Annotated in this window: 49 protein-coding genes and 1 riboswitch (1 of these 50 running past the window's edge); of the genes, 16 read left to right on the forward strand and 33 right to left on the reverse strand. The window is 61.3% G+C overall.

Annotation, left to right across the window (positions count from 1 at the left end; all coding sequences use genetic code 11):
• Nucleotides 1-197: 197 nt before the first annotated feature.
• Together BOP96_RS03830 and BOP96_RS03835 are read left to right on the forward strand one after the other, a co-directional pair.
• Complete coding sequence (locus tag BOP96_RS03830; protein ID WP_003188071.1) at nt 198-1,223, forward strand: extracellular solute-binding protein; 1,026 nt, start codon at nt 198-200, stop codon at nt 1,221-1,223.
• Nucleotides 1,223-2,776 carry an ABC transporter permease gene (locus BOP96_RS03835; protein ID WP_073451883.1) on the forward strand — a complete coding sequence of 518 codons (1,554 nt, stop codon included), beginning with the start codon at nt 1,223-1,225 and terminating at the stop codon, nt 2,774-2,776. Before BOP96_RS03830 ends, BOP96_RS03835 begins: the two co-directional genes overlap by 1 nt.
• A gap of 107 nt (nt 2,777-2,883) precedes the next feature.
• On the opposite strand, the gene BOP96_RS03840 is transcribed toward BOP96_RS03835, so the two are convergent.
• The 12 genes from BOP96_RS03840 to BOP96_RS03895 all read right to left on the reverse strand — a co-directional run bounded on the left by BOP96_RS03840 (nt 2,884) and on the right by BOP96_RS03895 (nt 17,232).
• On the reverse strand, nt 2,884-4,818 hold the full coding sequence (locus tag BOP96_RS03840; RefSeq protein ID WP_073451885.1) for a methyl-accepting chemotaxis protein: 1,935 nt from the start codon (nt 4,816-4,818) through the stop codon (nt 2,884-2,886).
• A 139-nt stretch (nt 4,819-4,957) separates the two neighbouring features.
• Nucleotides 4,958-6,247, reverse strand: coding sequence for an adenylosuccinate synthase (locus BOP96_RS03845; protein WP_020301628.1), 1,290 nt, complete (start codon nt 6,245-6,247; stop codon nt 4,958-4,960).
• Between the two features lie 54 nt (nt 6,248-6,301).
• On the reverse strand, nt 6,302-7,489 hold the full coding sequence (locus BOP96_RS03850) for an ATP phosphoribosyltransferase regulatory subunit (protein ID WP_073451887.1): 1,188 nt from the start codon (nt 7,487-7,489) through the stop codon (nt 6,302-6,304).
• A 293-nt stretch (nt 7,490-7,782) separates the two neighbouring features.
• On the reverse strand, nt 7,783-8,649 hold the full coding sequence (gene hflC, locus BOP96_RS03855; protein WP_003188064.1) for a protease modulator HflC: 867 nt from the start codon (nt 8,647-8,649) through the stop codon (nt 7,783-7,785).
• Nucleotides 8,649-9,824 (reverse strand): FtsH protease activity modulator HflK, encoded by a 1,176-nt coding sequence (gene hflK, locus BOP96_RS03860; RefSeq protein ID WP_003188062.1) that lies wholly within the window; start codon nt 9,822-9,824, stop codon nt 8,649-8,651. The genes hflC and hflK overlap by 1 nt, the downstream gene beginning before the upstream one ends.
• A 96-nt stretch (nt 9,825-9,920) precedes the next feature.
• Entirely contained in the window at nt 9,921-11,222 is a 1,302-nt protein-coding gene (gene hflX / locus BOP96_RS03865; RefSeq protein WP_003188061.1) for a ribosome rescue GTPase HflX, read from the reverse strand.
• Between the two features lie 12 nt (nt 11,223-11,234).
• Nucleotides 11,235-11,495 carry an RNA chaperone Hfq gene (gene hfq / locus BOP96_RS03870; protein ID WP_003188059.1) on the reverse strand — a complete coding sequence of 87 codons (261 nt, stop codon included), beginning with the start codon at nt 11,493-11,495 and terminating at the stop codon, nt 11,235-11,237.
• 94 nt (nt 11,496-11,589) lie between these two features.
• Complete coding sequence (gene miaA, locus BOP96_RS03875) at nt 11,590-12,561, reverse strand: tRNA (adenosine(37)-N6)-dimethylallyltransferase MiaA (RefSeq protein WP_073451889.1); 972 nt, start codon at nt 12,559-12,561, stop codon at nt 11,590-11,592.
• A complete protein-coding gene (mutL, locus tag BOP96_RS03880; protein ID WP_069868915.1) occupies nt 12,561-14,477 on the reverse strand; it encodes a DNA mismatch repair endonuclease MutL in 1,917 nt (638 codons plus the stop codon). Before mutL ends, miaA begins: the two co-directional genes overlap by 1 nt.
• On the reverse strand, nt 14,477-15,898 hold the full coding sequence (locus BOP96_RS03885; protein WP_003188054.1) for an N-acetylmuramoyl-L-alanine amidase: 1,422 nt from the start codon (nt 15,896-15,898) through the stop codon (nt 14,477-14,479). Before BOP96_RS03885 ends, mutL begins: the two co-directional genes overlap by 1 nt.
• A 15-nt stretch (nt 15,899-15,913) precedes the next feature.
• Nucleotides 15,914-16,384, reverse strand: a complete 471-nt coding sequence (tsaE, locus tag BOP96_RS03890; RefSeq protein WP_014716665.1) for a tRNA (adenosine(37)-N6)-threonylcarbamoyltransferase complex ATPase subunit type 1 TsaE — start codon at nt 16,382-16,384, stop codon at nt 15,914-15,916.
• Nucleotides 16,372-17,232: an NAD(P)H-hydrate dehydratase gene (locus BOP96_RS03895; protein ID WP_073451891.1), complete on the reverse strand. Its 861-nt coding sequence runs from the start codon at nt 17,230-17,232 to the stop codon at nt 16,372-16,374. Before BOP96_RS03895 ends, tsaE begins: the two co-directional genes overlap by 13 nt.
• A 63-nt stretch (nt 17,233-17,295) precedes the next feature.
• On the opposite strand from BOP96_RS03895, the gene queG reads away from it, so the two are divergent.
• Nucleotides 17,296-18,360 (forward strand): tRNA epoxyqueuosine(34) reductase QueG, encoded by a 1,065-nt coding sequence (gene queG / locus BOP96_RS03900; protein ID WP_032904047.1) that lies wholly within the window; start codon nt 17,296-17,298, stop codon nt 18,358-18,360.
• Here queG and BOP96_RS03905 read toward each other — a convergent pair.
• Together BOP96_RS03905 and orn are read right to left on the reverse strand one after the other, a co-directional pair.
• Entirely contained in the window at nt 18,357-18,974 is a 618-nt protein-coding gene (locus BOP96_RS03905) for a trimeric intracellular cation channel family protein (protein WP_169913170.1), read from the reverse strand. The two genes, queG and BOP96_RS03905, sit on opposite strands and share 4 nt — an antisense overlap.
• Before the next feature lie 182 nt (nt 18,975-19,156).
• Nucleotides 19,157-19,699 (reverse strand): oligoribonuclease, encoded by a 543-nt coding sequence (orn, locus tag BOP96_RS03910; RefSeq protein WP_003171343.1) that lies wholly within the window; start codon nt 19,697-19,699, stop codon nt 19,157-19,159.
• A gap of 108 nt (nt 19,700-19,807) precedes the next feature.
• Between orn and rsgA the strand changes: the two genes are divergently transcribed.
• Nucleotides 19,808-20,839 carry a small ribosomal subunit biogenesis GTPase RsgA gene (gene rsgA, locus BOP96_RS03915; RefSeq protein WP_003188044.1) on the forward strand — a complete coding sequence of 344 codons (1,032 nt, stop codon included), beginning with the start codon at nt 19,808-19,810 and terminating at the stop codon, nt 20,837-20,839.
• Between the two features lie 361 nt (nt 20,840-21,200).
• Nucleotides 21,201-21,575 carry a type II toxin-antitoxin system PemK/MazF family toxin gene (locus BOP96_RS03920; RefSeq protein ID WP_233086252.1) on the forward strand — a complete coding sequence of 125 codons (375 nt, stop codon included), beginning with the start codon at nt 21,201-21,203 and terminating at the stop codon, nt 21,573-21,575.
• A 5-nt stretch (nt 21,576-21,580) separates the two neighbouring features.
• Here the strand turns inward: BOP96_RS03920 and motB are convergent, their stop codons facing one another.
• Both motB and motA read right to left on the reverse strand, forming a co-directional pair.
• A complete protein-coding gene (gene motB / locus BOP96_RS03925; RefSeq protein ID WP_014716660.1) occupies nt 21,581-22,600 on the reverse strand; it encodes a flagellar motor protein MotB in 1,020 nt (339 codons plus the stop codon).
• 3 nt (nt 22,601-22,603) lie between these two features.
• Complete coding sequence (gene motA / locus BOP96_RS03930; RefSeq protein ID WP_003188041.1) at nt 22,604-23,455, reverse strand: flagellar motor stator protein MotA; 852 nt, start codon at nt 23,453-23,455, stop codon at nt 22,604-22,606.
• A gap of 166 nt (nt 23,456-23,621) precedes the next feature.
• Between motA and BOP96_RS03935 the strand changes: the two genes are divergently transcribed.
• The 3 genes from BOP96_RS03935 to asd are packed head-to-tail and all read left to right on the forward strand — an operon-like array spanning nt 23,622 to nt 26,906.
• Complete coding sequence (locus BOP96_RS03935; protein ID WP_014716658.1) at nt 23,622-25,157, forward strand: HDOD domain-containing protein; 1,536 nt, start codon at nt 23,622-23,624, stop codon at nt 25,155-25,157.
• Nucleotides 25,158-25,214: 57 nt separating this feature from the next.
• On the forward strand, nt 25,215-26,030 hold the full coding sequence (locus BOP96_RS03940; protein ID WP_014716657.1) for a rhodanese-like domain-containing protein: 816 nt from the start codon (nt 25,215-25,217) through the stop codon (nt 26,028-26,030).
• A gap of 15 nt (nt 26,031-26,045) precedes the next feature.
• Entirely contained in the window at nt 26,046-26,906 is an 861-nt protein-coding gene (gene asd / locus BOP96_RS03945) for an archaetidylserine decarboxylase (protein ID WP_073451893.1), read from the forward strand.
• Nucleotides 26,907-27,040: 134 nt separating this feature from the next.
• Here asd and serB read toward each other — a convergent pair whose 3' ends face one another.
• Nucleotides 27,041-28,255 (reverse strand): phosphoserine phosphatase SerB, encoded by a 1,215-nt coding sequence (gene serB, locus BOP96_RS03950; protein ID WP_003188034.1) that lies wholly within the window; start codon nt 28,253-28,255, stop codon nt 27,041-27,043.
• A gap of 133 nt (nt 28,256-28,388) precedes the next feature.
• Between serB and BOP96_RS03955 the strand changes: the two genes are divergently transcribed.
• Nucleotides 28,389-29,921 (forward strand): HAMP domain-containing protein, encoded by a 1,533-nt coding sequence (locus BOP96_RS03955; protein ID WP_014716655.1) that lies wholly within the window; start codon nt 28,389-28,391, stop codon nt 29,919-29,921.
• 202 nt (nt 29,922-30,123) lie between these two features.
• Here the strand turns inward: BOP96_RS03955 and BOP96_RS03960 are convergent, their stop codons facing one another.
• The 8 genes from BOP96_RS03960 to BOP96_RS03995 form a co-directional block, all read right to left on the reverse strand.
• Complete coding sequence (locus BOP96_RS03960; protein ID WP_032873461.1) at nt 30,124-30,837, reverse strand: PqiC family protein; 714 nt, start codon at nt 30,835-30,837, stop codon at nt 30,124-30,126.
• Between the two features lie 173 nt (nt 30,838-31,010).
• On the reverse strand, nt 31,011-33,275 hold the full coding sequence (gene parC / locus BOP96_RS03965) for a DNA topoisomerase IV subunit A (protein WP_020301636.1): 2,265 nt from the start codon (nt 33,273-33,275) through the stop codon (nt 31,011-31,013).
• Between the two features lie 70 nt (nt 33,276-33,345).
• Entirely contained in the window at nt 33,346-34,341 is a 996-nt protein-coding gene (locus BOP96_RS03970) for an esterase-like activity of phytase family protein (protein WP_014716652.1), read from the reverse strand.
• Nucleotides 34,341-36,245 (reverse strand): DNA topoisomerase IV subunit B, encoded by a 1,905-nt coding sequence (gene parE / locus BOP96_RS03975; protein WP_003188026.1) that lies wholly within the window; start codon nt 36,243-36,245, stop codon nt 34,341-34,343. Before parE ends, BOP96_RS03970 begins: the two co-directional genes overlap by 1 nt.
• 46 nt (nt 36,246-36,291) lie before the next feature.
• On the reverse strand, nt 36,292-36,900 hold the full coding sequence (locus tag BOP96_RS03980) for a YqiA/YcfP family alpha/beta fold hydrolase (RefSeq protein WP_014716651.1): 609 nt from the start codon (nt 36,898-36,900) through the stop codon (nt 36,292-36,294).
• Between the two features lie 178 nt (nt 36,901-37,078).
• Entirely contained in the window at nt 37,079-37,891 is an 813-nt protein-coding gene (cpdA, locus tag BOP96_RS03985) for a 3',5'-cyclic-AMP phosphodiesterase (protein ID WP_020301638.1), read from the reverse strand.
• A 97-nt stretch (nt 37,892-37,988) separates the two neighbouring features.
• The gene (locus tag BOP96_RS03990) at nt 37,989-38,438 is read right to left on the reverse strand and encodes a DUF1249 domain-containing protein (RefSeq protein WP_003188022.1); all 450 of its coding nucleotides are present in this window, start codon (nt 38,436-38,438) and stop codon (nt 37,989-37,991) included.
• The gene (locus BOP96_RS03995; protein WP_073451895.1) at nt 38,429-39,046 is read right to left on the reverse strand and encodes an NUDIX domain-containing protein; all 618 of its coding nucleotides are present in this window, start codon (nt 39,044-39,046) and stop codon (nt 38,429-38,431) included. Before BOP96_RS03995 ends, BOP96_RS03990 begins: the two co-directional genes overlap by 10 nt.
• Before the next feature lie 193 nt (nt 39,047-39,239).
• Between BOP96_RS03995 and BOP96_RS04000 the strand changes: the two genes are divergently transcribed.
• Nucleotides 39,240-39,986 (forward strand): RsiV family protein, encoded by a 747-nt coding sequence (locus tag BOP96_RS04000; RefSeq protein WP_014716648.1) that lies wholly within the window; start codon nt 39,240-39,242, stop codon nt 39,984-39,986.
• Between the two features lie 167 nt (nt 39,987-40,153).
• Here the strand turns inward: BOP96_RS04000 and thiC are convergent, their stop codons facing one another.
• Nucleotides 40,154-42,043: a phosphomethylpyrimidine synthase ThiC gene (gene thiC, locus BOP96_RS04005; protein ID WP_014716647.1), complete on the reverse strand. Its 1,890-nt coding sequence runs from the start codon at nt 42,041-42,043 to the stop codon at nt 40,154-40,156.
• A gap of 149 nt (nt 42,044-42,192) precedes the next feature.
• Nucleotides 42,193-42,298: riboswitch (TPP riboswitch) on the reverse strand.
• 196 nt (nt 42,299-42,494) lie between these two features.
• Here thiC and BOP96_RS04010 point away from each other — a divergent pair.
• A complete protein-coding gene (locus BOP96_RS04010; RefSeq protein WP_014716646.1) occupies nt 42,495-43,934 on the forward strand; it encodes a TolC family outer membrane protein in 1,440 nt (479 codons plus the stop codon).
• A gap of 103 nt (nt 43,935-44,037) precedes the next feature.
• Here BOP96_RS04010 and waaA read toward each other — a convergent pair whose 3' ends face one another.
• Together waaA and BOP96_RS04025 are read right to left on the reverse strand one after the other, a co-directional pair.
• Nucleotides 44,038-45,315 (reverse strand): lipid IV(A) 3-deoxy-D-manno-octulosonic acid transferase, encoded by a 1,278-nt coding sequence (waaA, locus tag BOP96_RS04020; protein ID WP_073451897.1) that lies wholly within the window; start codon nt 45,313-45,315, stop codon nt 44,038-44,040.
• Between the two features lie 23 nt (nt 45,316-45,338).
• Complete coding sequence (locus tag BOP96_RS04025) at nt 45,339-46,229, reverse strand: LysR family transcriptional regulator (protein WP_073451899.1); 891 nt, start codon at nt 46,227-46,229, stop codon at nt 45,339-45,341.
• Nucleotides 46,230-46,332: 103 nt separating this feature from the next.
• Here BOP96_RS04025 and BOP96_RS04030 point away from each other — a divergent pair, with 103 nt between their 5' ends.
• The 4 genes from BOP96_RS04030 to BOP96_RS04045 are packed head-to-tail and all read left to right on the forward strand — an operon-like array spanning nt 46,333 to nt 49,709.
• Nucleotides 46,333-46,668 carry a DMT family transporter gene (locus BOP96_RS04030; protein WP_003188013.1) on the forward strand — a complete coding sequence of 112 codons (336 nt, stop codon included), beginning with the start codon at nt 46,333-46,335 and terminating at the stop codon, nt 46,666-46,668.
• Between the two features lie 55 nt (nt 46,669-46,723).
• Entirely contained in the window at nt 46,724-47,899 is a 1,176-nt protein-coding gene (locus BOP96_RS04035) for an NAD(P)/FAD-dependent oxidoreductase (RefSeq protein ID WP_073451901.1), read from the forward strand.
• Complete coding sequence (locus BOP96_RS04040; RefSeq protein WP_014716642.1) at nt 47,896-48,708, forward strand: aldo/keto reductase; 813 nt, start codon at nt 47,896-47,898, stop codon at nt 48,706-48,708. Before BOP96_RS04035 ends, BOP96_RS04040 begins: the two co-directional genes overlap by 4 nt.
• A gap of 41 nt (nt 48,709-48,749) precedes the next feature.
• On the forward strand, nt 48,750-49,709 hold the full coding sequence (locus BOP96_RS04045; RefSeq protein WP_003188010.1) for a hypothetical protein: 960 nt from the start codon (nt 48,750-48,752) through the stop codon (nt 49,707-49,709).
• A 27-nt stretch (nt 49,710-49,736) separates the two neighbouring features.
• Here BOP96_RS04045 and hldE read toward each other — a convergent pair whose 3' ends face one another.
• Nucleotides 49,737-51,161, reverse strand: a complete 1,425-nt coding sequence (gene hldE, locus BOP96_RS04050) for a bifunctional D-glycero-beta-D-manno-heptose-7-phosphate kinase/D-glycero-beta-D-manno-heptose 1-phosphate adenylyltransferase HldE (protein WP_073451903.1) — start codon at nt 51,159-51,161, stop codon at nt 49,737-49,739.
• Nucleotides 51,162-51,318: 157 nt separating this feature from the next.
• Complete coding sequence (gene msbA, locus BOP96_RS04055; protein ID WP_014716640.1) at nt 51,319-53,124, reverse strand: lipid A export permease/ATP-binding protein MsbA; 1,806 nt, start codon at nt 53,122-53,124, stop codon at nt 51,319-51,321.
• 158 nt (nt 53,125-53,282) lie between these two features.
• Here msbA and BOP96_RS04060 point away from each other — a divergent pair, with 158 nt between their 5' ends.
• Entirely contained in the window at nt 53,283-55,124 is a 1,842-nt protein-coding gene (locus BOP96_RS04060) for a bifunctional O-antigen ligase/aminoglycoside phosphotransferase family protein (RefSeq protein WP_014716639.1), read from the forward strand.
• 48 nt (nt 55,125-55,172) lie between these two features.
• On the opposite strand, the gene BOP96_RS04065 is transcribed toward BOP96_RS04060, so the two are convergent.
• The 3 genes from BOP96_RS04065 to BOP96_RS04075 form a co-directional block, all read right to left on the reverse strand.
• Nucleotides 55,173-56,057, reverse strand: coding sequence for a glycosyltransferase (locus BOP96_RS04065; protein WP_019818309.1), 885 nt, complete (start codon nt 56,055-56,057; stop codon nt 55,173-55,175).
• The gene (locus BOP96_RS04070; RefSeq protein ID WP_014716637.1) at nt 56,054-57,202 is read right to left on the reverse strand and encodes a glycosyltransferase family 4 protein; all 1,149 of its coding nucleotides are present in this window, start codon (nt 57,200-57,202) and stop codon (nt 56,054-56,056) included. The genes BOP96_RS04065 and BOP96_RS04070 overlap by 4 nt, the downstream gene beginning before the upstream one ends.
• Before the next feature lie 85 nt (nt 57,203-57,287).
• A protein-coding gene (locus tag BOP96_RS04075; RefSeq protein WP_073451905.1) for a PIG-L family deacetylase crosses the window boundary here: on the reverse strand, nt 57,288-57,671 show its final stretch. 1,023 nt of this gene lie beyond the right edge of the window; 384 of the gene's 1,407 nt are visible here — the last part of the coding sequence; its start codon lies beyond the right edge, outside the window — the gene reads right to left on this strand; its stop codon occupies nt 57,288-57,290.

The raw sequence follows: 57,671 nt of genomic DNA on the forward strand, positions 1-57,671 counted from the left end.
CAGGTGCTGGTGATCGCAAGGTCGTGGAAGTTCGAGTCTTCTCCTGGGCACCAAATTCAGATCAAACCCGCGAAAGCGGGTTTTTTCGTTTCCGGGGTTTGAAAACTTCCCCAGTGATTTCCCCCTCATCCGCACTTGAGAAGATTTATCGTTTATCCTTGCAATGATTTGTTGCATATAAGCGAGGAACACTTCGGATGATGATCCGTGACAACCGACTCAAGACATCCCTTCTGCGCGGCCTGACCCTCACCCTACTCAGCCTGACCCTGCTCTCGCCCGCCGCCCATTCTGCCGACAAGGTCTCCCTGACCTTATACAACGGCCAACACAAAGAAGTCGGCGATGAACTCGCCAAGGCCTTCGAAGCCAAGACCGGCATCCACGTCAACGTGCGCAAAGGCAGCAGCAACCAGTTGGCCAGCCAAGTCGTCGAAGAAGGTGAGCGCTCCCCTGCCGACGTCATCTACACCGAAGAATCACCGCCCCTGAACAAACTCGGCGAGCAAGGCCTGTTGGCAAAAATCGATGCCAGCACCCTCGATGTGCTGCCCAAGGATTACGTGGGTAAAAACGGCGACTGGATGGGCGTGACCGCACGCACCCGCGTCGTAGCCTTCAACCCCAAATTGATTGCGGAAAAAGACTTGCCCAAGTCGGTACTGGATTTCGCCGGCCCTGAATGGCAAGGCAAGGTCGGTTTCGTGCCCACCAGCGGCGCGTTCCAGGAACAAGCCGTGGCAATCATCAAGCTGCACGGTCGCGAAGCCGCAGAAGAATGGCTGACCGGCCTGCGCGCCTTCGGCAAGGTGTACAGCAACAATATGGTCGCCCTCAAGGCCGTGGAAAACGGCGAAGTGGCTACCGTGCTGGTAAACAACTACTACTGGTTCGCCCTGAAAAAGGAAAAAACCAACCTGGACTCCCAGCTGCATTACTTCACCGATGGTGATGCTGGCGGCCTGATCACCGTGTCCTCCGCTGCCGCACTCAAATCCAGCAAGCATCCCAAAGAAGCTCAGCAATTGCTGGCATTCATGGCCAGCGAAGAGGGCCAGCGCGTGATCACCAACACGTCGGCCGAGTACCCGCTGCGCAAGGGCATGGAATCGAACCGCGGCCTCAAGCCATTTAGCGAGCTGCAGCCACCAAAGGTCACCCCCGCAGACCTGGGTAACGCCGAAGAAGCCCTGGAGCTGGAACGTGACGTTGGCCTGAACTGATGAACCCATCGCTTTCCGTCACGGGGTTCACCCCCCGTCGCAAACGCCCATCAATCTGGCTGCTGCTGCCTGTGCTATTGCTGGTTGGCCTGAGCCTGTTGCCGCTCGCCTATGTCGGGCTCAAAGCCTGGCAGGCGGGCTGGACGGAGGCGGTGCATCTACTGTGGCGACCTTATGTGTTCGGGCTGCTGCGCAACACGCTGGCATTGATGGTCGGCGTGACCCTGACCTGCGGCGTGATCGGCCTGTCCCTGGCCTGGCTACTGGAACGCAGCAACCTGCCAGGACGGCGCATCTGGGGCGTGATCCTGTGCCTGCCGTTTGCGGTGCCGGCGTTTGTCAGCAGCTTTACCTGGGTGTCGCTGAGCGCTCAGTTCGAGGGGCTCGGTGGCGCGATCCTGGTGATGAGCCTGTCCAAATACCCGCTGGTGTTTTTGCCGGTGGCGGCAACACTGCGCAATCTAGACCCCTCCCTGGAAGAATCGGCCCGCACGCTAGGGCTCAACCGCTGGGGCGTGTTCTTTCGCATCACACTCCCGCTGCTGTGGCCATCGCTGCTGGCCGGCTCACTATTGATCGCACTGCACATGCTGGTGGAATTCGGCGCGCTGTCGATTATCGGGTTGCAGACCTTCACCACCGCGATCTACCAGCAGTTCGAACTGGAATTCAGCAATGCCAATGCGGCAATGCTCTCGGCAGTGCTGCTGGTGATGTGCCTGACCCTGCTGTGGCTGGAGCTGCGCGTACGCGGCAAAGGCCGGCATGTGCGCATCGGCCAGGGCGCGGCGCGGCACGCCGAGCAGGTTCGACTCGGCAAGTGGGCGCCATTGGGCCAGGTGTATTGCCTGGCATTGGCGATCATCGGCAGCGGCATCCCGCTGGGCATGCTCGGCTATTGGTTGGCCGTCGGTTCGTCAGCGGCGTTTCCGATGGCCGAGATCAGCGAGGCGCTGCTGTCATCCCTGGCGCTCTCCCTGGGCGGCGCCGCACTGTGCCTGGTACTGGCAGTGCCGGTTGGGCTGCTGGTGGTGCGCTACAAAGGACAGTTGGCAATCTGGGCCGAACGCTTGCCGTATCTACTGCATGCCCTGCCCGGCCTGGTGATTGCGCTGACCCTGGTGTATTTCGCCCTGCATTACATCCCCGCGCTGTACCAGACCTCTGCGTTATTGCTGATTGCTTATGCGCTGCTGTTTTTGCCGTTGGCACAGGCGCCGATTCGTACAGCACTGAACAAGGCGGCGCCACAGCTGGAAGAGGCTGCGCGCACGTTAGGCGCATCGTCCTTCAGTGCGTTTTGCCGGGTGACGTTGCCAATCATCTTTCCGGCGCTGGGGGCGGCGTTTGCCTTGGTATTCCTGGATGCGATGAAGGAATTGACGGCGACGTTGCTGCTCAGCCCGACCGGGTTGAATACCTTGGCGACGGCCGTCTGGGCACATACCTCGAATGTGGAATTTGCGGCGGCGGCGCCGTATGCGGCGTTGTTGATAGTGGTGTCGGGGTTGCCGGTGTATCTGCTCACGACTCGGATGTATCTGAGTCGCTGAAACAGCTATCGCAGGCAAGCCAGCCCCCACAGTGACCGGGTTCCAACTTTGGAATGCAGTTGAATGTGGGAGCTGGCTTGCCTGCGATGAGGCCAGTCCAGACAACCTCACGCCCTGAACTGCCCCAAACTCGCCTTCAACTGCGCCGCCAACCCATCCAACACCTTGCCACTGGCCGTCGTCTCCACCACCGCTTGCGCCGCACGCTCGGCCTGGGCATGAATCACCTCGACGCGCCCACGCACCGCATGCGCGCCCTGGGCTTGATGCTCGGCCGCGCGCGTCGCCAGGCCAATCGCCGCATGCACCTGCTCCACAGAAGCCTGCACCGTCTGCTGCAAGCGCACGCTGTCGCGCAGCACCAGCAAGCCCTCACTGGCCTGGCGCCCCGCCTTGCCGATGGTTTCTACGGCCTCACGCGCGCCCTGCTGCAACGCAACAATATGCGCCTGGATATCGCCAGTGGAGCTTTGAGTCTTGCTGGCCAGCGCACGCACTTCATCGGCCACCACCGCAAAGCCGCGCCCAGTCTCGCCAGCCCGTGCCGCTTCGATGGCCGCGTTGAGAGCGAGCAGGTTGGTTTGCTCGGCGATACCGTGAATCACGGTCAACACCACTTCAATTTGTTCGCTTTGCTGCGCCAGCCGTTCGATCACCTGGGAACCGGCCTGCACCTGCCCCGCCAACGCCTCGATCAAGCTGCCAACTTCGGCCGAGGTCCGTGAGTTTTCATCCGTGGCCTGGCGAATATCCACCACCTGCTGCAGGGCCGCCTGCATGGCGTGGCTTTCGGCCTGGGCCTCATCGGCCATTTGCGACAAAGCGCGCAAACTCTCGGCCACTTCATCACGCTGCAAGCCCGCCGCCGCATCGGCGCCAGCATTGCGCAACGTCATGGCGCCGATTTCCACACCAGTACGCTGGGCCACGTCGCCTGCCTCCCGCACGATGGGCTGCAACTTATCCACAAAGCGATTGACCGCCGAGGCCATATCGCCGATTTCATCCTTGCTGTTGATCTGCACGCGCTTGGTGAGGTCGCCTTCGCCGGCCGCCAGGTCATCCATCGCGGCAATCAGCAGCTTCAGACGATTGACCACGCGCCGGCCCAGCACAATAGCGATCAGCAGCAAGACCCCAAGCCCCACCAGCGCCAGACCCATGCCGATACGCCAGCGCAGGGTGCCCGCCGCGTCTTGCACAGCGGCGGCCGTGTTGGCCGTCATTTGCGTGGCAGTGGCTTGCGCCGATTGCAGCCGGGCGCCCATGGCGTTGGCGCTGTCAGCAGCGGCTCCCTTGAGGCTGTCACCCACCAGCTGATCACCGCTGGCGATCAGCGCGGCAAAGCGCTTATCCAAGGCTTGCAGATCGGCTTCAACCGTCGCGGTCGACACGCCCATGCGCACCTTGCCGATCTCCACACCGTTGGGGCTGATAGAGGCTTCGACGTAATACACGGACGGGTCTGTCTTGGCCGCGTCCAGCACCTTATCCAGGGCACGCTCCCCTGCGCCCTTTGCCAGCAGGGCCTGGTTGATCGGGTTTTCGCGGTTCAGGTATCGGGTCAGGTGCTCGCCTGCGGCGTCGTCATACACCACGAACAGCACATTGGGGTTGCGCTGGGCCCGGCGGGCAAACTCAGAAAGGGTCGGCACGTCACTGTCCCACATGGCACGGGGCGCGACCGAGGCCAGCAGTTGCGCCATGTCATTGGCGGAGTCCTGCAGGTCTTTTTCCAGCGTCGCACGCAACTGCTTTTGCTCTTCCTGCAAGCGCGTGGAAAGCCCGGCTGTGAGGCGCTGGCGCGTGCTGGCGGAGAGGCTGTCCAGGCTGGACGTGACTTCCTTGCCAGCCTGGGCCAGTTCGCCAGACAACTTCTGGCTATCTATGCCCAGACGATTGCCCAAATCGGCTTCCAGCGCCGTCACCGTGCTCCGCGCCAGCGCGACGGCCACCAGCACTTGCACCAAAAGAGCGATACCAAGGGTAACGAACACCGGCCGCAACAGACGGCTTTGTAACAACGAGAGAACGGCAGACACTGGAAATCCCTCCACCACGGGTGCCACTAATTTGATAGCACCTCGAAAGAGGGAAACACAGCAAGGGTCGTGCCGTTTGCCAGGCAGAAACGACAAAGGGCTCCCGAAGGAGCCCTTTGCTTTTTACATCAACAGCTTATTACGCGAACGGGTGACGCAGAACGATGGTCTCGTTGCGGTCCGGGCCGGTCGAAATAATGTCGATCGGTGCACCGATCAGCTCTTCCACACGCTTGATGTAGGCGCGGGCGTTGGCTGGCAGTTCTTCCAGGGTCTTGGCGCCCACGGTCGATTCGGTCCAGCCTGGTACTTCTTCGTACACAGGCTGCAGGCCCACGTAGCTGTCAGCGTCAGTCGGGGCAACATCGTTGCCTTGGGCGTCTTTGTAGCCGACGCAAATGTTGATGGCTTCCAGGCCGTCGAGTACATCCAGCTTGGTCAGGCAGATGCCCGAGATGCTGTTCACATCGATAGCGCGACGCAGGATAACGGCGTCGAACCAGCCGCAACGACGAGCACGGCCAGTGGTGGCGCCGAATTCGTGACCTTGCTTGGCCAGGTGTGCGCCAACGTCGTCGAACAGCTCAGTCGGGAACGGACCGGAACCTACACGGGTGGTGTAAGCCTTGGTGATGCCCAGGATGTAGTCCAGGAACATCGGGCCAACGCCCGAGCCGGTGGCAACGCCGCCAGCAGTAGTGTTGGAGCTGGTCACGTACGGGTAGGTACCGTGGTCGATGTCCAGCAACGAACCCTGGGCACCTTCGAACATGATGTCCTTGCCAGCGCGACGCAGCTCGTGCAGCTCGGCCGTCACGTCCAGCATCAGCGGCTTTAGCAGCTCAGCGTATTCCTTGCACTCGGCCAGGGTCTTTTCAAACTCGATGGCTGGCTCTTTGTAGTAACCGACCAGCATGAAGTTGTGGTAATCCACCAGTTCACGCAGCTTGTCTTCAAAGCGCGGCATGTTGAGCAGGTCGCCCACACGCAGGCCACGACGTGCAACCTTGTCTTCGTAGGCCGGGCCGATGCCGCGACCGGTGGTGCCGATCTTCAGCTCGCCACGCGCCTTTTCACGGGCCTGGTCCAGCGCAACGTGGAAGGACAGGATCAGCGGGCAGGACGGGCTGATACGCAGGCGCTCGCGCACCGGTACGCCTTTTTCTTCCAGCTTGGTGATCTCGCGCAGCAGGGCGTCAGGTGCAACCACCACGCCGTTGCCGATCAGGCACTGCACGCCTTCGCGCAGAACACCCGACGGGATCAGGTGCAAGACGGTTTTTTCGCCATCGATGACCAGGGTGTGGCCAGCGTTGTGGCCACCTTGGTAGCGCACTACGGCGGCAGCATGTTCGGTCAGCAGATCAACGATCTTGCCTTTGCCCTCATCACCCCATTGGGTGCCCAGGACTACGACATTCTTACCCATAACACTTGTCCTCATTCGCGCAAACTTGGTGCCGGCGATGGCCGGCAGGAAAACTCAAGAAGCCAGTGGCGATACTTGCCAAAGCCCGTTCTGCTGAATCAATTGCCGGTCGCAGTCCGCTTCACGGGCGGCGGCCAATGGCTGCCCAGGCAAGGCCTGGACTACACGCTGACCCTCACGGCGTAACTGGCAAACCTGCTGCCAGAGCGCTGCGTCCGTACTGTCGGGCATCCAGATGCCACCAAACGGCAGCTCGACCTCAGCACGCCCCAGGGTCACCAGGGTTTTCAAATCGGTGGAAAAACCAGTGGCCGGACGCGCACGACCGAAGTCGGCGCCGATATCGTCATAGCGACCACCTTGGGCGATGGCCTGGCCAACACCCGGAACGAACACCGCGAACACCACACCGGTGTGGTAGTGGTAGCCGCGCAATTCACCCAGATCAAAATACAGCGGCAGCTGCGGGAACCGTGCCGACAAGCGCTCGGCAATCGCCAGCACATCATCCAGTGCCGCCAATACCGGTGCCGGCGCATTGGCCAGGCGCTCACGCGCAGCCACCAGCACTTCACGGCCGCCGCACAGGTCTACCAGCGCGCGCAGCATGCCAGCCAGCTCAGCAGGCACACCCTCGGTGAGGGCGATCACTTCATCGATCGCCTTGCGCTGCAGGGCATCGAACAACTGTTGCTCCACTTCACCGGACAACCCGGCAGCGCGCGCCAGGCCACGGTAGATACCGACGTGGCCCAGGTCCATGTGCACATCCGGCACATCAGCCAGTTGCAGCATGGCCAGCATCAGGCTGATCACTTCAACATCGCTGCTCGGGCTGGCATCGCCGTACAACTCGGCGCCCAACTGGATCGGGCTACGGGAGGACGACAACGCACGTGGCTGGGCATGCAGTACGCTGCCGGCGTAGCACAGGCGGCTCGGGCCTTCGCGACGCAGGGTGTGCGCATCGATGCGCGCCACTTGCGGCGTGATGTCGGCACGGAACCCCATTTGTCGGCCCGATTGCGGGTCGATGACCTTGAAGGTGCGCAGATCCAGGTCCTGGCCCGCGCCGGTCAGCAGGGATTCCAGGTACTCGATATGGGGAGTCACGACAAACTCGTAACCCCAGCTCTGGAACAGATCCAACACCTGGCGACGCGCTACTTCAATGCGCGCAGCTTCTGGTGGCAGTACTTCTTCGATGCCATCTGGCAGCAGCCAGCGGTCTACCGTTGCCATTACGCCATTCCCCTTTGATCCGGGCGGCCAGCCCTCGGCCGAGCCTTGAGTGAAGCAGAAAATACCCGCCCCTTGCATAAACCACGCGCAAGAGCGACGTGACGAACGGCCTGCAAACGGCCTCGTCGGGCACTTTCCTCGAAAAACCTGTCACGCCTGCCGAATCAAACATGCAGACGCAAAAAAGCCGGGAATTTCCCGGCTGCCGCATCATACACCCGTTTTCTGAAAGGATCACCCCGCCAGGCATTTTAGCCGCCCGACGGAGTGCGCCTTACAGAATCACGGGCTGGTTACTTGGACTTTTCCAGGTAGCGGAAGAAGTCGCTGCTTGGGTCCAGCACCAGTACGTCGGTTTTGTTCGCGAAGCTTTCACGGTAGGCACGCAGGCTACGGTAGAACGCGTAGAACTCCTGATCCTGGCCATAGGCCTTGGCGTAAATCGCCGCGGCTTGAGCATCGCCATCACCACGCGCCTCTTCAGACTCACGGTAGGCTTCTGCCAGCAGTACACGACGCTGACGGTCGGCATCGGCACGGATACCTTCAGCCAACTCGTTACCCTTGGCGCGGTGCTCACGCGCTTCACGCTCACGCTCGGTGCTCATACGCTCGAACACGCTGCGGTTCACTTCCTTGGGCAGGTCAATGGCCTTGACGCGAACGTCGACCACTTCAATACCCAGCTCTTTTTCCGCCATGGTGTTCAGCGAACGGGTGATGTCAGCCATCAGCGCATCACGCTCACCGGATACCACCTCGTGCAGGGTGCGCTTACCAAACTGGTCACGCAGCCCCGATTCCAGACGACGGGACAAACGCTCGTCGGCAATCTGCTTGAGGCCGGAAGTCGCGGTGTAGAAGCGCTCGGCATCCTTGACGCGCCACTTGGCGTAGGCGTCAACCATCACGGCTTTCTTTTCCAGGGTCAGGAAGCGCTGTGTCGGTGCATCCAGGGTCATCAGGCGGGCGTCGAACTTGCGCACCTGGTTGACGTAGGGGACTTTCACATGCAGGCCCGGCTGGACATCCGCCTGGACCACGCGACCGAATTGCAGCAGCACCGCACGCTCGGTCTGAGCGACGATGTAGAAGCAGTTCCAGGCAGCGATGACCACGACGACGCCCACAATCAGGGCGGTCAGCGATTTATTGCTCATCAACGGCTCTCCCTGGTACGTGTTTGCTGTTGCAGCAAGTCAGCGGCCGCACGGGCACTCGCTTCGTTGGCAGCGGCATTCGAACCGGTGGACGGTGCACTGGCGCCGCTACGACCACCTTCGATCATCTTGTCCAGCGGCAGGTACAGCAGGTTGTTCTGCCCACCTTTGCTGCCGGTCACGAGAACCTTGCTGGTGTTGCTGAAGACTTCCTGCATGGTGTCCAGGTACAGACGCTCGCGGGTCACTTCAGGAGCCTTGCGGTACTCGGCGACCAGCTTGGTGAAACGATCTGCCTCACCCTTGGCGCGGGAGACCACTTCATCGCGGTAACCGTTGGCATCTTCAAGGATGCGCTGGGCCTGACCACGGGCTTCCGGCACAACGCCGTTGGCATAGGTTTCAGCCTGGTTGCGCGAACGCTGCTCGTCTTCACGGGCACGGATCACGTCGTCAAAGGCTTCCTGCACTTCACGCGGTGCCGCTGCGCTCTGTACGTTCACCTGAGTGACGGTAATACCAGTGCGATAGGTATCGAGGAACCGTTGCAGACGCTCCTTGATTTCGCTGGCCATCAACTCACGACCTTCGGTCAGCACCTGATCCATGGCGGTGGAACCCACCACGTGGCGCAGGGCACTTTCGGTTGCGTGTTGCAGGCTGATTTCCGGCTGATCAACGTTCAGCACGAAGTCTTGCAGGTTGCTGATCTTGTACTGCACGGTCAGCGGCACTTCGACGATGTTCTCGTCTTCGGTCAGCATCTGGCCCTGCTTGGTGTACGCACGCTCACGCGTCACGTTCTCCATGTACTTCTTGTCGATCGGCGGGAAATAGATGTTCAGGCCTGGCCCGACAGTCTCGTAGTACTTGCCGAAGCGCAGCACCACGGCTTGCTCCTGCTCGTCCACCACGTAGACCGCGCTGTACAGCCATACGGCCGCGAGCACGACAAGACCCAGGCCCAGCAGGCCATAGCCACCGCCCTTGCTTGTGCGACCGCCGTCGTCACCACCACGTTTTTTTCCACCACCGAACAACCCATTCAGGCTTTCCTGCAGCTTTCGGAAGGCCTCGTCGAGATCCGGTGGCCCCTTGCGGTCGCCGTTATTGCGGCGCTTACCACCCCAAGGATCCTGATTATTCGAGTTGCCACCCGGCTCATTCCAAGCCATAGCGCTCTCCATCTGATAAAGCAAAGACGCACCCACGGCGCGCCGACCAATGCTACAGAATGCCTGCTACTGCGGCACAACCGCTTTCTCAGGCTTTTATTGCAAAGTGTGTTGTTCGATAAACTCTGCCGGTACAACACCCTCTCGGCTGACCAGCCGATTGAGTTCCGAGCGTGGCAATCGAACGGCCAGCAAGCTGACACCTTCTTCGTCGTGTTCTTCTTTCTGTACAGCGCCCAACTCGAAAAACTGTGCACGCAGTCGAGCAAAACGCTGCGGCAAGCGCAAGGTGCCGACGAACAAATCGCTGCCGAGCAATTCGGCAATGGCTTGTTCCAGCAACTCCAAGCCACTGCCATCTCGCGCCGACAACCAGACCCGCTGGGGCTTGCCGTTCTCGTCGCGCTGGATCTGTGGCTCAACGCCTTCAAGCAAATCGAGTTTGTTATAGACCTCGAGGATCGGCAAGTCCTGGGCACCAATCTCGCCCAGCACCACCATGACCTGTTCAATCTGCAACATGCGATCCGGTTCGGCCGCATCGATCACGTGCAACAGCAAGTCGGAATTGCTCGACTCTTCGAGCGTAGACCGAAATGCCTCGACGAGCTTGTGGGGCAGGTGACGAATGAAACCCACGGTATCGGCCAGCACAATCGGCCCCAGGTCGTCGATGTCCAGACGCCGCAGAGTCGGGTCGAGGGTGGCGAACAGTTGGTCGGCCGCGTACACATCCGACTTGGTCACGTTATTGAACAGCGTGGATTTGCCGGCGTTGGTGTAGCCCACCAACGACACCGTAGGGATATCCGCACGGGAACGGCCACGTCGCGACTGCTCGCGCTGGCTGCGCACTTTTTCCAGGCGGCCCTTGATCTGGCGCAGGCGAACCCGCAGCAGACGCCGGTCGGTTTCCAACTGGGTTTCACCCGGGCCACGCATGCCGATACCGCCACCCTGACGCTCAAGGTGAGTCCAGCCGCGAACCAGGCGGGTGCTCATGTGATCAAGCTGGGCCAGTTCGACCTGGAGCTTGCCTTCATGGGTACGGGCGCGCTGGGCGAAAATGTCGAGAATCAGGCCGGTACGGTCGATCACGCGACACTCGAAAACACGTTCGAGGTTACGTTCCTGACTGGGCGTGAGGGTGTGATTGAAGATCACCAGATCGGCTTCTTCGGCATGAACCAGGTCGCGCAGTTCCTCGACCTTGCCGCTGCCAATCAGGTATTTGGCGGTTGGCCGATGACGCGGTACGTTAAAAAACGCAACGGTCTCGGCGCCGGCCGAATTTGCCAACTCCTGAAACTCCTGCGGATCTTCGCGCGCCTCAGGGTCCTGTCCATCCAAGTGAACGAGGATTACTCGCTCACCACCACCGTGGCGCTCAAAGAACAAAGGAGACTCCTATCAGGCGTTACCTGGCTCAGCGTCACCCTGTTCATCACCGGCTGCGCTAGGCAGACGGATTGGACGAACTGGAACGACTGTCGAGATAGCGTGCTTGTAAACCATCTGGCTGACGGTGTTTTTCAGCAGGATAACGAATTGGTCGAACGACTCGATCGTACCTTGCAGCTTGATGCCGTTGACCAGATAGATGGAAACCCCAACTTTCTCTTTACGTAAAGTATTCAAGTAAGGGTCTTGTAGCGAATGCCCTTTTGACATGTGCCGCACTCCTTTAAGGATCAATAATAAAAAATCGGAAAATAGATAGCTTATGGCCGTCACACCCCCAAGGATAGACGGCAATTGCAAGGACTCAGCTCAATATGGAGACCGTTCCCAAGTATTTCAAGGCGCGTGACAGATTGTCGCTGTCCAGGCTGTCCAACCAGTGCAAATCGCTCCAGCTGCGCAGCCAGGTGAACTGGCGCTTCGCCAACTGGCGCGTGGCGATGATGCCGCGCTCCTGCATTTCGGCTGACGTCAGCTTGCCATCCAGATGATCCCAGACTTGGCGGTAGCCTACAGCACGTATCGAAGGCAGCCCTGCATGCAGGTCACCTCTTGAACGCAGTGCTACGACCTCGTCCACAAACCCCTGTTCCAACATAATTGTGAATCTTTGTGCAATTCGTTCATGCAGCACCTGGCGATCTGCCGGAGCGATGGCCAGATTCGCCACAGTATAGGGCAATTGTGACTGTCCAGATGCGCCTGCATCAGTACTTTGCGCACTTTGTTTCAGCCGATGTTCAGTCATGGTCTGGCCACTGACGCGCCAGACTTCCAGGGCGCGTGTGAGCCGCTGGGGGTCATTGGGGTGAATACGTGCCGCAGACACCGGATCTACCGCCGCCAACTGATCATGAAGGGACTGCCAGCCAAGGCGCGCAGCCTCTTCTTCAAGTTCGGCGCGCACCTGGGCATCGGCAGGCGGCATATCGGCCAGGCCTTCCTGCAACGCCTTGTAGTAGAGCATGGTGCCGCCCACCAGCAGCGGGATATTGCCGCGCGCGGTGATCTCGGCCATGGCCGCCAGGGCGTCGGTGCGAAAATCCGCCGCCGAATAGCTCTGCGCCGGATCGATGATGTCGATCAACTTGTGCGGATACTGGGCCAACAGCGCCTTCGACGGCTTGGCCGTACCGATATCCATGTCCCGGTAAACCAGGGCAGAGTCGACGCTGATCAACTCGCAGGGCAGCACCTTGGTCAGCTCGATGGCCAGGTCGGTCTTGCCGGCGGCCGTGGGGCCCATCAGGAAAATGGCGGGGGGCAAGGCACTCATCAGCGGCCGCGCAAGAACAGTTTGTCCAGATCATCCAGGCCCATCTGGGTCCAGGTCGGTCGGCCATGGTTGCATTGGCCGCTGCGCTCGGTGTTTTCCATGTCGCGCAGCAGGCCGTTCATTTCCGGCAGGGCCAGGCGGCGGTTGGCGCGGATGGCGCCGTGGCAGGCCATGGTGCCGAGCAATTCGTTGATATGCGCCTGGATACGATCACTGGTGCCGTACTCCATCAGGTCTGCCAGCACGTCGGCCACCAGGCGGTTGGCCTCGGCCTGCTTGAGCAGCGCGGGAATCTGGCGGATCGCCAGGGTTTCCGGGCCCAGGCGTTGCAGCTCGAAGCCCAGCTTCTGGAACACACTGTGATGTTCTTCTGCGCAATCGGCTTCACGCTGGCTCACCGCCAGGGATTCGGGCACCAGCAGCGGCTGGCCGCTGAGGCCTTCGCTGGCCATGGCGATCTTCAGGCGCTCGTACATGATCCGCTCATGGGCAGCGTGCATGTCCACCAGCACTAGGCCATGGGCGTTTTCGGCAAGGATATAAATGCCTTTGAGCTGCGCCAGGGCATAGCCCAGCGGCGGAATATCACCGCCGCCTTCGGGCAACGCCACAGCAGCACCCGGCTCGGCACCCGGCAACGGCGCGAAAAACTCACGGTACGCCGCCTGGGCTTCGGCCACCGGCGCCGTCGATTGCGGGCGCGGTGTGTATTGGTACTGATAACCCGCACCGGCACCCGAATTCGGCGCCGTGTAGGCTGGCTGCGCCTGCGGCGATTGCAGCAGGTTGGCCGCCAGGCTCATCTCACCCTGGGGGCCGAACTCGCCGGCTTCCGGACCGCTCGGCCGCACCACCGCCGTGACAATCGGCGCTGACAACTGATCATCCGGGCGCACGTCACCCAAGGCGCGGTGCAGCGTGCCGTAGAGGAAGTCATGCACCATGCGCCCGTCACGGAAGCGCACCTCGTGTTTGGTCGGGTGCACGTTGACGTCGACCACCGAAGGGTCAACCTCAAAGAACAGCACAAAAGTCGGGTGTCGCCCGTTGAACAGCACATCGCGATAAGCCTGGCGCACCGCATGGGCCACCAGTTTGTCGCGGACCGCCCGGCCGTTCACAAAGAAATACTGCAAATCGGCCTGGCTGCGGGAGAACGTCGGCAACCCGACCCAGCCCCACAACCTCAAGCCATTGCGCTCGATCTCAATCGGCAGCGCCTGCTCCAGGAACCCGCTGCCACACACCGCCGCCACCCGCCGAGCACGGGCGGCGTCGTCGTTGGCTTCGTGCAGGCTGAGGATGGTCTTGCCATTGTGGCGCAGGTGAAAGGCCACGTCGAAACGGGCCAGGGCCAGGCGCTTGATGACTTCTTGCAGGTGATCGAATTCGGTTTTCTCGGCTTTGAGGAATTTGCGCCGCGCCGGGGTATTGAAAAACAGGTCGCGCACTTCCACTGAGGTACCCACCGGGTGCGCCGCCGGCTGGACCCGAGGCGCCATGTCGCGGCCTTCGGTTTCCACCTGCCAGGCTTGCTCGGCGCTGCGGGTGCGGGAGGTCAGGGTCAGGCGGGCCACGGAGCTGATGGAGGCGAGGGCCTCACCACGAAAGCCCAGGCTCATGACCCGCTCCAGGTCCTCCAAGTCGCGGATCTTGCTGGTGGCGTGGCGGGCCAGGGCCAGGGGCAGGTCATCCGAAGAGATGCCACTGCCATCGTCACGTACCCGCAGCAGCTTGACGCCGCCCTGCTCCACATCGACATCAATGCGTTTGGCGCCGGAGTCGATGCTGTTTTCCAACAACTCCTTGATTACCGACGCCGGGCGTTCAACCACCTCACCCGCGGCGATCTGGTTGGCAAGGCGCGGGCTGAGCAATTCAATGCGTGAGCCGCTGTTCAAGGTGGATTCGCTCATCACTGCGCCGCCAATGAAGTACCGGGGATGGTCAACACCTGGCCGATCTTCAACTCATCGGTTTTCAGGTTATTGGCGCTGCGCAAGGCTGCAGGCGTGACCTGGAAACGCACGGCCAGCATGGCAACGGTATCACCGGGCTGCACACGATGGTCACGCGGGCCCTGGGCGATTTTGCCAGAGTCGCGCAGCCAGGCGATATAGGTGCCCGGCGGCGGGTTCTGCTGGAAGAACTGGCGCACACCGGCGCTGATGGAGCGCGCCAGCGCTTGCTGGTGGCTGGCGCTGGCCAGTTTCGACGCTTCGTTGGCGTTGGAGATAAACCCGGTTTCCACCAGGATCGACGGGATATCCGGCGATTTCAACACCATGAACCCGGCTTGTTCTACGCGCTGCTTGTGCAGCGAGGTCACGCGGCCGATATTGCTCAGGACTTTCTGGCCCACGTTGAGGCTGGAGGTCAGCGAGGCGGTCATCGACAGGTCGAGCAGTACGCCTGCGAGCATCTTGTCCTTGTCATCAAGGGAGACGTTGCCGGCCCCGCCGATCAAGTCGGAACGGTTTTCACTGTCGGCCAGCCAGCGCGCAGTCTCGGAGGTAGCGCCGCGATCCGACAGGGCAAATACCGAGGCGCCAAAGGCAGCGGTTGAAGGCGCGGCGTCGGCGTGAATGGACACGAACAGGTCAGCGCCCTTCTTACGGGCAATTTCGGTACGGCCACGCAACGGAATGAAGTAGTCACCGGTACGGGTAAGCTCGGCGCGGTAGCCTTTCATGCCATTGACCTGGCGCTGCAGTTCACGGGCGATGGCGAGCACCACGTCTTTCTCATGCTGGCCGCGGGAGCCGGAAGCCCCAGGGTCTTCGCCACCGTGGCCGGCGTCGATCACCACGATAATGTCGCGCTTGCCTGCCGGTGCAGGCGGCGGTGGTGGCAGCTTGACCTGGGGTTGCGAAGGGTTGACCGGCACCGCAGGCACCGTCGCCACGCTCGGCGTTGGCGCAGGCGGCGGTGCGGCGTCGGCGGGGTTGTCGAACAGGTCGACCACCAGGCGGTTGCCGTACTGGGCGTTGGGGGCCAGGGAGAAGCTTTTGGGGGTCACGGCCTTTTTCAGGTCGATGACCACACGCAGGTCGGTCGGCGTACGCTGGGCCGAGCGCATGGCGGTAATGGGCGTGTTGGCGGTGGAGACTTTCAGCGGCGCGGCCAGGCTGGCACCGTTGATATCGATCACCAGGCGATCAGGCGCCGTCAAGGTAAAGACGCTGTGCTGGACCGGGCCAGACAGGTCGAACACCAGTCGCGTGTTATCCGGCGCTCGCCACAGGCGAACACTTTTCACCTGTGAAGCAGCCAGAGCATTGACAGTCATTGCCGCAAGCAACACCCCCACGACAGCAACCAACGCGCGAAAGCGCATACCTAACCCCACCAATTATTTGAATTCCAATGCCAGAGCAGCACACCACGACTCAGCGCGTGGGCTCTGGGGCAACAACTTCAGCTGACGTCCGTGCTCATGCGGCGTAATGGTAATGGTCAGGTCCGGCTTTGGCAAAAAGCCTGTGCCTTTATTTGGCCACTCGATCAGGCACAGCGCATCATCGTCGAAGTAATCACGGATGCCCATGAACTCCAACTCTTCCGGATCGACCAGGCGATAGAGGTCGAAGTGGAAAGCACGCACGTCGCCGATCTCGTAAGGCTCGACCAACGTGAAGGTCGGGCTTTTTACCGCGCCGGTATGGCCAAGGCCGCGAATAATCCCCCGGGACAATGTGGTTTTGCCTGCGCCCAGATCGCCCTCGAGAAAGATCAACCCGGCCCCTTGCGTGACCTGCGAAATACGCTGACCCAACGCGACCATGGCCTCTTCATCTGCCAGGAAAAGAATTACTTCAGGCACGGCGACTGCTCCTCCAGCAATTGACGAATGGCGGGGATCAGGTCGCTGGCGGCCAAGCCGCGACCAAAACTGCCCTGGCGGTCTCCGGCGGTCGCGTGCAACCACACGGCCAGGCAGCTCGCTTCGTACGCGGGCATACCCTGAGCCAATAGTGCCCCGACCAGACCGGCCAAAACATCACCGAGCCCAGCTGTTGCCATCGCCGGGTGGCCTTGATCACACCGCGACACACGCCCATCCGGGCTGGCAATCAAACTGCCAGCACCCTTGAGGATAGTCACGGCATTGAATCTTTGGCTCAACGCGCGCGCCACCTTAAGGCGATCAGCCTGAACCTCGGCTGTCGAGAGCCCCAACAAACGCGCAGCTTCGCCCGGATGAGGGGTAATTACACAGTTGGCCGGCAGCTCGACGCTGCCAGTGGCCAGTTGATTGAGCGCATCGGCATCCCACACCTGCGGCAGGCTGGCATTGGCCGCGACCGACAACAAGCTCTTGCCCCAGGCGGCATCGCCGAGGCCTGGGCCAATGACGATCACCGAGATTTTTTCCAGCAGGCCCATCAACTGGTTGGCCGAGCTCACGCCGACGGCCATGACCTCCGGCAGCCGAGCCAGAGCGGCCGGTATGTGTTCCGGCCGCGTCGCCAGCGAGACCATGCCGGCGCCGCTGCGCAAGGCGCTTTCGCTGCTCAGCAACGCCGCGCCGCCAACGCCACGGTCACCACCGATGACCAGCAGGTGGCCGAATTGGCCCTTATGGGCGTCCGGGGAACGCGCAGCCAGTTGCGGCAAATGGCCGGGCAACAACAGCTGAACGTCGGTAATTGGGTGTTTTGTCTGAGGCATGCGTCTTCAAGCTCCGATGTCTGGCAGAATTATACGCATCTAACCTGTGGTTTCCCGTGTCTCATGCCTGCTATTACCTCCGATCTGCCCGCCCTCGCCCAATCGATCAAAGACTGGGGTCGCGAGCTGGGCTTTCAGCAAGTCGGCATCAGCGGCCTCGACCTGGCTGAGCATGAACAGCACCTGCAACGCTGGCTCGACGCGGGTTACCACGGCGAGATGGAATACATGGGCGCCCACGGCAGCAAACGCTCCCACCCCGACGAGCTGGTGCCCGGCACCTTGCGCGTGGTGTCACTGCGCATGGACTACCTGCCCGGCGACACCCAGATGGCGCAACTACTGGCCCAGCCGGAAAAAGCCTATATATCGCGCTACGCCCTGGGCCGCGACTACCACAAGCTGATCCGCAAGCGCGTGCAGCAACTGGCCGACCGCATCCAGGCGCAGATCGGGCCGTTCGGCTTTCGCGCCTTTGTCGACAGCGCGCCCGTCCTGGAAAAAGCCATTGCCGAGCAAGCGGGCCTGGGCTGGATCGGTAAAAACACCCTGGTTCTCAACCGCAAGGCCGGCAGTTATTTCTTCCTGAGCGAACTGTTTGTCGATCTACCGTTGCCGGTAGACCCACCCCACGCCACAGAACACTGCGGCCGCTGCACGGCGTGCCTGGACATCTGCCCCACCAACGCCTTCGTTGGCCCTTACGTGCTGGACGCGCGACGATGCATTTCGTACCTGACCATCGAACTCAAGAGTGCCATCCCCGAAGATCTGCGCCCACTGATCGGCAACCGGGTATTTGGCTGCGATGACTGTCAGATCGTTTGCCCGTGGAATCGTTTCGCTCGACCTACCGCCGAAAGCGATTTCAAGCCACGGCACAATCTGGATAACGCAGAACTGGCCGAATTGTTTATGTGGGACGAGGATAAATTCCTCAGCAGCACCGAGGGCTCGCCCCTGCGCCGCGCCGGTTACGAGCGCTGGTTACGCAACCTGGCGGTGGGCCTGGGTAATGCGCCCTCCAGCATTCCAGTGCTGGAAGCCTTGAAGGCGCGGCGGGACTACCCGTCGGAGTTGGTACGCGAACACGTGGAATGGGCGCTGGAGCAACACGCTGCGCGCTAGTGCACATCGTCGTTGTAGACGAACTTGGGCATTTCCCAGTGAAACCGGATCGCCAGCAGGCGTAACAGGAAGCCACTGAACAGCGTCAGCAGAATCGCTTGCTCGCTGGGCAGCTCCAGGTACAGGCACAGCAAGTAGAACCAGGCAGCCAGGAACGACACGCTGGCATACAGCTCGCGGCGGAAGATCAGCGGGATGTCGTTACAGAAGATATCCCGCAGGATGCCGCCGAATACCCCGGTGATGACCCCGCTGACCGACGCCACCAACATACCGTGGCCCATTTCCAGGGCGGTCATGCAGCCGATCAGGGTGAAGGCCACCAACCCCACCGCATCCAGCGCCAGGAACAGCGAGCGCAGGTGGCGCATCAAGGGCGCGATAAAGATCGTCACCAATGCCGCAACGGAGGTCAGCACCAGGTACTCCGGGTGTTTGACCCAGGTCAGCGGGTAGTGGCCGAGCAACACATCGCGCACCGAACCGCCGCCCAGGGCTGTCACGCAAGCGATCAGCACCACGCCAAACCAGTCCATGCCACGCCGCCCCGCGGACAGGGCGCCAGTCATGGCTTCGGCGGTGATGGCGACGAGGTAGAGCATCAGCAACATGATGGCGATCCTGACAGAGAGGCCGGCAGTCTAATCATTTGCCGAGGGCACCAAAAGGGGGCGCTTGGCGATAAACCGCGTCGCCTGTATCGCAGGCAAGCCAGCTCCCACACTTTGAATTTGCGAATGCAGTCAAATGTGGGAGCTGGCTTGCCTGCGATAGCGCACTCACTGGCGCCGCAGAATCAAGCCTTGATGAAATGCTTGCGGTAATGCTGCAACTCGGCAATCGACTCGCGAATATCATCCAGCGCCAGGTGCGTGCTGCCTTTATGGAAGCTGTCTTTGACTTCCGGCGCCCAACGCGCAGCCAGTTCCTTCAAGGTCGACACGTCCAGGTTGCGGTAGTGGAAGTAACTTTCCAGCCCCTTCATGTGCGTATAAAGGAAGCGACGGTCCTGGCAGATGCTGTTGCCGCAGATCGGCGATTTGCCCTTGGGCACCCATTTTTCCAGGAAGGCAATGGTTTCGGCCTCGGCTTCGGCCATGCTGATGCGGCTGTCGCGCACGCGCTGGGTCAGCCCGGAGTTACCGTGGGTGCGGGTGTTCCACTCGTCCATGGTGGCGAGTACGGCGTCGCTGTGGTGGATGGCGATCACCGGGCCTTCGGCCAAGGTGTTGAGGTTGCTGTCGGTGACAATGGTCGCCATCTCGATGATGACGTCGGTGTCGGGGTTCAGACCGGTCATTTCCAGATCGATCCAAATCAGGTTCTGTGGGTTTTGCATGGCTTGATTCTCTTGGCACCTTGGCGTAGCCGGGCAGTTTAGCAGGCGGGGGCGTGCTAGACTCGCGACCGTTTTACCCAACTTTTGCATTATCGACACGGAACACCAATGGCCAAACGCCAGCTCAACCGTCGCCAAAACTGGCGCATCGAAAAGATTCAAGGTGAACGCGCCGCCCGCGCCGCCAAACGTGAATCCTCCGCCGTGGAAGCGCTCGAGGGCGGCGACCTGGGGCCCGAACAAACCGGCTTGGTGATCGCGCACTTTGGTGTGCAGGTCGAAGTCGAGGCGCTCGAAGGCGAACTCGCGGGCCAGGTGTTCCGTTGCCACTTGCGCGCCAACCTGCCCGCGCTGGTCACCGGCGACAAGGTGGTGTGGCGTGCCGGCAACCAGGGCATCGGCGTCATCGTCGCCCAGTTGCCGCGCAGTACCGAGCTGCGCCGCCCCGACAGCCGTGGGCAGCTCAAGCCGGTGGCGGCCAACGTTGACATGATCGTGATCGTGTTCGCGCCACTGCCCGAGCCCCATGCCAACCTGATCGACCGCTACTTGGTCGCGGCCGAGCATGCTGGCATCCGCCCGTTGCTGCTGCTGAACAAATTCGACCTGATCGACGAGCAGAACGCCCCGGCGCTCAATGCGTTGCTGGCGGTCTACCGCACCCTGGGCTACCCGGTGCTGGAAGTGTCGGCTCACCACGGCAACGGCATGGAACAGCTGCAACAGCAGTTGGACGGGCGGATCAGCGTGTTCGTCGGCCAGTCAGGCGTGGGCAAGTCGTCGCTGGTCAACAGCCTGTTGCCTGAAGTCGAAACCCGCGTGGGCCCGCTGTCGGAACTGTCCGGCCAGGGCACCCACACCACCACCACCGCGCGGTTGTTCCACTTCCCGGGCGGCGGCGAGTTGATCGACTCACCGGGTATCCGTGAATTCGGCTTGGGCCACGTCAGCCGCAGCGATGTGGAAGCGGGCTTCATCGAGTTCAACGACCTGATCGGCACCTGCCGCTTCCGCGACTGCAAACACGACCGCGAGCCGGGTTGTGCGTTGCTCAAGGCACTGGAAGATGGGCGCGTGCAGCAGCAGCGGATGAACAGCTATCGGTCGATTATTGCGAGCTTGCCTGAGAGCAGCTATTGACGGTCAATTTCTTGATACACATAAACCAGCGGGCTGAAAGCCCTAGCCCATTGATTTAACAGGAGCAGGCATCAAGAATTCGAGTCAACTGGGTGGCTGATACGCACATGCCAGCTTGTATTCGGATTTCCTGATGCTCATAATTGCTCCGTCACCAGCGAAAGCTGGCAGGAGTCTGGATCCTTTTCGGAGTTGATCCAGCGGCGCAGAAGGGGCGAAGCAAGCTCCGCTGCGTGTCGAATGAAGCCGCCTTCGGGCGGCTTTGCTTTTTGTGGGGAATTAACATTTGGCTCTCTACTATCACCCCAAACAAGGCGACGTTTTGCTGTGTGACTTCACCCGAGGCTTTGTCGCTCCGGAAATGCTGAAGATCCGCAAAGTCGTAGTGATATCTCCTACCGCGACCCACAGTCGCAAGCTCTGCACCGTGGTGCCAATCTCCTCTACTGCACCAGCGACCCAATACGACTGGCACCATTTGCTACGCACCAATCCACTTCAGTCCGATGGCTATAAAGAGCTATGGGTGAAGTGCGACATGATTTATACCGTCAGCTTTGAGCGCCTCGACAAGTTGCATAGAAAGACTCGCTCCAAAAGGTCGAGAGTACTTCGTCCCACGCCTGTGCGCCGACGACATGCGAGGCGTAGTCAGTGGTGTCAAAGCGTACCTCCCACTTTGAACACACATGAAAACGCCCCGAATGATCGGGGCGTTTACGTTTCCAGCGCTTAGATCAACTATGACCCCGGTGCAGGCGCCGTAGGATCCTTGACGCCCCCGTCATCAAACAGGTTCAGCTTCTGGCGCAGCTCATGGGCTGGCAGCGGTTCCTGCTCCGGAGGCAGCGCGTTCGGGTCGGCCGGCACTTCGCCTGGCGCACCGTCGCCCTGGGTCGGTGCCGGTAGCGGTGGTTGATCGCCTTCAATCGCACGCTGGGCTTTTTTGGTCAGCACCACGATGTCGATACGGCGGTTGACCGGGTTGTACGGGTCTTTGGGATCAAACAGCTGCGAGGAGGCAAAACCCACCACCCGAGCCACTTGCGGGTCCGGGTAGCTGCCGGCCACTAGCGCACGCCGGGCAGCATTGGCGCGGTTGGCCGAGAGTTCCCAGTTGCCGAAATCACCCTGGCCCGCGTAGGGTTTGGCGTCGGTGTGCCCGCTGATGCTGATCTTGTTGGGCACCGCCTTGATGGTGTCAGCCATGGCCAGCAGGATGTCTTCAAAGTACGGCTTCAAGCGCGCACTGCCCGAGTCGAACATCGGCCGGTTGGCGGCATCGGTAATCTGGATGCGCAGCCCCTCGGGGGTGATCTCGAAGGAAATCTGGTCCTTGAACTTCAGCAACTGTGGGTTTTCTTCAACCTTGTTCTGCAATTCCTGCAGCAACAGTTCCAGTCGCTCCTGTTCGACCTGCTCGGCCATGGATTCGACAGTGTCGCGCTCGATCGGGATTTTTTCCTGAGGCGATTCAGTTTGCACTTCCGGGTTGATGGTGCGCTCGGGCGCCAGTTCCGGCGAGCCGCCCAGGTCAATGACAAACGGCGTACCGCTTTCCGAAAAGCCAATCGGGTCCTTGAAGTAGCCGGCGATGGCGATTTTCTGTTCTGGCGTAGCGGTGGACATCAGCCACAACACCAGGAAGAACGCCATCATCGCCGTGGCAAAGTCGGCGAAGGCGATTTTCCAGGCGCCGCCATGGTGCCCCGCAGCGAAGCGCTTGACGCGCTTGATGATGATCGGCTGGTTGTTTTCCATGGCTTAGCGACCGCGAACCGCTTGTTCCAGCTCGGAGAAGCTTGGGCGATGTTTCGGGTACAGCACCTTGCGCCCGAACTCCACAGCCAGCGACGGCGGCATGCCCGAGGCCGATGCCACCAGGCACGCCTTGATCGCTTCGTAGAGGTTGATTTCTTCCTTGGCATCGTGGGCCAGGGAGGTGGCGAGCGGGCCGAAGAAACCATAGGCGGCGAGAATACCGAAGAAGGTCCCCACCAGCGCCGCACCTACGTGCATGCCGATGGCCGCCTGATCGCCTTCGCCCAGGGACGCCATGGTCACCACGATACCCAGTACCGCTGCGACAATACCGAAACCGGGCATGCCGTCGGCGATGCCGGTCACGGCGTGGGAAGGATGCTCCAGCTCTTCCTTGAGGCTGAACAACTCCATGTCGAACAGGCCTTCCAGCTCGTGGGGCGCCATGTTGCCGGAGGACATGATGCGCAGGTAATCACAGATATACGCGGTCATGCGCTCGTCTTTGAGCACGGCCGGGTACTTGGCAAAAATCGGGCTGGCCGCGGCGTCTTCGATATCGCCTTCGATCGCCATCATGCCTTCGCGGCGGCTTTTGTTGAGGATCTCGTAGATCAGCCCCAGCACTTCCAGATAAAACGTGTGGGAGAAGCGCGAGCTGAACATGCCCAGGGACTTCTTGACCACGTGCATGGTCATATAGCCTGGGTTGGCCTGCAAAAATGCGCCGAACGCGGCACCGCCGATAATCAGCACTTCGAAAGGCTGGATCAGTGCGGCGATTTTACCGTGGGAGAGGACGTACCCTCCGAGCACACTTGCGATGACGACAATGATGCCGATAATTTTAGCCATAGGAGAGGGGTACTTGCGCCGTCGGGTTCATGGACATATTGGGTGCAGCAGAAAACTCTTGTTCTACTTATCGGCAAAACTGCGCCAGACTATAGCCCGTTAAGGCGAAAAGCCAATTCGGCCCGTTCCGGGCGTGTTGAACGCAAGTGATGATCGCGCCCCAATCATGGCAATTGAAACGACAACCCCAACAAACCGCCCCAATACCCTCGCCGCTTGGATCAAGTGCCTGGACGACGTGCTGCTGCCCGTGCCCCAGGCCAGCCACGAACGCGTGTGCAAAGCTATTCGCGATAGCCGCAGTTCATTGCGAGATATTGCTGAGTTAATGCAAAACAGTCCGGCCCTGGTGCTGAGTGTGATGCGCGAAGCCAACAGCCAAGCCCACGGCAGCCTGGCCGAACCTGCGGAAAACCTTGAAGTCGCACTTAACCGTCTTGGCCTCAAACGTGCCGAAGAGCTGTTGGCGCGCCTGCCTTCGGTACCCGCCCGGGAAATCCCCGTGGCCTTGCGTCAACTGTTGCTGATCAGCCAGCACGCATCCCAGCAAGCTAACGGTTTGTTCGGCAGTCGCCTGGCGCGGTTGTGGCAGGACATCCACTGGGGCAGCCTGCTGTTTTTGTCGCCACTGTGGCCGATGGCCGTCGCCTACCCCAAGCTTTTGGAAGAGTGGGAGTTGCGGGTGATCCATAAAGGCCAATCGGCACGCCAGGTCGAGCAACAGCTGTTCGGCGTGCGCTTGCTCGACCTGTGCCTGGGCCTGACCGAAGCCTGGCACCTGCCGATCTGGGTTTCACAGGGCTACAAGTTGCTGTTGGCCGAGCAACGCCTGCTGGTCAAGGCGCTGCACATTGCCCGTCAAGACGATGCCCTGCGCCACCAGCAATTGCTCGATGCCGAGCCCAACCTGCGACGCTGGCTGAACCAGCCGGCCAATACCGTGTTGCTGGCCAATGGCTTGGCGATGTCGGCCCAGGAATCCTGGACCTGCCCGCACACAGAGCGCTGGCAATACCTGACGGCGCTGTACCTGCAAACGCCATTGAGCGATGTGCAACAGCAAGCCCACCAGCAAGCGGTGACCAGCGCGCGTACCACCTTGATGCCCGACCTCTGGCACCCGGCGCTATCGCTGATCTGGCCGTGGCATGTGCAGAAAGTCCATCGCGGCTTGCTGCCTGCACCACCGCCCACGGCCGAAGCCTTGGCCGTGTGGCGCACGCGCTGCACCGAGTTGCTGGTGGAGCCGAGCCGCTTTGCCAACGCCATGCACCTGACCACTTGCGCCAAGGAAGCCTTGGTCGCCAGTGGCATGCAGCGGGTACTGATATTCATGGCAGATCGCGCCTTGAGCACCTTGCGTGTACACCAGGCCGACGGCCTGCCCAAGGACGCGGCTCACCTGAGCCTGGATGTGGTGAACAGCACACTGCTGCAACGCCTGCTGGAAAAGTCCGCCCAGGTACGCCTGAACCCCGACAACCATGCGCAGTTTTCCGCATTGCTGCCACCGATCCTGCGTCGTCTGTTTATTGGCGAGCATCTGCTACTGCGCTCACTGAGCTGCAACGGCCGTGTGGTCATGCTGATCGTGGCGGACCAGGGCGGCGGGCCGTTCTCGGAAACCACCGTGCAGGCGTTCGGCAAAACCGCCCAATGCATCGAGAAAGCCCTGCACAGCTTTACCAACCGCAGCGCCTGATGCTTGCGCTACAATCACCGGCCTTTATCGCCAACATTTGTGCCCAGGAGACCTCACATGCCTGACTTCTCTGGCTTGCCGCTGGTGATCGAATCCGCCGACCTGTTGGGTCGCCTCGATTCCAAGCACTTGATACTGGTAGACCTCACCAGTGTCGCCCGCTACGCCGAAGGGCATATCCCCGGCGCGCATTTCGTTGACCCCAAGCGCACCCAACTGGGACAGCCACCGGCACCCGGCCTGCTACCAAGCAAGGCCGACCTGGAAAAACTGTTCGGCGAACTGGGCCACACCCCGGACGCCACCTATGTGGTCTACGACGACGAAGGCGGCGGTTGGGCCGGGCGTTTTATCTGGATGCTCGACGTGATCGGCCACCAGAAGTATCACTACCTCGACGGCGGCCTGCTGGCTTGGCTGGAGGAAGGGCACCCGCTTTCCACCGATGTGCCCCCAGCAGCCGGCGGCCCGGTCAGCCTTACGCTGCACGACGGCCCTACCGCCACCCGTGAATACCTGCAAAGCCGTCTCGGCGCGGCCGACCTGGGGATCTGGGACGCTCGTGGCCCGCTGGAGTATTCCGGCGAGAAAGTGCTCGCAGCCAAGGGCGGCCACATTCCCGGCGCGGTGAACTTCGAATGGACTGCCGGCATGGACAAGGCGCGCAACCTGCGTATCCGCCGTGACATGCCGCAAATCCTCGAAGACCTCGGGCTGACCAAAGACAAAGAAATCATCACCCACTGCCAGACTCACCACCGCTCTGGCTTCACCTACCTGGTGGCCAAGGCGCTCGGTTATCCGCGAGTCAAAGGTTATGCCGGTTCCTGGGGCGAATGGGGCAATCACCCCGACACCCCCGTTGAGATTTAAGGTTTAAGGACAGTTATGAAAAAGCAGTTGTTTATCCTCAGCCAGTACTTGCTGCCGCACCACTTGCTGTCGCGCCTGGCTGGTTGCATCGCCGAGTGCCGCGTGCGCTGGTTCAAGAACGCCTTCACTGCCTGGTTCGCCAAGCGCTACCAGGTGGACATGTCCCAGGCCCTGGTGGAAGACCTGAGCGCCTATGAGCACTTCAACGCCTTCTTCACCCGCGCGCTGAAAGACGGCGCCCGCCCGTTGGATCCAACCCCAGGTGCAGTGTTGAGTCCTGCCGATGGCGCGGTCAGCCAGCTAGGCCCGATCGAACATGGCCGTATCTTCCAGGCCAAGGGCCACAGCTTCAGCGTGCTGGAACTGCTCGGTGGCGATGCCGCAATGGCTGCGCCGTTCATGGGCGGCGAGTTCGCGACAATTTACCTGTCGCCCAAGGACTACCACCGGGTGCACATGCCACTGGCCGGTACCCTGCTCGAGATGGTGTATGTGCCAGGGCGGATTTTCTCGGTCAACCAGACCACCGCCGAAAACGTGCCGGAACTGTTCGCCCGTAACGAGCGCGTTGTCTGCTTGTTCGACACCGAACGCGGCCCGATGGCCGTGGTGTTGGTAGGTGCGATGATCGTTGCGTCGATTGAAACCGTGTGGGCCGGTTTGGTAACGCCGCCGAAACGCGAGCTGAAAACCTTCCGCTACGACGAAGCGGCCCGCGCGCCGATTCATCTGGACAAGGGTGCGGAACTGGGTCGTTTCAAACTGGGCTCCACTGCCATCGTGCTGTTCGGGCCGGACCAGGTGAAGTGGGCTGAAGAACTGGCAGCGGGTACGCCGGTGCAGATGGGCCAGGGTATCGCCGCAGCTAAAGCCTGATATTGCAGTTGATCGTTCCCACGCTCCGCGTGGGAATGCAGCCCGAGGCGCTCTGCGCCCAAAGCGTGACGCAGAGCGTCACTGGAGGCGTTCCCACGCGGAGCGTGGGAACGATCAGTGACAGTGAGATCGGCTTATAGTTGACCGTCGCGGTCACGCAAGCCCAGCAGATACAACACGCCATCCAACCCCAAGGTCGAAATCGCCTGCTTGGCTGACTGCTTGACCAACGGTTTGGCGCGAAAGGCCACGCCCAACCCGGCAATCGCCAGCATCGGCAAGTCATTGGCGCCGTCGCCGACCGCAATGGTCTGCTCCAGGCGCAAGCCTTCCTTATGGGCCAATTCCTTGAGCAGGTCGGCCTTGCGCTGGGCGTCAACAATCGGCTCCACCGCGACGCCAGTCACTTTGCCATCCACCACTTCCAGCTCGTTGGCGAATACATAGTCAATGCCCAGCTTGGCCTGCAACTGCTTGGCGAAGTACGTGAAGCCGCCGGACAGGATGGCGGTCTTGTAGCCCAGTCGCTTGAGTTCGGCGAACAGGGTTTCGGCGCCTTCAGTCAGGCGCAGCGACGCGCCGATCGAGTCCAACACGCCCACGTCCAGGCCCTTGAGCAGCGCAAGACGCTCCTTGAAGCTGGCACGAAAATCCAGCTCGCCGGCCATCGCGCGCTCGGTAATCTCAGAAACTTGCTCGCCCACACCGGCCGCCTTGGCCAGCTCATCGATGACTTCGGCTTCGATCAAGGTGGAGTCCATGTCGAACACCGCCAAGCGGCGGTTGCGACGGAACAGGGAGTCTTCCTGGAAGGCGATATCGACATTCAGTTCCTGGGCCACGCTCAGGAAGTCGGCGCGCAGCGCTTGCGCGTCAGCCGGTTCACCGCGCACGGAGAACTCGATGCAGCCCTTGCCTTTGTCAGCCGGGGTGTCCAATGGCATGCGACCCGACAGACGGTCAATATGGTCGATATTCAATCCGTATTGCGCGGTGATCGAACTGACGCGCTGCAGCTGCTCAGCCGTTACCTTGCGGGTCAACAGGGTGACGATATGGCGTTTTTTACCCTGGCCTTCGACCCAGTGCTGGTAGTCAGCTTCGGACACCGGGGTGAAACGTACCTGTTGATCGAGCTTATACGCCGTAAACAGGATGTCCTTGAGTACCGAGGAGGCCTGCTCGGTGCTGGGGATCTCCACCAGGATGCCGAACGACAAGGTGTCGTGGATCACTGCCTGGCCGATGTCGAGAATGTTCACACCACCCTGGGCCAGGACGCCGGTAATGGCTGCGGTGAGACCCGGTCGGTCTTCACCCGTGATGTTGATCAGGACAATTTCGCGCAAAGCGCACCCCCAGGCTGGAAAAAAACCGCATTCTACCCACTTTCAGTGACCATCGGGCACAGGCAGCGCTTTGCCGGCCAGGGGCCTGTCGCTATACTGCGCGTCAACTTCACGGACCAAGAGCCGAGCGCAAGTGAACCGGCCCACGCCAGTAAAAACCGATAACTTCTTCCTGCTGATCTTCCGGGCACTGCGCCATCGCCGTGTACCGATTGCATTGCGCATCGCCAGCCATAACGTGATCCTGGTCGCTCTGGCCCTGGTGATCTACGCCTGCGTGATGGGTTTGCAGTTCAAGCAGGCCATGCACGAGCAAGCTGACGCCCTGGGCGCGAGCCTGACAACCCAGACTGCCACTTCGGCGACTGAGTTGCTGGTGTCCAACGACATCCTCAGCCTCAACGTATTGCTCAACAACCTGACCAAGAACCCGCTGGTGGCCCACGCCGCCATCTATAGCGTGGACAACCGGATCATGGCCGAGGCCGGGCAGCGCCCGAAAAACGGCCTGCTCGGTGAGGCCGAGGGCCTGTATCAGAGCAATATCACGTTCCAGGACGTGAAGGCCGGCCAACTGCGTATCAGCCTTGATATGCAACAGTTCCAGCAGCCGATGACCATCAGCCTGCAAAGCATGGGCATCCTGAGCGCGATCCTGCTGGCCTTGGCCCTGGCCTTGAGCCTGCGCCTTGGTCGGCATATCTCCACGCCGTTGATGCAACTGCGCATCTGGCTGCGGGATATCGACGAACACACCCCGGCCACCGATCGCCAGGACGAAATCGGCGACCTCGCGCGCCAGCTCCACACCAGCTTTGCCCCGGAGCCGAAAGCGCCTGAAGTCGAACCTGAGCCTGAGTACGACGACACCGAGGACTACAACGACGAGCCTGAGTTTGAAGTGCGCGACCTGCGCGACCCAGGCTTCGACGAAAGCGCCCCGGTGGCCGGCCTCAAGCCTGCGCCGCGCCATGTGATCAAGGCTGAGGAAGACGAGCTGGACGACGAAGACCCGTTCGCCGACCTGCGCGACACCTCGGCAGCCGCCCCAGTCGCTGCGCCCAAACCGGTTGCGGTCAAGAACGCCGAGCCACAGCACAGTGCTGTACTCGCCGTGCAACTGGGTGCCCAGGAGCAACTGCGCCGCCTGCCCCGCGCCCGCCTGACCGAACTGCTCGAACGCTACCGTGACTGCCTCGACCAGGCCGCTTCGCTCTACCAGAGCGAACTGCACACCCTGAACGATGGCAGCACGCTGATGCTGTTCCACAGCGAAGACAGCGGCGAGGACTACCTGACCAATGCCATCTGCTGCGGCGAGCTGTTGCGCGCCCTGGGCCATGCCCTGCAGATCGAAGTAGCCGACAGCGGCATTACCCTGCAACTGCAGCTGGGTCTAACCGTGGGTGACGACCTGTTTGGCATCAGCCAGATCGACCTGCTGCTGACCGAAATCGCCCAGGATGCCCTGGCCTTGTCCCAGCACAGCCGTAACCTGCTGCTGGTGGAGCGCAAGATCAGTGAGGACACGCTGATCCGCCAACGCGCACGTATCCGCCCGATTGCCAGCCCTGAAGGGGCCAGTTGTGTGGAGCGGTTGATGGAGCCGTATCCGTCGATGCTGGAGCGTCAGTTGGCGCGGATGCATGAGACCCGTAAGCCCTGAGGCATAGCGTTATACCTACTGTGGAGTGGGCTTATGTTGGGCGGCGTGTCAGTCAGCTGATGCGCCCCTGACACACCTGATTCTCGAGCAAGCCCGCTCACACACAAGCCCACCCCCCATTTGGGTTGTGGTGCAGCTTAAATCGCAGCCCAACAAAAAGGCCCGCTTATTCAGCGGGCCTTTTGTTTGTGCCCCATTCAGATCAGAATCTGAACACTTCCAAGTCCGTACGAATCGGCGTGGCCATCGGCATCTTCGGTTTTTCCGGGGCCGCAGGCTTGGCCTGGGCGGGGGCCTGCTTACGCGGTTGCGCTTCGGCAATCGGCGGCTGGTTGGCCAATGGTTTGAGCGCCACCGACAACTGCTGTGCCAAGTGCTGCAACAGCACACCCTGGGCCTGGACCTGGGACGCAGTGGTGCCGGCGTGCTCTTCCTGCAGATGCACAATGCGGTTGTCCCGCACCTGCCCGCGACGGTCGATCAGGCGCCACTGTGCATCCAGGATCGCCGGTTGCGACTTGCCGGAATCCAGCCGCGTAATGGTCAGCAACACCTGTACATCCGGGGTGAACCCGGAGGGTCCCGGTGCCAGGACCACACGCTGGCTGTCCAGCTGGCCGGCGACCTGACGCAACATCAACTGGTTGATATCCGACGACAGGCTACCGGCCCAACGACCATCTGTGGAACCTTGCAGGCTGCCGTCGTTCTGACGTTGAAGCAGGGTTTCGCGTTGCAGGTAATCGGCAACCACTACCGGCCCCAGCAATACGGCCATGCCAGCGGTTTGGGCTGGCTGAGCCGGACTTCCGCTGTCCAGCTGGTACAGCGACACCGGTTGATGTGTGCTGCAACCCGCCAACCCCAAAAGGCCAGCGAGCATCAAAAATAGAGGAAGGCGTGGAGCAGTCATCATCCCATCCAAGTGGCTGCCACAAGGCGAACCACAATGTAATACTAAAAATAACCTGAACACGCTCGGCCACGCCGGCGCTGGAAAGGCCATATCATCCGTGAATATGCGCCATGACTCCAGCGCGAAAGCATCGATCTACGCGTTAAATCGTAGATCGAGGCCTCTAGTACCGCTTAAACCGGCGTTTCGACCAGCAAGGCATCCACTCGCTGGAAGCCTCGTGGCAGTTTGTTACCTCGCCGGCCACGCTCACCCTTGTAGTGTTCAAGGTCGTCAGGGCGCAATGACAACGTGCGCTTGCCGGCCTGGAGCACCAGGGTAGAACCTTCCGGGACCACGGCGATGTCAGTCACATACTCCTCGCGACTGGCCACCCGGTCACCGGGAATCCCGATGATCTTGTTGCCTTTACCCTTGCCCAGCTGCGGCAAGTCGCTGATCTTGAACACCAGCAAGCGCCCTTCGGTGGTCACCGACGCCAGCCAGTTACTCTCCCGATCCTCCACCGGCCTTGGCAGGATCACCTTGGCATTGTTCGGCAGGCTCAACAGCGCCTTGCCCGCCTTGTTCTTGGCCTGCAGGTCTTCACCCTTGACCACGAAACCGTAACCGGCGTCGGAGGCGATGACATACAGCGAATCATCGTCCGGCAACAGCACGCACTCGAAATTCGCCCCCGGTGGCGGCGTGAGGCGCCCGGTCAACGGCTCGCCCTGCCCCCGTGCAGACGGCAGGGTGTGGGCCGGCACCGAATAACTGCGCCCGGTCGAGTCGATAAACACCGCGAATTGATTGGAACGCCCGGCGGCAGCGGTCTTGAAGCCATCACCGGCTTTGTACGAAAGGCCGGTGGCGTCAATATCATGCCCTTTGGCGGAGCGAACCCAACCCTTTTCCGACAGAACGACGGTAATTTTCTCGTTGGGCAACAGCTCGGTTTCGGTCAGCGCCTTGGCTTCAGCGCGCTCGACGATAGGCGAGCGACGGTCATCGCCATAGGTTTCGGCGTCTTTGATCAGTTCGCTGCGCACCAGCTTCTTGAGCTTGGCTTCGCTGCCCAGCAGGGCTTGCAGCTTGGCTTGTTCCTTGAGCAGGGCATCCTGCTCGTCGCGCAGCTTCATTTCTTCCAGGCGTGCCAACTGGCGCAAGCGGGTGTCGAGGATGTAGTCCGCCTGGATTTCGCTCAGCTCGAAACGCGCGATCAGCTCGGCCTTCGGATGCTCGGCGGTACGGATGATATGGATCACTTCATCCAAATTGAGGTAGGCGATCAGCAAGCCGTCCAACAGGTGCAAGCGGCGCTCAACCTTGTCGAGGCGGAATTGCAGGCGGCGGCGCACGGTTTGTACGCGGAACTCTAGCCACTCAACCAGCAGGTTGCGCAGGTTCTTCAACTGCGGCTTGCCGTCCAGGCCGATGATGTTGACGTTGACCCGGTAGCTGGACTCCAGGTCGGTGCTGGCAAACAAGTGCTGCATCAGCACTTCATGATCCACCCGGCTGTTGGTCGGGATGATCACGATGCGGCATGGGTTCTCATGGTCGGACTCGTCACGCAGGTCGGCCACTTGTGGCAATTTCGACGGCTTGGCCTGCATCAACGCGGCGATCTGCTCCAGCACCTTGGCACCCGATACCTGGTGCGGCAGCGCGGTCACAATAATGTCGCCGTCCTCGATGTGGTACACCGCGCGCATACGCACCGAGCCCTTGCCCGTTTCGTACATCTTCAGCAGGTCCGCGCGCGGCGTGATGATTTCTGCTTCGGTCGGGTAATCCGGGCCCTGGATATGCTCGCAGAGCTGCTCGACCGTAGCTTTGGGCTCATCCAGCAAGCGCACGCAGGCAGTGGCGACTTCGCGCAGGTTGTGCGGCGGCACGTCGGTGGCCATGCCGACCGCAATACCGGTGGTGCCGTTGAGCAGGATATTCGGCAAACGCGCCGGCAACACCAGGGGTTCGTCGAGGGTGCCGTCAAAGTTCGGCCCCCAGTCGGCAGTGCCCTGGCCCAGCTCGCTGAGCAGCACTTCGGAATAACGCGACAGCCGCGCCTCGGTGTAACGCATGGCGGCGAAGGATTTGGGGTCATCCGGTGCACCCCAGTTACCCTGCCCGTCCACCAGGGTATAGCGGTAGCTGAACGGCTGGGCCATCAGCACCATGGCTTCATAGCACGCCGAATCACCGTGGGGGTGGAATTTACCCAGCACGTCACCGACGGTACGCGCCGATTTCTTGTGCTTGGAATCGGCGTCCAGGCCCAACTCACTCATGGCGTAGATGATGCGCCGTTGCACGGGCTTCAGGCCGTCGCCGATATGCGGCAAGGCACGGTCCATGATCACGTACATGGAGTAGTTGAGGTAGGCATTTTCGGTGAATTCAGCCAGCGACCGGCGTTCTACGCCATCTAAGCTGTCTGCGAGGATGTCACTCATGCGGGCCTCATCATGGGGTAAGGCGCAGCGGAACTGCCGCTGCGCTGATTCAATTCAAAAAAATCTCGACTCATGGCTGGGCACTCCAGCCGCCATCCGGAGCGGCAAAACGATAGACCATCGGACGTTTTTCACCATCGGCACGCGGGCCGAAATTGTTGTCGATCCCGACCCAGGCACCGTCGGCATCCACCAACAGGGCTTCAGCCAGGCCATACGACTGCGGGTAACGTCGCTGCGGCGTCAGGGCTTCGTCGGCAAACGACCAGCACAGCTCAACCTTGGCCGTGAGCGGGTCGCGCCGGCAGATCTGAAACGCATTGCGCTCCAGGGTAAACAGCTTGCCGTTGAACAGCGACAGGTCAGCAAAGTCCTTGGACACGGCCTTGGCGTTGGGGAACTGCGCCGGTTGCACTTCCTGGCCGGCCTCGCTCAACAATACACAACGGCCATCGCAATCCCATACGCTCTGCCCACGCTTGATCGAGACCAGGCCACGGCGTTCGCGCTCGGCAGCCAGCCAGATCTGATTGCCTTCAGGGTTTACCGCCAGGCCTTCGAACAAGGCATTAAAGTGCAGCAACATGCCACTGGCCCTGGCTTCACGCACCATGCCCGGCGCGATTTTCAACCACTCGGGTGCGCCCGTTGCGGGTACCTGCAACACCGCGGCATGGGCTTCGCTGACAATGTAGCGGTTGCCTGCGGCATCACAACTGATGCCTTCAAAGTCCAGGTCACCACCACGTATGAACGAAGCGGCCTTGGTGCGCGAACGCAAGCCCCAAGGCAGGCCGGACTCGGGCACGGGCGGCACGTCGATCGTCAGCGCTTGCGCGCTCCAGGTCGGCGCACGGGTATCCAGGCGGTAGATCTGGTCGTCATCGCGGTCCGAAACCGTCCACAGCTCGTTGCCACACAACGCCAGGCCCGACAGGTTCCCACCGCGCATGCCGTCAACCGGGTGTTCCGAGACCAGCTTGAGCTCTGCCACGCTGGCTGCGGCCACCTGGGTGACCGCCATCCCGCTCAACATCAGGATCGCCAGGGCGAAGCCTGTGCGCATCAGCCCAGAACCTCGGCCAGGTTGCCTTTGGATTCAAGCCAGGTCTTGCGGTCGCCGGCGCGTTTCTTCGCCAGCAGCATGTCCATCATTTCCGAGGTGGCGGCGAAGTCTTCCAGGGTCAACTGCACCAGGCGCCGGGTGTTCGGGTCCATGGTGGTTTCGCGCAGTTGCGGCGGGTTCATTTCACCCAGGCCCTTGAATCGCGTGACCTGTGGCTTGCCGCGTTTCTTCTCGGCCACCAGGCGGTCAAGGATGCCATCGCGCTCGGCTTCGTCCAGGGCGTAGAAAATTTCCTTGCCCAGGTCGATGCGGTACAGCGGCGGCATGGCGACGTAGACGTGACCGGCATCCACCAACGGGCGGAAATGCTGGACGAACAACGCGCACAGCAAGGTAGCAATGTGCAGGCCGTCAGAGTCGGCGTCGGCGAGGATGCAGATCTTGCCGTAGCGCAACTGGCTCATGTCTGCCGCGCCCGGATCGACGCCGATGGCGACCGCGATGTTATGCACTTCCTGGCTGGCGAGCACTTCGCTGCCATCGACTTCCCAGGTGTTGAGGATCTTGCCGCGCAACGGCAGGATCGCCTGGAACTCCTTGTCCCGCGCTTGCTTGGCGGAACCGCCGGCGGAGTCACCTTCCACCAGGAACAGCTCGGAACGCATCGGGTCTTGCCCGGCGCAATCGGCCAGTTTGCCCGGCAGTGCCGGGCCCTGGGTGATGCGCTTGCGCTCGACCTTTTTGCTCGCCTTCAAGCGCCGGCCGGCGTTGTTGATCGCCAGCTCCGCCAGGGCCAGGCCCAGTTCCGGATGCTCGTTGAGCCACAGGCTGAAGGCGTCCTTGACCACGCCAGAGACAAACGCCGCTGCCTCGCGGGACGACAGGCGCTCCTTGGTCTGCCCGGAGAATTGCGGTTCCTGCATCTTCATCGACAGCACGAACGCGATGCGCTCCCACACGTCTTCCGGCGCCAGTTTGACGCCGCGCGGCAACAGGCTGCGGTATTCGCAGAACTCACGCATGGCATCCAGCAAGCCTTGGCGCAAACCGTTGACGTGGGTGCCGCCCTGGGCCGTGGGGATCAGGTTGACGTAGCTTTCCTGCACGCTGTCGCCACCTTCGGGCAACCACAGCAGCGCCCAGTCCACCGCTTCTTTATTACCCGACAGGCTGCCGCAGAACGGCTCGTTGGGCAGGCGTTCGAAGTCGCTGACCGAGTCTTCCAGGTAAGAGCGCAGGCCGTCTTCGTAGTGCCACTCGACCTTCTCGCCGGTACCTTTGTCTTCAAAGCTGACCAGCAGCCCCGGGCACAACACAGCCTTGGCCTTGAGCACGTGCTTGAGGCGGCTGATGGAGAATTTGGGCGAATCGAAATACTTGGGGTCCGGCGCAAAGTACACGCTGGTGCCGGTGTTGCGCTTGCCCACGGTGCCGATCACTTCCAGGTCGGTGGCTTTGTAGCCATCGGCGAAAGTCATCTGGTACTCGTTGCCATCGCGCTTGACCTTGACCCGCACCAGGGTCGACAGCGCGTTGACCACGGAAATACCCACGCCGTGCAAACCGCCGGAGAACTGGTAGTTCTTGTTGGAGAACTTGCCGCCGGCATGCAGCTTGGTAAGGATCAGCTCGACGCCCGGCACACCCTCTTCGGGGTGAATGTCCACCGGCATGCCACGACCGTCGTCGGACACTTCCAGGGAATGGTCGGCGTGAAGGATGACTTGCACCGACTTGGCGTGCCCGGCCAAGGCTTCGTCGACGCTGTTGTCGATGACTTCCTGGGCAAGGTGGTTCGGCCGACTGGTGTCGGTGTACATGCCGGGGCGTTTGCGCACCGGGTCGAGGCCCGAGAGGACTTCGATGGCGTCGGCGTTATAAGAGCTAGCGCTGGGAGTGGCCATGGGGTCTCGTCGTGAGTCGTTCGATTAAAAAGTGACCTGCGATTTTCTACAGTGACGAAAAATCGAAGGATTGAAACTGATCTGCGCCAATGCCGGCAAAGCACAACAGTGCCGGCAATTGCTGGGCGAACCCCTGGTAACCATGGTCGCCACCGGCCTGGATGCGCAAGGCGCAGGCCCGGTAATACTGTTGGGCCAGGCGATAATCCAGGGTTTCGTCCCCGGTCTGCAACCACACCTGATAACGCGCGGCATCCTGGGGCGCCGGTACTTCCAGCTCGGCCAAGGCCGTGACGTGGTCCTGTGTCAACTCCCAGGTCTCATCGGTGTAGAGGTTCTTCTGGGTGCCCAGGTAACCGTCGAACATCCGATGGGGACTGACCGCCGGGTTGACCAGCAACGCCTTGAGACCATGGCGTTCGGCAAGATGGGTTGCATAGTAGCCGCCGAGTGAGCTGCCGACCAGCAGTGGCCGGCCCAGTTGCGCAATCGCTTGCTCCAATTGAAGAATTGCCTGACGAGGGTGGTGATGCAGCGCCGGTACGCGTAACTGGTCGGACAGGCCGAGGGTGCCCATCACGGTGGTCAACTGGCTGGCCTTGTTGGAAGCCGGCGCACTGTTGAAGCCGTGGATATACAGGATCGAAGCGGACATGCCGGGCTCTCCGTGCTGGGGCCAAAGAGGCGCAGTTTACAGGGAATGCAGGCAGAAGCGGACCCAATGTGGGAGCTGGCTTGCCTGCGATGGCGGCGATTGAGTCAACGAGCCAGCGCCAGGTACACCGTCATCGCAGGCAAGCCAGCTCCCACCTTTTGATCAGTGTTTGCAGGCCTTAATAGCCGTTGCTGCCGTAATCGACCGTAAAAGCGAAGCCTTTGACCCGCTCCACCCCCGTTTCCAACCGTCCGTCGCCATGCAAGCGCAACCATCGATACCCCGGCGCTTGCTCGCTGACCTGGAAATCCTCACTTCCCGGCGCAAACTGGATACAGGTGGACGGCGAAGCCAGCAGTCGCACACCGTTGCGGTTGCCGTCGATTTCCTGATGCACATGGCCCCAAAGCAATGCCTTGGTCTGCGGGAAGCGCTCAAGCACGGCAAACAGCGCCTCGGGGTTGCGCAGGCCAATCGGCTCCATCCATGCACAGCCGATGGGCACCGGATGATGGTGGAAACACACCAGGTGATGGCGGTCCGGCGCTTCGCTCAAGGCCTGCGCCAGCCGTTGCAGTTGCTCGTCTTGCAAGTAACCCGGCACCGACCCGGGTACCGCCGAATCCAGCAGGGTGATACGCCAGTTGCCAATATCCACCACCGGTTCGAGCAAATCACTGTGCATGGCAGCCTGGGCCATGACCTGCGGTTCGTCGTGGTTGCCGGGAATCCAGCGCGCCGGGGCGCCAAGGGGAGCGGTCAAATCGCGAAACTGTTGATAGGACGCCAGCGTGCCGTCCTGGGACAAGTCGCCGGTCGCCAGTATCAGGTCGATGGCCGGCTGTTGCGCACGCACCAGCTCGACCACCCGCTGCAGGCTTTCACGGGTGTTCATGCCCAGCAGCGTGGCGTCAGCGTCGGCAAACAGATGGCTGTCGGACAACTGCACCAGCAACACGGCATCAGGATTCACGGCGGATACGCTCGGCAAGGCGCTCTCCCTGGCAACTACAGGAATGGACATTTGGCGCGATTATGCTGGGGCAGGACACAAAGAGGAAACCCAAGGAAGCAGACGCAGTTCACCTCTACCGCACCACTTCAAACTCATGGCCCAAGGCCAGGCAGTGGCTGAGCCATTCACCGAGGAACACATTGAGCTGTGCTTTCTCATCGGGCTGGTGCATGAACACATTCGGGTAAGGATAGATGCTGCGAAAGCGTCGTGCGTGCTCGGCGCTGATCACTTCGGCCATACGGGCGTCGTGGTAGACCTGTACTTCCAGTTGCGGCACCGGCAACCACGGCAGGCTGTGTTCCTGGCGCACCCGCAGGGTGGTGGTGTACGGACAGGTGAGAATGACTTCCAGGGTCAGCACGCCGAGCATCTGGTCGCCATGGGTGACAGCAATGCGCCGCGCCTGGGGGGCGTGGCGCATGTCCGGGAGCAGGCGCATCAGCCGCGCATAGTTGGCCTCGCAGGCCGCTTGCAGCCCGATCAGGTCTACTCGATAACGTTCCCGTGCCTTTACTGCCATAACCCCCTCACTTCCGCGCGATTAAGCGCAAGCCATTGCAGGGCGATAATGCTGGCTGCGTTGGAAATCTTGCCATCGCGCACTGCCTGCAAGGCATCTTCGAAGGCCCAGACGGTGACGCGGATATCTTCTGCTTCTTCTTCCAATCCATGGACGCCACCCGCGCCCGAGCTGTCGCAACGGCCCAGGTACAGGTGGACAAATTCGGTACTGCCGCCCGGCGATGGGAAATACTTGGTGATCGGCCACAGCGCGGAGAATGTCAGCCCAGCTTCCTCCTCGGCCTCGCGGTGTGCAACCTCCTCGGGTTGCTCATCCTTGTCAATCAGGCCGGCGACCATCTCCACCAGCCAGGGGTTATCGGCGCGGCCCATGGCGCCGACGCGGAACTGTTCGATCAGCACCACCTCATCGCGCAGCGGGTCATAGGGCAGCACGCATACGGCGTCATGACGCACGAACACCTCGCGGTTGATCACCCGGCTCATGCCGCCGTCGAATTTTTCGTGGCGCAGTTGCAGGCGATCGAGCTTGTAGAAGCCTTTATAGGCATTGTCACGCTGAACAATCTCGATTTTGTTCGGCGTCGACTTCGCGATGTCCGTCATGGTGTCCCTCGTTAAGCTCGTGCAATGGGCGCCATCCTAACGCGCCGACGCCCGTTGATGCAGCCCCTTTGCGGTTGCCGGGAGAGGCGGCGAGCGTCAAACTCACTGCAATCAGTTTAGTGGCGAACTGGCGGCCACGTTGGCAGTCCAAGCGCTACTCTTTTCGCTTTCCATCGATTTACGAAGGACACACATGTCGCTTTTAAAAATCGCCTCCGTGGCCTGTATTGCCTTGACCCTGGGTGCTTGCCAGAGCCTGTTCCAACCTGCCTATCTCAAGCCGCTGGACGTTACTACCGACAAATCGGAGCAGATCAAGCCCGGCTGTGATAGCCCGGCCTGCCCGCTGGTGAACATCGACACCGTGCATTTCCCCACCGAGCCACAACTCGACAGCCTGGTGGAACAGCGTTTGCTGCAAATGACCCGCACCACGCCTGGCGCCAGCGTACCGGCGAGCCTGAACGCCTACCGGAACACCTTCCTGCGTGAGTCGCCTGACCGCCACGGCATGTACTTGCAAGCCAAGGTACGTGACCAGCATGACGGACTGGTGATCGTTGAAGTGTCCAGCTACCTGGACACCGGCGTCGCCCACGGCGAGCCAGGCCGCGGGTTTATCAACTATTCACGGATTCTGCATAAGGAACTGACCCTGGCCGACATGCTGCTGCCCGGCCAGGAGCAGGCGTTCTGGAATACCGCTAAAGTTGCCCACAACAGCTGGTTGATCAGCACCAAGATGGATCGCGATCCGGAGTTCGTGAAGAGCTGGCCGTTTCAGAAAACCCCGAACGTGGCCCTGACCAGCGGCGGCGTGGTGCTCAAGTACAACGTCAGCACCATCGCCCCTTACGCACAGGGGCTGATCGAAATCACCCTGCCCTATACGCGCCTCACCGGCGTGATCAAGCCTGAGCTGATGCCGGCACGCCGCTGATCGGTTGTTATTGCAGGGGAGAGTGGGTGTTTGTCGGATCGCTATCGCGGGCAAGCCCGACTCCCACAGGGGACCGGCAGTGAACACAAAATCTGAGTCCACTTAGGCCAACTGTGGGAGCCGGGCTTGCCCGCGATGACGGCGGTGCAGGCACCGCCGCCTATGGATCAGACCTTCTTGTAGAGCTGGCTACCTTCCTGCTTGAACCGCTCAGCCTGCTCGGCCAAGCCCTTGGCCACATCCACATCCACCGCATCGATGCGCTGGTTGGCCGCGTACTCACGCACTTCCTGGGTGATTTTCATCGAACAGAACTTAGGCCCGCACATCGAACAGAAATGCGCGACCTTGGCCGAATCCTTCGGCAAGGTTTCATCGTGATATGAACGTGCGGTATCCGGGTCCAGGCCGAGGTTGAACTGGTCTTCCCAGCGGAACTCGAAGCGCGCCTTGCTCAAGGCGTTATCGCGAATCTGCGCGCCGGGGTGGCCTTTGGCGAGGTCGGCCGCGTGGGCCGCGATCTTGTAGGTAATGATCCCGGTCTTCACGTCATCCTTGTTCGGCAAGCCCAGGTGCTCCTTGGGCGTGACGTAGCAGAGCATGGCACAACCGAACCAGCCGATCATTGCCGCGCCGATACCCGAAGTGATGTGATCATAGCCGGGCGCAATGTCGGTGGTCAGCGGGCCTAGGGTGTAGAACGGCGCCTCGTCGCAGCACTCCAGTTGCTTGTCCATGTTCTCCTTGATCAACTGCATCGGCACATGGCCGGGGCCTTCGATCATGGTTTGCACGTCGTGCTTCCAGGCGGTCTTGGTCAGTTCGCCCAGGGTTTCCAGTTCGCCGAATTGCGCGGCGTCGTTGGCATCGGCAATCGAACCCGGGCGCAAGCCATCGCCAAGGGAGAAGCTGACGTCATAGGCCTTCATGATTTCGCAGATTTCGTCGAAATGCGTGTAGGTGAAGTTCTCTTTGTGGTGGGCCAGGCACCACTTGGCCATGATCGAACCACCACGGGAGACGATGCCGGTCACGCGCTTGGCAGTCAGCGGCACATACCGCAGCAATACCCCAGCGTGGATGGTGAAGTAGTCGACGCCCTGCTCGGCCTGTTCGATCAAGGTGTCGCGGAACAGCTCCCAGGTCAGGTCTTCGGCGGCGCCCCCGACTTTTTCCAGGGCCTGGTAGATCGGCACGGTCCCGATTGGCACTGGCGAGTTGCGGATGATCCACTCGCGGGTTTCGTGGATGTGTTTACCGGTGGACAGGTCCATCACCGTGTCCGAGCCCCAGCGAATGCCCCAGGTGAGCTTCGCCACTTCCTCTTCGATGGACGACCCCAGGGCGCTGTTGCCAATGTTGCCGTTGATCTTCACCAGGAAGTTACGGCCGATGATCATCGGTTCCAGCTCGGTGTGGTTGATGTTGGCCGGGATGATCGCGCGGCCCCGGGCGATTTCTTCGCGTACGAATTCAGGCGTGATGATTTTCGGCACGCTGGCGCCGAAGCTGTGGCCGGCGTGCTGCTGATCCAGCAAGCCACTGGCACGGGCCTCTTCAAGCTTCATGTTTTCGCGGATGGCGACGTATTCCATCTCGGCCGTGATGATGCCTTTGCGCGCGTAATGCATTTGCGTGACGTTGGCACCGGCCTTGGCGCGGCGCGGGTTCTTTACATGGGCAAAACGCAGGGCAGTCAGTTCGGCGTCGCTCAAGCGCTGCTGGCCGAAGTGCGATGTGAGACCGGGCAGGCGCTCGGTGTCGTCGCGTACTTCGATCCACGGCGAGCGCACGTCGGCCAGGCCTTTGCGCACGTCGATAATCACATTCGGGTCGGTGTAGGGGCCTGAGGTGTCGTAGACGGTAACCGGCGCGTTGATTTCGCCGCCGAAATCGGTAGGCGTGACGTCCAGGCTGATCTCGCGCATCGGCACGCGAATATCCGGGCGGGAGCCCTGCACGTAGATTTTTTGCGAGCGGGTAAACGGCTGCACGGAGCCGGAGTCGACCTTGGCCGATTCACTCAGGTGCACGGTATTTTTTAGTTTTGTACTCATCACGGGCTCTCCAACTTATCCAGGCGGTGGATTTTTGTCGGAGCGAACCTGTGACGGACGGACGCACTGTAACCAGTGCTGTGCTTGGCGCACGAGGGCTGTTCGATTGTCGAACAACATCCCGGACGAAGCACAAGAGGACTCGCCGGGTGACGAGAAATCTTGTTCCCTACGCAGGCGCTAACCTGATCAGGTTCAACGGGATCCGGTATTTACCGATCTCAGCCTTCCAACAAGGCACCCCGACAAGAACGCGGCCAGTCTAGACCATGGCGTGGGCAAATTGCCAATAGCGGTGCATTCAGCGTGATGAATGGCGCGATCGTGGGATTGTTGTGCGCAGGTCCGGCCACTACACTCGGGCACTGCTTCAAGGCTTGACGCCAGGAATGGCCAGCCTTAGCCTTGAGCGCTAAATTATAGTCGTAATATTAAAATTAGGGATCGCCTCATGCTGCGCAAACTCTCACTGGCTGTTGCCGTGTCTTGTGCGACCAACGGACTGGTCTGGGCAGCTGAAGCGCCCTTGTCCGCCAACACCGACCTGGTCAGCGTCTATCAGGAAGCGGCGCACAACAACGCCGACCTGGCCGCTGCCCGTGCGCAGTACGGCGCGCAAAAAGAAGTGGTGCCCCAGGCCCGCGCAGGTTTGCTGCCGAATCTGTCGGCCGGTGCCGACAGCAATAACGTGCGCACCCAGATCGATCAACCGGCCGCCACGGCCAACCGTGACGCCCACTCCTGGCGCGCCACCCTGAGCCAGCCGCTGTTTCGCGCCGACCGCTGGTTCCAGCTGCAAGCCGCCCAAGCGGTCAACGAGCAAGCCTCGCTGCAACTGTCGGCCTCCGAGCAGAACCTGATTTTGCAAAGTGCCGAAAGCTACTTCGCCGTGCTGCGCGCCCAGGACAACCTGGCGTCGACCAAAGCCGAAGAAAATGCCTTCAAGCGCCAACTCGACCAGTCCAACGAACGCTTCGATGTGGGCCTGTCGGACAAGACCGATGTGCTGCAATCCCAGGCCAGCTACGACACTGCCCGAGCCAATCGCATCCTGGCCCAGCGCCAGGTGGACGACGCCTTCGAAGCGCTGATCACCCTGACCAACCGCCAGTACAACTCGATCCAGGGCATCGTCCACACGCTGCCGGTGCTGCCGCCGGCGCCGAACGACGCCAAGGCCTGGGTCGAAACCGCCGGGCGCCAGAACCTCAACCTGCTCGCCAGCAATTACGCGGTAACTGCCGCCGAAGAAACCCTTCGGCAGCGCAAGGCCGGCCACTTGCCGACCCTCGACGCGGTTGCGCAATACGAAAAAGGCGACAACGACGCCCTGGGCTTCAGCAACCCGAATCAGTTGCCTATCCCGTACGGCGGCGATGTGTCGCAACGCACCGTCGGCCTGCGCTTGAACATCCCGATCTACAGCGGCGGCCTCACCAGTTCGCAAGTGCGCGAATCCTATTCGCGCCTCGACCAGACCGAGCAGCAACGCGAGGGCCTGCGCCGCCAAGTAGTGGAAAACACCCGCAACCTGCACCGTGCAGTCAACACCGATGTGGAGCAGGTGCAAGCGCGTCGCCAGTCGATCATCTCCAACCAGAGCGCGGTGGAAGCCACGGAAATCGGCTATCAGGTGGGTACGCGCAACATCGTCGACGTGCTGGACTCACAGCGCCAGCTGTACGCGTCGGTGCGCAACTACAACAACAGCCGCTACGATTACATCCTCGACAACCTGCGCTTGAAGCAGGCGGCCGGCACGCTCAACCCGGGGGATTTGCAAGATCTGGCGCGCTATCTCAAGGCTGACTACAACCCGGACAAAGACTTCCTGCCGCCGGACCTGGCCAAAGCCGCTGCCGAACAGCTCAAGGCCCGCCCCGGCTATTAAAATGTGGGAGCTGGCTTGCCTGCGATGCAGACACCTCGGTACATCAGGTACACCGAGGTGATGCTATCGCAGGCAAGCCAGCTCCCACATTGGGTTGGTGTTGTCAGTGTTTGATCAGTCTGTCCAAGCCATCCAGTAAACGCTTTAACGCGCCCTGGTTGGCCTGCATCACCTTGAGCCCCGCCTGCGCCATCTTGCGTGCGTCCTGAGGCAACTCAAACAACTGTCGCACCGCTTCGGCCAGCCCATCGGCATCGTCCACCTCCCGCAAAGCCCCGGCGTCGCGCATCATCGCGGTGATGTCGAGGAAGTTGAAGACATGCGGGCCCATGATCACCGGTTTACCCAGCGCCGCCGGTTCCAGCGGGTTGTGCCCGCCGGTCGGCACCAGGCTGCCGCCGACGAATGCGCTGTCGGCCAGGGCGTAAAGAAACAGCAATTCGCCCATGGTGTCGCCGAGCAGCACCGAGGTGTGCTCGGTAACCGGCTCGCCGCTGGAGCGACGCACGGTGGCAAACCCTTGCTGCACGCAGCGCTCAAACGTAGGGCCAAAGCGCTCCTGATGACGGGGCACCAGAATCAGCAGTGCATTGGGATAGTTCGCCAGCAACTGGCGATGAGCGGCCAGCACCACGTCGTCTTCACCTTCGTGGGTACTGGCGGCGATCCAGACCGGACGCTCGCTGGCGCCCCATTGTTCACGCAGGGCAGCGGCGCGGGCCGTCAACTGGGGGTCGATGCTCAGGTCGAACTTGATCGAGCCGGTCACTTCCACGGTTTCAGGACGTGCACCCAGGCTGCGCAAGCGTTCGGCCTCGGTCTCGGTCTGTACGGCGAACAGGCTCATGTCTGCCAGCATCGGCGCCGTCAGCTTGGCAAATCGCGCGTACCCCTTGGCCGAGCGCGCCGACAACCGTGCATTGGCCAGCGCCACCGGGATACCGCGCTGGGCACAGGCGTGGATATGGTTGGGCCACAGCTCGGTTTCCATGATCACCGCCAGCGTAGGCTGCACGCGGTCGAGAAAACGCTTGGCGGCGCACGGTAAGTCGTACGGCAAATAGCAGTGCTGGATGCGCGGTTCGTTGGCGAACAACGCCAGGATCCGCTCGGAACCGGTGGGCGTCATGCAGGTGACGGTGATCGGCAGCTGTGGATAACGCTCCAACAAGCCGCGAACCATCGGGGCGGCGGCAATGCTTTCGCCGACCGACACCGCGTGCACCCAGATCCCGCCGGGCCGCATCATCGGCAAGCCATAGGAAAACCGCTCGCCCACCCGCTTGGCATAGGCCGGCGCTTTGCGCGCACGCAACCACAAGCGTAAAGCCACCAACGGCAGCGCCAGGTAAAACAGACAGCTGTAGAGAGTTCTATTCATGGCGGCGGAGTTTATCGGCTTTTTCAGTCGATCGCCTGCAAGCACTCGGCAAAACGTTTGGCCAAGAAGCGCGCGGCGGGCCCAAGGTGCTCGTCGCGGCGCCACACCAGTTCCACCACCAGGGCGGGCGGGGTCCATTCGCTGGCCAATTCGACCATCTGTTGCTGGTAGGTCGGGTATTGCACGATATGCCGAGGCAGCCAGGCCCAGCCCAGGCCACTCATCAGCCATTCGGCCAATACGTAGAAGCTGTCGGCGCGCCACACCAGGGGGCTGGCCGCCTCGCTGCCGGGGTAGACGCTGGTCTGGGTCGACATCAGCAACTGCCGAAACTGGGCCAGGTGTTGGCACGTCACGTACTGCTCCTTGGCCAACGCGTGATTGACTCCGCACACCGTGACCATTTCCACGCTGCCCACCACCCTTCGCTCCAGGGCTTCGGGAATCTGGTCGTGATAGAACAACAGCCCCAGGTCCGCCTTGCGCTCCACCAGCTTGCGCGCCACATCGCCCTGGGCCGCGCTGGACAACTGCACCTCCAGCAGCGGGTAGTGCACGGCCAGCGCCTCCAGGCTGTCGAGCACAGGCTGGAACAACATCGCCTCATCCTGAGCCAGGCGCAGGCAGGCTTCCTCGCCGCGGGTCAACGACAACGCCCGGCCCGTGAGGCGCTCACACTGGCGCAGCACCTCACGCGCTTCCTCCAACAACACACTGCCGGCCTCGGTCAGGCGCGGTTGCCGGCCGCTGCTACGTTCGAACAGGACAACGCCCAAGTCAGCCTCCAGCAGGGCAATGCCACTGCTGACCGCCGATTGCGCCTTGCGCTGCCCACGCGCCACGGCAGAAAACGAGCGCTGCTCGGCGACGCTGACAAACAGGCGCATCTGCTCCAGATCCCATTGCACGCTCATGGCTCAACCCATCTCAATTCCAGATAGGTAATGACTTTACCCCATCTGGCGAACCTCTAGAATGCCGACCTTATCAAATGCGCATCACCTCGAGGATTGCCCCATGAATGCCGCCTACTACTACTTGGCCATCGCCATCTGCTCGGAAGTGATCGCCACCGTTTCCATGAAAGCCATCAAAGGCTGGAGCACCCCTATTCCGTTGTTGCTGGTGATCGTCGGTTACGGCGTGGCGTTCTGGATGCTGACTCTGGTGGTGCGCACCGTGCCGGTCGGCGTGGCGTACGCGGTATGGGCCGGGATGGGCATCGTCATGGTCAGCATCGCGGCGCTGTTCATCTACGGGCAGAAGTTGGATGTGCCGGCGATGCTGGGGATGGGCCTGATTGTGCTGGGCGTGGTGGTGATTCAGCTGTTCTCGAAAACCGCCGGACACTGACCGCCACTCAACAGCCTGTATACTGCGCCTCTTGTCTTGAACACTGAGGTCGCCGATGCCATCCGTTATTTCCACCGACGTTCTGATTGTCGGCGCCGGGGTTGCCGGCCTCTGGCTCAATGCGCGCCTGCGCGGCCAGGGGTTTTCCACGGTACTGGTGGAAAGCGCCACCCTGGGCGGCGGGCAAAGCCTGAAGTCCCAGGGCATCATCCACGGCGGTGCGAAATACGCCCTGCATGGCGCCCTCACCGGCGCCTCCGAAGCCATTGCCGATATGCCGCGCCGCTGGCGTGAAGCCCTGGCCGGCAACGGCGAGCTGGACCTGTCCGGTGTGCGCGTGCTGTCCCAGGCACATTACTTGTGGTCGCCCGGGACGATTGCCGGCAACCTCACCAGCTTTTTCGCCAGCAAGGCCGTGCGTGGCCGCGTCGATCAGGTCAAGGGCGACGAACTGCCCCTGGCGCTGCAGGACCGTCGCTTCAAAGGCAAGGTCTACCGCCTGGCCGAGCTGGTGGTGGACGTGCCCAGCCTGATCAATCGCTTGGCGCAACTGGCCGGTGACAGTCTGCTCGCCGGTGTGCACATCGAACCGTTGCTGGAGGGCGACACCCTGGTGGGCTTGAAAGTCGATGGCCGTGAGATCCGCGCCCAGCGCATAGTCCTGAGCGCTGGCGGCGGCACGGCAGACTTGCTCGCCGCCCTGGGCCATAGCCAGCCGGCCATGCAAAAACGCCCGCTGCACATGATCATCGCCAAAGGCCCCGGCCTCAAGCCGCTGTACGCCCACTGCCTGGGCGGCGGCACCAAGCCGCGCCTTACCGTGACCACCCACCCGGCCGCGGATGGCAACTGGGTGTGGTACATGGGCGGTGATATCGCCGAGGCTGACGGCGTGGCGCGTACGCCGCAAGAACAGATCGCCACCGCGCAGAAAGAGCTGGCGCAACTGCTGCCCTGGATCGACATGAGCCAGACCCAGTGGGCCACCCTGCGGGTGGATCGCGCCGAGCCGCTGCAATCGGGGCTGAGCCGTCCCGATAACGCGTTCCTTGCCGAAGACGGCCGCCTGCTGGTCGGCTGGCCCACCAAACTGGCCCTGGCGCCGGACTTCGCCGACCGCGTACTGCACGCTCTGGAGCGCGACGGCATCCGCCCAGGCGCCAATACCCCGCTGCCCGAGCTGCCAGCACCGGCAATCGGCCAACCCGTCTGGGAGCACCTGTTGCCATGAGCCTGCCAACCCTGCACGACCTGCATCGCCCCCTGGGCAGCACCGGCCTGCTGGTGTCGCCCCTGGGCCTGGGCACCGTCAAGTTGGGCCGCGACCAAGGGGTGAAATACCCCAACGGCTTTCAGATCCCTGGCGACGACGAGGCCCGCATGCTGTTGCGCCAGGCCCGCGAACTGGGCATCAACCTGATCGACACCGCACCGGCCTATGGCATGAGTGAAGAGCGCCTGGGGCCGCTGCTGCGTGACCAGCGCAAGGACTGGGTCATCGTCAGCAAGGTTGGCGAAGAGTTTGCCAATGGCGTGTCCCATCACGATTTCAGCGCGGCCCATACGCGGATGTCGATCGAACGCAGTCTGAAACGACTTGAAACTGATTTTATCGACCTGGTGCTGGTGCACTCCGACGGCAACGACTTGCATATCCTCAACGATTGCGAGGTTTACCAGACTCTGGCGCAGTTGAAGAAAGACGGCAAGATTCGCGGTTTCGGCTTCTCCGGCAAAACCGTCGAGGGCGGCGTGAAAGCGCTGGAACAGGGCGACTGCGCGATGGTCACCTACAACCTCAACGAACAGGCTGAGAAGGCCGTGATCGACTATGCGGCCGCCCACGGCAAGGGCATCCTGGTGAAAAAGGCGCTGGCCAGCGGCCACGTATGCCTGGAACCGGGAATGGATCCAATTCAGGCCAGTTTCACCTTGTTGTTCGCGCAAACGGGCGTCGCCAGTGCTATTGTCGGGACCATTAATCCGCTGCACCTGGCCCATAACGTAGCAACTGCTGCCCGGGTCATTCGTCAACTCTGATGCCGCCCACGCGGCCGACCCCGTCGCAAGAAGGAGCCGACATGCCGCGTACGCTCATAAGAAAGAACCCCAGCAACTTCAAGACACTGCCGCTGCACGTCGAAGCCACCCCCGAAGGCCTGAGCTACCAGAGCGTCGGCATGCCGCTCAACTTCGCCCAGACCCTGCAACGGCGCAAGCCGGTCGAGGTACCAGATGCCGAACGCTTCGCCCTGGAACTGGCGAACCTCGGCGTCTCGGTACGCCTGACCCTGCACTGGCAAAACAAGGACTACTGGGTGCTGGTGCGCCAACGCCGCCAGGACCGTGGCGACGTGGTGCTCAAGCTGATCTCCGGCTACGTTCCGGCCCATGAACTGAACCTGCCGCTGCACACCGCCATCCAGGAAATTGCCGAAGAGTGCCTGCTCGAAACACCCGAAGGCTGGCTCGGCGGGCGCTTCAACGACACCTGGCTGCCGGCGCCCTACTCCGCCGCCCTGCATTACCGCGAAGCCCTACCGTTTCGGCTCAGCCCCTTGTCCGGCGCCGCACGCCCGGTACGCTGCGCCACCATGCAACTGATCGAGCGCCCACGGGCCTACGTGCACCTGCCGACCGCCTCGCTGCAATTGATTTATGACCTGCGCCTGGAAGTGCCGAAGGAAGCCAAGTCCCTCAGTTTGTTTCATGTGGATGAGCGCTTGGAGGGCGACCAACTGGTGGCACGCCTGGATCGTCAGCGTCCGGACCTGTACTTGATGCCGCTCAAAGACGGCGAGCCGCTTGCAGAGTTGTATACCGTCAAGAAGGATCAGCTGTACCCGGCCAGCACGCGCGGCCTGTATCTGGCGGAAAGTTTTGCCCAGCAAGAAGGCTGGCTGGTGCGCGATGAGCGCATTCGCTGGAAGGACTGGCTCAGGCAGCAGGGCCTGGCAGAGCCGGAAAAAGACTCCAAGCTCAAGCGCTTGACCGGCAAGGCGCGGCAGATGCTGCGCAAGATCGTGCCGAAGAAAAGCTAGGGGCGAGCAGGCTCGCCCCACGGGGTATCACTCGTTGTTGCGGATCTTCTCGACAATCGCGGTGGTGGAGCTGTTTTCAACCAACCCCAGCACTTTGACCGTGCCACCGTAGGCACTGACGATGTCCGCACCGACCACTTGGTCGACGCTGTAGTCACCGCCCTTGACCAGCACGTCGGGCTTGACCTGGGCCAACAGATTTTCCGGCGTGCCTTCAGAGAAGCTGATCACCCAGTCCACCGCACCCAGGCCCGCGAGTACCGCCATGCGCCGGTCAACGCTGTTGATCGGGCGGCCAGGGCCTTTCAAGCGGCTGACCGACGCGTCATCGTTGACCGCGACGATCAAACGGTCGCCTTGGGCACTCGCCTGCTCCAGGTACGTCACATGCCCGGCGTGCAGGATGTCAAAGCAACCGTTGGTGAACACAATGCTTTCGTTGTGAGCCCGGGCATCGTCAATCGCCAGCAGCAATTGCTCCAGGCCTAGCACACCGCGCTCCGAGCCTTCCGAGCGCTGAATCGCACGGCGCAACTCCGGTGCGCTGATGGCGGCGGTACCCAGCTTGCCCACCACAATGCCCGCCGCCAGGTTGGCCAGGGCCACGGCGTGGGGCAATTCTTCACCGGCAGCAATGGAGGCTGCCAGGGTAGAAATCACGGTATCACCGGCGCCGGTGACGTCGAACACTTCACGGGCACGCGCTGGCAGGTGCATCGCCGGATGGCCCGGACGCAGCAGGGTCATGCCGTGCTCGCCACGGGTCACCAGCAAGGCGCCCAAGTCGAGATCGGCCATCAGCGCCGCGCCCTTGCTCACCAGTTCGTGCTCATCAGCGCAACCGCCGACGATGGTTTCGAACTCACTGAGGTTGGGCGTGAGCAGGCTGGCGCCTCGGTAAACCGAAAAGTCCTTGCCCTTGGGATCGGCCAGCACCGGAATGTTGCGGGCCTTGGCGGCCTGGATCAACACCTGGTGATTCTGCAAGGCGCCTTTGCCGTAGTCGGACAACACCAGCACCTTGATACCTTCGAGCAGTGCCTCGACCTGGTCGCCAAGGGCCAGGGCGTCGGTGGCGAAGGGTTCTTCAAAATCGATACGCAGCAACTGCTGATGACGGCTCATGACCCGCAGCTTGACGATGGTCGGCTGATGGGCGATGCGCTGAAACACCGCACGCACGCCGGCGCCCTGCAGGCTGTTGGCCAGGCTTTCGGCCGCTTCGTCGTCGCCGGTCACCCCCACCAGGGAGGCCGGGGCGCCGAGGGCGGCAATATTGAGCGCGACGTTGGCAGCGCCACCTGGGCGGTCTTCGATTTGCTCGACCTTGACGACCGGTACCGGAGCCTCAGGGGAAATCCGTGAGGTACCACCATGCCAGTAACGGTCGAGCATGACATCGCCGACCACCAAGACAGCGGCTTGATTGAATCGCGGCATGGACAACTTCATGGAGCAACCCACATACAAAATGAACAGGGGCGCGATATTAGCACAGGGTTTGCGATGGCTTGCGACCGCCGCAGGGCAAATGTGGGAGGGGATTTGCTCTCTGTAGGAGCGAGCAAGCTCGCTCCTACATTTCATTTACCCCGTGATGCCGGGTGGATCAGGTGATATCAGCCTGCACCGGTGCATCCAGGCCCATGGCATGCAGGCGGGCGTAATAGCCGTTCTGCGCCAACAACTCGCCGTGGGTACCACGCTCGACAATCCGCCCGTCGTCCATCACCAGAATCAGGTCAGCCTTCTCGATGGTGGACAGCCGGTGTGCGATCACCAGAGTCGTGCGGCCTTGCATGACCTTATCGAGTGCCGCCTGAATATGCCGCTCGGACTCGGTGTCGAGAGCGGAGGTGGCCTCGTCGAGAATCAGCAGCGGCGCATTCTTGAGCAAGGCGCGCGCAATCGCCAGGCGCTGGCGCTGGCCGCCCGACAACAGCACACCGTTCTCACCCACCTGAGTATCGAAGCCCTTGGGCAACTGATCGATGAAGTCCTTGGCATTGGCATCCGCCGCCGCCGCTTCGACGTCGGCGCGAGGCGCACCGGCCAGGTCGCCATAGGCAATGTTGTTGGTCACGGTGTCGCTGAACAGGGTCACATGCTGGGTGACCTGGGCAATATGCTTGCGCAGGTTGAGCAGCTTGTAGTCTTCGATCTCGATGCCATCGAGCAGGATCTCACCGCTTTCATGGTGGTAGAAGCGCGGGATCAGGCTGGCCAGGGTCGACTTGCCACTGCCGGAACGCCCCACCAGCGCAATCATTTGCCCAGGCTCGGCGGTGAAGCTGATGTCCTTGAGCACATGGCGATCGGTGCCAGGGTAGGTGAAGTTCAGGTGACGCACTTCCAGACGACCGCTGACCTTGTCGCGTTCGAGAGTGCCGTGGTCGACCTCAACGTCTTCGTCCAGTTGTTCGAAGATGCTTTCGGCGCCCGCCACGCCTTTCTGGATGGTCGAGCTGACTTCCGAAAGTTGGCGGATCGGCTTGGGCAGCAAGCCCGCCAGGGTGATGTAGGCCACCATGTCACCCGCCGAGGCGTCGCCACGCAGGTACAGCACCAGGAACATCAGCACGGCCATGGCGGAGTAGATCACCAATTGCAGCGCCGGGGTGTAGATCGCCCCGGTGCGGGTCATGCGCAGTTGCTTGTTGGTGTTGCTCTGGCTGGCCTTGAAAAAGCGCTTCTGTTCGTAGACTTCGCCGCCGAAGCTGCGCACCACGCGGTAGCCCTGGATGGTCTCCGAGGCCACGTGGGTCACGTCGCCCATGGCCACCTGGATCTTCTTGCTCTGCTTGCGAAATTTCTTGCTGGCGGTACTGACCATCACGGCAATCAAAGGCAGGATCGCGATCATTACCAAGGTGAGGCGCCAGTTCATGTACAGCAAGGAAGCGAACAGGAAGATCACCGTCATGCCTTCGCGAATCACCACCTTGATGGCATCGGTCGCGGCACCCGTGACCATGGTCACGTTGAAGGTAATGCGGGAAATAAGGTGCCCGGAGTTGTGGTTATCGAAGTAACGGTTGGGCAGCGTCAGCAGGTTGTTGAACAGTTGCACCCGCAGGTCGTGGACCAAACCCAGGGAGACCTTGGCCAACAGGTAGTTGCCCAGGAATGAACCCAGGCCCTGCCAGGCCGCGATCAGGATGATCAGCAGCGGCACCGCCTGCAGCAATTGCAGATCGCGCAAAAAGGGCACGGTCGGGAACAGCACAGCTTCCGGATTGGAAAGACCGTCGACAAAGTACTTGAGGATGTAACCCAGCATCGGTTGGGTCGACGCGAAAATCAGAAATCCAAGGATACTCAACGCGAACAAGCCCATATAGGGCTTAACGTAACTGAGCAGGCGGAAGTATATTTTCAAGCTCGAAGGGCTTGCGCTCGGACTGGAGTCGGTCATATCACGCGGCGTTTTGAAAAAGGAGGCTGACTTTAGCACAGCTTCTCTGTTGTACTTGCACCCGGCGTAAGCCGCGGCCCGGTTGGATCCTACCGGCGACATTACTTAGCCACTAGCTTAAGATGGTCGGCTTTCTCTTTCTGGAATGGCTTTACTGTATGCACTCCAAGCGCCTTACCTATGGCTCAAATCGCGTTTTCGACTTCCTGGTCCTATGGATTTTGCCTGTTGGCTTGTTGCTGCTCCTGAGTGCACTGTTCTTTGTCGGCAATCGCAATGTACTGCACCGAATTGTCTACATCCTGTTCAGCGTACCGACCTTGTTTCTGTTGTGCATGCGTCCTCGGGAGTTCAAGGACCTGCTGCGCGAACCCCTGGCGATCGCGTTCCTGGCGTTCTCCGCCTGGGCGTTGACCAGTCTGCTCTGGAGCCCCGCGCCCAGTTCCGATACCGACCTGTTCAAGCGACCGCTGAATACCTTCATGCTGTTTGGTGGCTGCGGGCTGTTGCTGCATTACCGCAACGAATTGTTCAAACCGATCTTCTTCAGCGCTGCGGTGATTGCGCTGGTGGTGAGCCTGGGTAATCTGGTGGCGTTCGCCAAGGGCTATCAACCTGGCATGCGCATGATCGGTGGTCTGGGCGCCCTCGACAACCCGCTGCTCAGCTCGCACCTGTTTGGCTTTTTCACGGTGTACTGGCTATACGTCTGCATGACCACCCAGCGTCTCAACGTGTTGTGGTTCAGCGTACCGTCCCTGGCGATCATGACCGCTGCGGTGCTGGCGACCGGCTCACGCACGCCGCTGGTGGCGCTGACGCTGGCCATACTTTGGATGAGCTTTGTCAGCCGTAACCGCCGTGCGGCATTGCTACTCAGTGGGATGTTCCTAGGAGCTATCGCGCTACTACTGTTTTACCCTGAATTGATCACCGAGCGGGGCACCTCATTTCGGCTCGAGCTGTGGAGTATTTCATTGCAGCTTATCGCCGAGCACCCCTGGATCGGACATAGCTACGACTCCGAGCTGTACCTGACCCTGGCAGAAGGCTATCAACTGCGCGAACCCCACAGCTTCGCACTCGGCGTGCTCTATTACGTCGGCATCATCGGTTTCATCCCGTGGGCCTTCATGCTCGGCTGGGGCTTGTATAAAGGCCTGCAGCAACGTGCACAGCCGCTGTTCATTCTGGCATCGTCCCTGCTGGCCTATGGCATCGGCGCAGGCCTGACCGAAGGCGGCGGCATATTGTCGCGCCCCAAGGAACACTGGTTCCTGCTGTGGATTCCCCTGGCAATTATCACTGGCCTGAGCCTCGCCCAGCGCCACCGCAGCCTGCTGCGCATGAAGGTGCAGAACCTCAAGCCCGCGGCGTTTGAACAGCTGTGCAGCAACGCCCACGTGATTGAAGCCGATGGCCTGGGGCCCAAAGTCCTGCGCCTGGAGGACGGCAGTTTCCTCAAACTGTTCCGCCCACGCCGCTGGTACACCTCCGGCAGTTTCAACCCGTACTCCGAGCGCTTTGCCAGCAACAGCGAGCAACTGCGCACCCTGGGCATTCCCACGCCGCACATCCTTGGGCTCTATCGCCTCAGCGATGCCAGCAGCGCCGTGGCCTACACACCACTGCCCGGCCTGACGTTGCGCCAAGCGCTGCAAAGCCTGGACAGCAGTCTGCGCGAGTCACTGGTGGAGCGCTTTGGCCGGTTCATGGCGCAACTGCACGAGCGCGGCGTGTACTTCCGCTCGCTGCACCTGGGTAACGTGTTGTTGATGGACGACGGTGAGTTTGCCCTGATCGACGTGGCTGACCTGCGCATCTACCCGTCTTCACTGCGTCACGCCTTGCGCCAACGTAACCTGCGCCACATGCAGCGTTATCCGCAGGACCGCAGCTGGCTGTTCGAAACGCACTTCGAACAACTGCTCAAAGGTTACGCCTCGGTGGCAAGCCCAACCGCCACTGCGAAAATCCGCGAGCAGGTCCAAAGCCTGTAAACACCTGTAGGAGCGAGCTTGCTCGCTCCTACAGGGTGCGGTGCCTGTTCAGCTCTTCTTGAGCGGCGCCAGATACAACCGCACCAGCCCCCGCAAGGTCTTGCGCCCCCAGAACTTCATAGGGATCTGCTTGAGAATCTCCCGCGCCAACGGGCGGTCGCGGTCGGCGGTCTTGAGGAACATCGAGTTCAGGAAGTTGTAGCGAACCGCGTCATAGGCCGGGTGCTCGCTGAACTTCGCGTAGGTCTTGAGGATGTTCTGGATCATGTAGCGGTGGTTCTTGTACGTGTTGTTAGCGTGCTGGCGATACTTGGCCATCACCACGTCAAGGGCGTCGATGGTATAGCCCGCCGCCGTGATCTTCAGTTGGATCAGCAAGTCTTCCAGGGGAATCTGTGGGTCGAAACCACCGACCTCCTCCAGCACTTCGCGACGTATCAGCATGGTCGGCGCCGGTGGAAACGGTTTGCGGTCCAGGAACAGGTCGTCGAAATCCAGACAGCGAAACGGCACGTCGCGACGCTGTTTCTTCTCCGGGTGCAGGTTGCCATCCCCGTCGATCAGCTCGATATTGCCAGCACACATGCCCACCTTCGGCTTGCCGTCCATATACGCCACCTGGGTGGCAATACGGTCCGGCAACATGATGTCATCCGAGCCGAACGGTGCGATCAGGCTGCCCTTGGCGCGAGCAATCGCACCGTTCAAGGTGGCGCTGAGCCCTTGATTCTGCTGCACCTGGAAATCAAAGCCGTGCTCGGCCTGCAAGCGCTGGATGCGTTCGACGCTGTCATCCTTGGAGCCGTCGTCGACCACCAACAGCTCGATATTGGGGTAGGTCTGCCCCAGCACACTAAGAATACTTTGCTCGATGTACTGGCCATGGTTGTAGGAAGCGATGATCACCGAGACCAGGGGTTGTGGCTGATTCATGCTCTACCTACTTCACGCAAACCGGTTTCAATCAGGGTCAGGTACTTGTGCTTGAACTCGTCGAGGGTGTGGTTGGCCTCCAGATAGCGGAACACCTCCTCCCCCTTGGCGCGCAATTGTTCATCGCTCAAGGCCAGGTAAGTATCCAGGGCCGCAGCCAGTTGTTCGACATTGCCCGGGTCGTGGGACAAGCCGCCCGCGCCCTGCACCAGCGGCAGCATCGCCGGGCCGTTGGAGGCAATCACCGGCAGATGGCCGCTCATGCCTTCCAGCAAGGCCAGGCCCAGACCTTCGAACAGCGACGGCATGGTCCAGATATCGAAGCCACGCACGTACTTCATGCCGTCTTCGCGAAAACCCAGCAAGTGCGCACGGCCGGTCAGGCCCAGGCGCTCGATGTCGGCGCGCAGGTCGGCTTCGGCACGGCCGGAACCAATGATGCCCACCTGCGCCTCAGGGTATTTGTCCTTGAGCGTGGCGAAGGCTTGCAGCAGATGGGTATGACCCTTGATCGGCACGAGGCGGCCCAGGGCACCAATCATCCGTGCATCCATGGGCAGGCCCAAGGCCTTGCGTGCGTCTTCACGGGACAGCTGCAAAGCCTCTGCCTGGGGAATGTCGATCGCGTTGGTGACGTAGGTGGTGTTCTCACGGGTGAAGCCGCAGTTGAGGTCTACCAGGTAGTCCTTGACCGCTTCGGACACACCGACAAAGCGCCACGCCGGGCTGACCCAGCGCTGGGTCTGACGTCGACGGTAACCACGGGCGTACTCGCCAAAGCCGTGGGAGATGCCGATGCACAGCGGGATCTTCAACCAGCGGTTGAGCGACAGCATCATGTTCACCGACTTGAACCGGTTACAGATGACCACGTCGAACTTCTGCTCACGGCAGTATTTGTAGATCTGCCACATGGCGCCAAAGCGAATACCCTTGAGAGACTTCTCCGGCAGCTCGAAATAGTGGGAGTGCTCGGCCACGCTCAGGGGCTGGCCGGGCAGCGGGCGCCCACTGAGAAATCCGGAGGTCACCTCGAAACGCTCAGCCGGCAGGGATTTGACGATTTGCTCACCCAAGTCCGCGAAGTCATGGGTCTTGACGTTGTAGTCCGGCTGTAACTGCAAAACCTTGAAACGAGGCTTCATAACTCTCCATGCAGCGATCTGGCTACGGGCACGCAGCCCGGTAAAAAGGGCGGCAGGCGCATAACGGCCCGCCTTCAATCGGCTCTCAGTCCTGCTTCAGGACCCACAACAGCTCGTGGCGGCGCACGGCCTTGCGAAAGAATTCGTTCTCGCCATAGGGCGATGGACTACGGCCCGCCAGCAGTTGCTGCAACCACCTACGCACTCGACGCTTGAACGGCGCTGGCGGCTGCAGGTCGTGCATCATGCCCAGGGCCATGGCCTTGTCCTGCTGCTGGCTCAAGGCGAGGGCGAAACTGCACGGCACCAGCTCCACAGCGCCATCGAAACGCGGCGGCAATGCTACGCCAGCGCCGGAATCGCCCATGGGCCAACGGTCGTTATCATGCAGGTGATTGGCGTAGCCGAGCAATGTGTCGGGCTGCCACGCCAGGCCCTGCAAGCCTTCCAGCACTGCCGCATGGGCGCA

Source organism: Pseudomonas sp. FSL W5-0203, assembly GCF_001896155.1.
GTDB lineage: Bacteria > Pseudomonadota > Gammaproteobacteria > Pseudomonadales > Pseudomonadaceae > Aquipseudomonas > Aquipseudomonas paracarnis.

What these genes read in the sequence shown, in the direction of transcription:
- thiC (WP_014716647.1), bottom strand. Translation starts at nt 42,043, where the DNA reads ATGAGTACAAAACTAAAAAATACCGTGCACCTGAGTGAATCGGCCAAG.
- BOP96_RS04060 (WP_014716639.1), top strand. Translation starts at nt 53,283, where the DNA reads ATGCACTCCAAGCGCCTTACCTATGGCTCAAATCGCGTTTTCGACTTC.
- BOP96_RS03980 (WP_014716651.1), bottom strand. Translation starts at nt 36,900, where the DNA reads ATGTCCGCTTCGATCCTGTATATCCACGGCTTCAACAGTGCGCCGGCT.
- BOP96_RS03970 (WP_014716652.1), bottom strand. Translation starts at nt 34,341, where the DNA reads ATGCGCACAGGCTTCGCCCTGGCGATCCTGATGTTGAGCGGGATGGCG.
- hflK (WP_003188062.1), bottom strand. Translation starts at nt 9,824, where the DNA reads ATGGCTTGGAATGAGCCGGGTGGCAACTCGAATAATCAGGATCCTTGG.
- BOP96_RS04030 (WP_003188013.1), top strand. Translation starts at nt 46,333, where the DNA reads ATGAATGCCGCCTACTACTACTTGGCCATCGCCATCTGCTCGGAAGTG.
- BOP96_RS04065 (WP_019818309.1), bottom strand. Translation starts at nt 56,057, where the DNA reads ATGAATCAGCCACAACCCCTGGTCTCGGTGATCATCGCTTCCTACAAC.
- BOP96_RS03835 (WP_073451883.1), top strand. Translation starts at nt 1,223, where the DNA reads ATGAACCCATCGCTTTCCGTCACGGGGTTCACCCCCCGTCGCAAACGC.
- miaA (WP_073451889.1), bottom strand. Translation starts at nt 12,561, where the DNA reads ATGAGTGCCTTGCCCCCCGCCATTTTCCTGATGGGCCCCACGGCCGCC.
- BOP96_RS03895 (WP_073451891.1), bottom strand. Translation starts at nt 17,232, where the DNA reads ATGCCTCAGACAAAACACCCAATTACCGACGTTCAGCTGTTGTTGCCC.
- hldE (WP_073451903.1), bottom strand. Translation starts at nt 51,161, where the DNA reads ATGAAGTTGTCCATGCCGCGATTCAATCAAGCCGCTGTCTTGGTGGTC.
- BOP96_RS04010 (WP_014716646.1), top strand. Translation starts at nt 42,495, where the DNA reads ATGCTGCGCAAACTCTCACTGGCTGTTGCCGTGTCTTGTGCGACCAAC.
- mutL (WP_069868915.1), bottom strand. Translation starts at nt 14,477, where the DNA reads ATGAGCGAATCCACCTTGAACAGCGGCTCACGCATTGAATTGCTCAGC.
- rsgA (WP_003188044.1), top strand. Translation starts at nt 19,808, where the DNA reads ATGGCCAAACGCCAGCTCAACCGTCGCCAAAACTGGCGCATCGAAAAG.
- parE (WP_003188026.1), bottom strand. Translation starts at nt 36,245, where the DNA reads ATGGCCACTCCCAGCGCTAGCTCTTATAACGCCGACGCCATCGAAGTC.
- queG (WP_032904047.1), top strand. Translation starts at nt 17,296, where the DNA reads ATGCCTGCTATTACCTCCGATCTGCCCGCCCTCGCCCAATCGATCAAA.
- BOP96_RS03885 (WP_003188054.1), bottom strand. Translation starts at nt 15,898, where the DNA reads ATGCGCTTTCGCGCGTTGGTTGCTGTCGTGGGGGTGTTGCTTGCGGCA.
- BOP96_RS03995 (WP_073451895.1), bottom strand. Translation starts at nt 39,046, where the DNA reads ATGACGGACATCGCGAAGTCGACGCCGAACAAAATCGAGATTGTTCAG.
- msbA (WP_014716640.1), bottom strand. Translation starts at nt 53,124, where the DNA reads ATGACCGACTCCAGTCCGAGCGCAAGCCCTTCGAGCTTGAAAATATAC.
- waaA (WP_073451897.1), bottom strand. Translation starts at nt 45,315, where the DNA reads ATGAATAGAACTCTCTACAGCTGTCTGTTTTACCTGGCGCTGCCGTTG.
- BOP96_RS04025 (WP_073451899.1), bottom strand. Translation starts at nt 46,229, where the DNA reads ATGAGCGTGCAATGGGATCTGGAGCAGATGCGCCTGTTTGTCAGCGTC.
- BOP96_RS03845 (WP_020301628.1), bottom strand. Translation starts at nt 6,247, where the DNA reads ATGGGTAAGAATGTCGTAGTCCTGGGCACCCAATGGGGTGATGAGGGC.
- BOP96_RS04040 (WP_014716642.1), top strand. Translation starts at nt 47,896, where the DNA reads ATGAGCCTGCCAACCCTGCACGACCTGCATCGCCCCCTGGGCAGCACC.
- hfq (WP_003188059.1), bottom strand. Translation starts at nt 11,495, where the DNA reads ATGTCAAAAGGGCATTCGCTACAAGACCCTTACTTGAATACTTTACGT.
- BOP96_RS04045 (WP_003188010.1), top strand. Translation starts at nt 48,750, where the DNA reads ATGCCGCGTACGCTCATAAGAAAGAACCCCAGCAACTTCAAGACACTG.
- parC (WP_020301636.1), bottom strand. Translation starts at nt 33,275, where the DNA reads ATGAGTGACATCCTCGCAGACAGCTTAGATGGCGTAGAACGCCGGTCG.
- asd (WP_073451893.1), top strand. Translation starts at nt 26,046, where the DNA reads ATGAAAAAGCAGTTGTTTATCCTCAGCCAGTACTTGCTGCCGCACCAC.
- hflC (WP_003188064.1), bottom strand. Translation starts at nt 8,649, where the DNA reads ATGAGCAATAAATCGCTGACCGCCCTGATTGTGGGCGTCGTCGTGGTC.
- BOP96_RS03990 (WP_003188022.1), bottom strand. Translation starts at nt 38,438, where the DNA reads ATGGCAGTAAAGGCACGGGAACGTTATCGAGTAGACCTGATCGGGCTG.
- BOP96_RS03920 (WP_233086252.1), top strand. Translation starts at nt 21,201, where the DNA reads ATGCTGAAGATCCGCAAAGTCGTAGTGATATCTCCTACCGCGACCCAC.
- BOP96_RS04000 (WP_014716648.1), top strand. Translation starts at nt 39,240, where the DNA reads ATGTCGCTTTTAAAAATCGCCTCCGTGGCCTGTATTGCCTTGACCCTG.
- BOP96_RS04070 (WP_014716637.1), bottom strand. Translation starts at nt 57,202, where the DNA reads ATGAAGCCTCGTTTCAAGGTTTTGCAGTTACAGCCGGACTACAACGTC.
- BOP96_RS03830 (WP_003188071.1), top strand. Translation starts at nt 198, where the DNA reads ATGATGATCCGTGACAACCGACTCAAGACATCCCTTCTGCGCGGCCTG.
- BOP96_RS03940 (WP_014716657.1), top strand. Translation starts at nt 25,215, where the DNA reads ATGCCTGACTTCTCTGGCTTGCCGCTGGTGATCGAATCCGCCGACCTG.
- BOP96_RS03850 (WP_073451887.1), bottom strand. Translation starts at nt 7,489, where the DNA reads ATGGCAACGGTAGACCGCTGGCTGCTGCCAGATGGCATCGAAGAAGTA.
- orn (WP_003171343.1), bottom strand. Translation starts at nt 19,699, where the DNA reads ATGCAAAACCCACAGAACCTGATTTGGATCGATCTGGAAATGACCGGT.
- motB (WP_014716660.1), bottom strand. Translation starts at nt 22,600, where the DNA reads ATGGAAAACAACCAGCCGATCATCATCAAGCGCGTCAAGCGCTTCGCT.
- BOP96_RS03960 (WP_032873461.1), bottom strand. Translation starts at nt 30,837, where the DNA reads ATGATGACTGCTCCACGCCTTCCTCTATTTTTGATGCTCGCTGGCCTT.
- BOP96_RS03935 (WP_014716658.1), top strand. Translation starts at nt 23,622, where the DNA reads ATGGCAATTGAAACGACAACCCCAACAAACCGCCCCAATACCCTCGCC.
- BOP96_RS04035 (WP_073451901.1), top strand. Translation starts at nt 46,724, where the DNA reads ATGCCATCCGTTATTTCCACCGACGTTCTGATTGTCGGCGCCGGGGTT.
- motA (WP_003188041.1), bottom strand. Translation starts at nt 23,455, where the DNA reads ATGGCTAAAATTATCGGCATCATTGTCGTCATCGCAAGTGTGCTCGGA.